Here is a 57,671-nt window from a genome sequence, read left to right as displayed (position 1 = left end):
TAAGGTGAAGGAGGCTAAATATTTTACCCCAAAATCAAAAGAGTATCTTAGATGGAGATATGAGGATAACCCCTTACAAAAATACGAAGTAATAGCCAAGAGTTCATTTTATATGGCAGGTTATGTAAAGGAGCATAAATATTTCAGGGAATTAAGGATTGTGGAAGTTTTGGTTGGAGATGAAGGGGCATATAAGAATGTCAAGAAAATTATTTCGAAGTGGGCTAAAAAATTTGGGGCCGCTTTTATTTCAATGGCCAATGAAGATGCTTTTGGCAATTTATTTTTAAAAGGGAATTATGGTCCAGTGATGACGGTACGGAAATTAAATCTTCCAGATGATGAATACAGGAATTTATTGGAACTGAATCATTTTAATTACAGTTTGGGCGATTTAGAATTATTTTAAATGGTAGGAGCGATATTCTTAGCAATAGTCCTCTATCTGGTAAATCAGGGGATATTTGGTTTTTTCAAGAACAGGCACAAGTTTTTTTCTGTTTCTTTAATGAACCAGTTATACTTTTATCACCTTATTTTTTGGCTGACCTATTATCTCTATGCTTTAAATAATCCTTCAGATTCAAAAAACTACTACAACAACACACGTGCATATACAGGGGAATGGTTGGATCTTTACGGTACCAGTACCACTTTTATGGATTTTATAGCCTATCCTTTCACAAATTGGATGGATTTGCCATATGTGGTTGTAATGGTGATATTTGCATGGATTGGATATTTAGGCTTTATCTTCACTTATCTTTTTTTTAGGGAAAATATTCCTATAAAAATCAAATTGTTTAAACGGTTCGATTTTCTGTTTATACTTATGTTTTTGCCAAACATGCATTTCTGGACCTCTTCTTTGGGAAAGGGATCTGTTATTTTTCTTGGCATAATGATGTTTGTATATGCCTTAAAAGCCCCAAAGAAAAGGTGGATGATCCTTTTAGTGGGTTCTTTAATCACTTATCATGTGAGGCCGCATGTATTCATGTTTATGGTAGTAGGGGCAGGGCTTGGTTTTATGAGCGGGAACAAAAAAATATCTATGGCCCAAAAAGTAGGGGCTTTTGTGGCAATGATTGGATTACTTGTAGTAATCCAGGATAAGGTATTGGCGGTGGTGAACCTTGGTGGTTCAGAGAATGTGGTAGATGATTTTCAGGATTTTACATCCACAAGGTCTCAAGGACTTAGTGAAGATGCTGGATCTGGTGTAGATATGGCTAGTTATCCCCTGCCGGTTAAATTGTTTACCTTTTGGTTCAGGCCTTTGTTTATTGATGCTCCAGGTTTTCTGGGACTTATTGTTTCTGCAGAAAACCTTTTATATCTTCTTATAACATTTAAAATTGTAAAAAAGGATTTTATCTCTTTTTTAAAGAAATCCCCACCTCTTGTAAAGACAAGTTTTATCGTTTTTTTTATGACTTCTCTGGCAATGACTTTTGTAATGTCAAACCTCGGGATCATCATGCGACAGAAATCTATGGTAATGTATTTTCTCTTTTTTGTGATTTACTATTATTTAGCAGAAAAGAAATACAAGAAAATTGTAAAACTTCGGAACCTTCGATTGAGAAAAGAGCAGGTAGCTGAGTTAAACAAGGTTCAAGTTCAACAATGATATAGGTTTGGATTGAGGAGAACAGTTAGCCAATAAAAGTTCAAAAATTCTTTAATTTTCAAATTGAATTAAAAAAATATCCCGAAGTGTAGCATTTTGAAATGCTACACTTCGGGATATTCTGGATAAATAACAGCTTTATTTTATTTAAAATTGCTCAGTTAAATTAGAAATTATCTTTTTTTCTAGCATGTACAAACATATTGTATAGCCGACAATCAAGCTTCCGGCGAATAATTCTCCCGCATCTTCTATGATAGTTAATACACCAGAGCCTGGCATAGTTTTTAGGAAACTGTGTAGCATATCTACTCCAACCCCAAAGAAAACCAATACCCCTACAAGTATTAATAGGTGCAAGGTAACCTCTTTGGTTTTCCTGTCTCCAAAAAACAGGGAATGTATAAAAGGCAAAACAAAAGTAGCACCAAGCATTGCCGCTACCGCTAATTCACCAAAATCTTGAGATCTAAGGCCTAAAGTACTGGGAATATTGAAATGACCAACCAAGTTTGCTCCAAAAGATTCGTGAAATGCAAAAGCATCATCAATGAACAAAACGAGAAAAAACAAAGACCAAATAAGGTAGATGCCTTTTCTTCTTCTAGCAGAGAAAGCAATAAGCAATAAAGCAGCTCCAATAAATTGGAAATACTGGAACATTTCTGCATAGCCAAAATCCATGTCCAATCTAAAAAATAATCTGTCCTCATTTGTTACAGGCAGGAATAAGCTGTAGAAATGTAGGAGAATAAAAAATAGGTCAACAGAAAATAATAATATTAATATTTTCTGGACTACAGGAAAATAATTGTTAATTTTTAAAGTTCCCGGAATCTGTTGAATAGATGAAATAAGTTGTAACATGAAATATACTTATTGTTGTAAAAATATTCACATAAATATATCATTCTCTTAATGTTACGATAATACATTCTTAAAGTTTTTATAACAAGTAAAAAGGAATAGAGACTGCAGTTTGTTTTCTTTAACTTTGTGTAGGAAGAAATAAAGCTTTATGGAACAAAACGGATTTTTTGTTATCTCTTTAGATTTTGAATTACTTTGGGGAATTTTTGATAAAGTAGACTACAAAAGGAAAAACGTATATTTTGAAAACACGAGATTTGTAATTCCCAAAATTCTTGATTTGTTCAAGGAATACAACATACATTGCACGTGGGCTACAGTTGGGATGCTCTTCAACTTTAACTGGGAGCAATGGAATTACAATATTCCTAAAACAATTCCAGAATATAGTAATCGCTCCTTATCTGCATATAAATATGGGAAATCTATTAATTCTGCTGAAACTGAATTCTACTGTTTTGCCAAAGAAATCATCCAAAAAATAAATGCCACTCCCAATCAGGAAGTTGGTACTCATACATATTCCCACTATTACTGTTTGGAACAGGGACAAGACCTTGAATCGTTTGAATCCGACCTCAAAAAGGCCATTGAACTTGCGAAAGAGATGAACATTGAACTGAAATCCCTTGTTTTTCCAAGGAACCAGTTCAACAGTGATTATTTAAAGGTTTGTAAAAAGTTGGGTATTGAAAATGTGAGATCTAATCCTGATAATTGGTATTGGAGAGACCCCCAAAATAACTCTCTAAAAACAAAGGTATTTAGGACTGGAGATGCGTATATTGGAATTAACGATAAATCTTACTCCCCAAGTTCAATAAAAAAAGAAGATAAAAAACCGTTAGCTCAAAAAGCCAGTCGACTTTTACGTCCCTACTCTGAAAATAAAATTTTGAATGATCTAAAATTGAGAAGAATAAAGTCTGAAATTACCACAGCTGCTAAGAATGATGAGATTTATCATTTATGGTGGCATCCTCACAATTTTGGAAAGAATCCTGAAGGTAATTTGCATGATCTAAAAGTTATTCTTGAGCATTTTAGGAGCTGCAGTCAAAATTATAATATGTCTTCTTTGAATATGATGGAAATTAATTCCAAATTATTTAGCGCAGAGTGAAACTTTTTATTTTACAAAAATTTTTTGTTATCCTGTAATTAGATTATCGAGCGAGAAATTCAATTAGAGCTAATATTAGTACATTTGAAAATATTAGAAATTTTGAATGACAGGAAATTCACTGGTGGAATATTGGCCCAATTATTTCAGATTTTTTTACAAATACCTGGAATATAGGATTTTTATAGCAATCACTTTAAGTCTGCTAGTTGGAATTCTTGATGGTATAGGAATAGCTCTATTTATACCTTTATTTCAGCTAATTTCCGAAGGAGGCGCCGAAAATGCTATGAAGGATACTTCTCAGCATAGCGATATGGTAACTACTTTTTTCATTGATATTCTTGAAATTCAGCCCACGCTACTCAATATATTTTTGCTTATTTTTATATTCTTTAGTCTGAAAGGTCTTGCCAAATTTTTTGAAACTTACATGCGAATTCTATATCAGCAATATTTTATGCGAAAGATTAGAATCTCTAATATTAGCCTTTTCAGCAAATTTGATTTCGTAAACTTTCTGCAGGCTGATACTGGGAGAATCCAGAATTCTTTTAGCGCAGAAATACAAAGAGTGAATACAGCCTATAAATATTATTTAAAATCTATTCAAACAGCGGCGTTGGTTTTAGTTTATATAATATTTGCATTTAGTTCTGATTGGAAATTTACACTTCTGGTTCTTGTTGGTTCTTTCTTTCTTAATTTTTTATTCAAATTTTTCTATAAGCGTACCAAATTTTATTCCAGGAGATATACCCAAGAAACTCATAAATTTCAGAATTTGCTTGTTCAAACTGTATCTCTTTTTCATTATTTAAAAGCTACCGGCTTGAGTGGTAAATATGTAGGGAAACTAAAAGAAAATATTTTAAAGGTAGAACTTTTGCAAAAGCGGCAGGGAGTGGTGGATTCTATTCTTGCAGGTTTGCGTGAGCCCCTTATCATTTTCGTTATTTTTCTTGCAATTTTTATTAATATTTATGTATTTAAAGAAACTTTGGGTGCAATTTTGCTAAGTCTTTTGTTGCTTTATAGAGCTATAACCTTTTTTATCAGTATGCAAGAGCAATGGAATTCATTTCTGGCGGTATCGGGTTCTTTAGATAATATTGCACTCTTCACGGCTGAATTGGAGGAAGGACAGGAAAAAAGCGGAAGTGTCTTGTTTTCCCGGCTCCAGAAAGATCTAAAAATGCAAAATCTTTCTTTTGGCTTTGATCAGAAAGAACTAATATTAAAAGACATTGATCTTAAAATTGTTAAAAATGAGACCGTCGCCATAGTGGGCGAAAGCGGTGCTGGCAAATCTACTTTAATGAATATTTTGTGTGGATTGTTGAAACCAACAAATGGAGTTTACAACATAGACAACATTGACATTACAGAACTTCACTTAGAAAGCTTTAAAAAAAGAATTGGCTACATTGTTCAGGATGCCGCAATTTTTAATGATTCGATTTACAACAACGTGACATTCTGGGCTTCTAAATCTGAGGATAATTATTACAGGTTTTTAAAGGCTATAGAACAAGCAGCTATTTTAGATTTTACTATGGCACTTCCTCAGAAAGAAGAGACTATACTAGGTTCTAACGGAATTAACATTAGTGGTGGGCAAAAGCAACGTTTGGCTATAGCGAGAGAGCTTTATAAAGAAGTTGATATTCTCTTTATGGATGAAGCAACGTCTGCACTGGACGGTGAAACTGAGGCAGTGATACAACAAAATATTCAGCAACTCCGTGGGCAATACACTATTATAATCATCGCTCATAGACTCTCCACAGTTAAGAATGCAGACAAAATTGTCCTTATGCAAAATGGAGGTATAATAGCAACGGGGAAATTTGAGGAATTGTACAAGAACTCCAACGTTTTTCAGGAAATGGTTGAGCTTCAGAATTTATAGAAGAATAGTAAATGGATAATAGCAAATTTGCAGCCTTTATTGTCACTTATGAGCGTACGGAAACTCTCTTAGAAACTATCTCAATAATTAGAAATCAGTCCTTTCCTCCTCATTATCTTCTTATTGTTGACAATAGCATTTCTTGTAATACCGAAAATGCTCTTAAAAAATATATTTCAGAATCTTTTCAGTACTACAAAGTGGGATATAACAGCGGGCCGGCTGGAGGTTCAAAAGTTGGATTGCGAAAATTGGCAAATTTGGGCTATGACTGGATTTACTGGGGTGATGATAATAATCCTCCACGTGATCAAAATGTTTTTCAGGAAATGTTCGGCGGTATTCGTCAGAAGATACTTACCGCTAAATTAGGCGCATTTGGAGGAAAAGGAGGAACTTTTAACAAATGGACAGGAAGAGTGAGATCCCTTGATAACAAAGTATTGAGAGCTATGGATTTCGCATCAGTAGATTTTATTGCAGGAGGTCAAACTTTGATTGTAAATGCAGAGGTGGTGAGGCAGGGAATAGTACCGGACGAAAAATTATTTTTTTCTTTTGAAGACCTTGATTTTTGTCTTAAAATAAAGGCAGCAGGATATGCACTTTTTGTAGATTCCAAACCCTGGTTAAGAGTAAGAATGAGGGACAACTACAGGTCCGATAATTACAGGTGGAAGGGATCTTCTTTTGGTACAAATTTTTCCTTTCCCAGGGAGTATTATAGTACGAGGAGCTTATTAAAAATTCTTTATAAAAATCACTTTTATATAGCTTTTCTTTACAATCTACTTAAAGCTATTGCAAAAATGTTGTTGGGTTTTAGGTTTGGCTGGAGCTACGGCAAAAGAATAGCATTAATTCAATTTTTTGCAATAAAGGATTTTATCTTTGGCAATTATGGGAAACAGATGGATTTATAATCCTTATTTTAAATAGTCAGAATTATTACCTTTATAAAAAATAAATTTTTATGGTGAATCCGGGTGGAAGAACAGTCCAACTTCTTGATTGTACTTTACGCGATGGAGGTTACTATACAAATTGGGATTTTGATGAGCGTTTAGTTGAGCAGTATTTTCAGACAATGAATAGCTTGCCAATAGATTATATAGAAATTGGTTATAGATCGAAGCCCAAACAGAGCTATAAAGGCGGTTATTATTACCTTCCTAAGTATCTTCTTGACAAATGCAGAAATAGAACATCAAAGAAATTGGCAATTATCATTAATGAAAAAGAAGTACTTGTAGAGGAAATAGTTGAACTTCTAAAGCCTTGTATAGGCATTATTGAGATGGTAAGATTAGCTGTAGCCCCGGAAAATCTTGAAAGAGCAATAAGATGTGCTGAAGTGGTAAAAGAACAGGGATTCTTAATATCCCTTAACTTGATGTATGCCAGCAAATGGGAAGAAAAATTGTACGTCTCAGAAAGTTTTAAATATTTAAACGGGGTATTAGATTATTTCTATGTAGTTGACTCCTATGGGGGGATGACGCCTAACGAAGTTACCAATATCTTTAATAAACTTAAAGAGAAGCTTTCTGTCGATTTAGGATTTCATGGGCATAACAACATAGAAATGGCATTAATTAATTCTCTCGCAGCTATTGATGCAGGTGCAGTTTTAGTAGATGCAACCGTTTGCGGAATGGGACGTGGTGCCGGAAATCTTAAAACTGAGTTATTGCTGAGTATTTTGCATAGGAAATATGAGGTTCCAGTGGATTTTGATATACTTAATGAACTCGTCGAGAGTTTTTTAGATCTGAAGGAAAGGTATAAGTGGGGAACAAACTTACCATATATGCTTTCCGGCGCATTTTCTTTACCGCAAAACACGGTTCTGGGAAGGGTTAAAAAGAGATTTTTTTCACTGAATTCCATTGTAAGAGGAGTCTCTTCAACATCTTCTCCTACTGTTGGAGATTTTGATTTTCCTGTATTTAGTCCTGTTAAAAATTTTGCTAAAGTCATGGTGGTGGGTGGCGGTAGTACGCCTCAGGAATTTGCTGGTGCAATAAAAGAATATCTTAAAGAGAATTCGGAAATTTGCGTGATTCATTCGAGTTCAAGGAATTTAAAGATCTTCCTTAATTTACCAAATCATCAATTTCATTGCCTTTCAGGAAAAGAAATTCACAGACTGGAGAAGAAACTTCATTCGGGAGACCGAAGTAAAAGGATTTTCCTGATTTCTCCACAGGCAGGAGAGACAATTCAAGATGGATTTTCTTCTAAGTTTGAAGGACTTTTTGAAGTGCTGGAAAAAGGATTTTTTCAGGAAAAATATGATTTATCCACTACAGCAATGGCTATGGATATCGCAAGTTGTTTAAACGTTCAAGAAGTAATGTTTATAGGATACGATGGTTATACAGGTAGGGTTTCTCCAGAACAAATGGAGCTTTTTGAAGAAAATCAGGAGATATTTAATGAAGCAAAAAGAAAAGGTTTAATGGTTTTTTCTCTTACTCCCAGTATGTACAAGATAAGTTCAAAATCGATTTTTTCACTTTTATAGTATGGCAATTTCAATATTTCTACCTGTGCGGAAGGGAAGTGAACGCGTTAAAAATAAAAATACAAGAAAGTTTTCTGTTTTTAAGGGAGGATTGCTGGAATTAAAGCTCAGGCAGCTAAAGGAGGTCCGGGGAATATATGAAATTATACTTTCAACAAATGATGAAATTTGCAGGAAAATAGGTGAGCAGTTTCAGCAACTTATTCCAAGCTTAAGGATAGAGCAACGTCCAGATTTCTTGGGTAGTGCAGATACAGATCTGGAAGACCTGATAAAACATGCAGGAGAATTGGCAAATTTCGATGATATTTTATGGACACACGTTACTTCCCCGCTTTGTGGTGCCGCCAATTATGAAAATGCTGTTAAAAAATACGCTGAAAACCAGAAACTCGGATATGATTCTTTAATTTCGGGCATAAATTACAAGGATTTCCTTATTGACAGGAATTCCGGCAGGCTCGTAAATAATCCCGGAAGCCTGAAATGGCCTAGGACACAAGATTTAGCTGATTGGTTTGAGTTAGATAATGCGATATTCATTACCTCCGGGAGCAATTTTAAAAAAGGGAAAAGAACAGGCGAAAAGCCGTATCTGCTGGAGCATAATAAAGTAAATTCTATTGACGTAGATTATAAAGAAGATTTTTTTATAGCTGAAGCTGTTTATGAGAGAATTTATAGGTAAAGAAATTATACTATGGGATTTTGACGGTGTGATAGTGGACTCTATGGCCGTTAGGGAAAAAGGATTTCTAGAAGCTTTAAAAGATTTTCCTGAAGAAGAGGTCAATCAATTAATTAGTTATCATAAAAAGAACGGCGGATTGTCCCGCTACGTTAAATTCAGATATTTCTTTGAAGAAATAAGGAAGGAAGAGGTCCACGAGAAAAAAGTAAAGCAATTATCTTTTTCCTTTTCTGATATAATGAGAAAAAGCCTGATAGATAAGCGTATTTTAATAGGAGAGGTTGTGGGATTTATAAAAAACCATCAGGAAGATTTTAAAATGCATGTAGTTTCCGGTTCCGATGGGGAAGAGCTAAGATTTTTATGTACTCAATTAGGAATTTCATCTTATTTTTATTCCATAGAGGGTTCTCCCACGCCAAAAATTGAATTAGTAGAAAATCTCCTTCAGGAATATAAATATGAAAAGAAAAAAACTTGTTTAATCGGAGACTCAGTTAATGACAAGGAAGCTGCCGACCGGAATGGAATAGATTTTTACGGATATAATAATGCTGAGTTAAAAAAGGGAAACGTCTATATCAATTCATTCGGATGAGATTCAGAAGAAATCTGTATGCATTTTATTTAATGGCAAATTCCCTTAAGACTTTTGTGCCCGAAGAAGAACTGAAGGGGAAAAGAGTGGCTATAGTCGGAGCTGCAGATTCTGTTTTTAAGGAAAGCAATGGGAAATACATTGACGATCATGACGTAGTGGTGAGGATAAATAAAAGTCCGCATACCTGGAGGGAAGACCAATCACAGCACGTGGGGTCAAAATTCACATTATTGTACCATAGTTTTTTTGAAAATGATTTTAGTGGCGGCGGAAAGATTGATTGGAACATGTTCAAAGAAATGGGTATCCAAAAAGTTATAAACCCAAATCCTACCAAGGAAGGTTTACTTGCTCATTTTAGTTATTATAAAAGGCATTTTTCTGTTGAGAAAACCTATATGTTGAAAAGAAAAAACTACTATTTCTTTAAAAAGGAGCTGAAAGGTTTTACCCCAACTGTAGGATATGCAGCATTAGCCTCCATATTGCAGGCAGAATGTAAAGAGGTTTTTATCACCGGATTTACATTTTTCAAAACACCTTATGCCGGTAATTACAGGCCAGGGTTGGAAAAAATGGATGCTAATAAGGAACATATACAAAATCAGGGGCTTCACAATCCTGACCTTGAACTCAAGGCATTCAAAAATGATCTTAAAATAGCAAGATGTAAAAAAGTGATTTTGGATGAAATATTGGGGAAGATAATTGAAGGAGAAAAGGTATGAGACTTTTGTACTACAGCACTTCTTTTTATGCCAGTCATGGGGGTAGGATACAGGCTATTGAATTTTATGATCATCTGGAAAAGCTCGAGATCATAGAGGAAAAGGCGATTTTTCCTGGTGGAGCAGGCAAGGAAAAAACAGAAAAGAATTTCAGAGAGGCAATTCGTAAAGTTCTCCGGAAAATTCCTCTTTTGCAGATGCTTTTATTTTATAGAAGAAATAATTTTCACCTAAAAGGTTTAGAAAAGAAAATAAAGGAATTTCACCCCGATGCTATTCTTATTCAAATTGATTCAAATTTTCTTCAGATTAGGAAGATCAAAAAGACTTTTCCCGAAATTCTTGTCTGCACTCAAATTAACGGTTCCCCTTTTGATGAACCATTTAAAAAGATAGCGTTTAGAGACAGATTTTTACGTTTGCAAAGAAGAGCTTATGAAATGTCAAATCTCAACATATTTATTTCTGATGTTTCCAGGAGAAAGATCATGGGAAATGCTTTTGATCCTTCGAGGGATATAGTTATTGAGAACGGAACTGATCCGCACAAATTTTTTCCGATTTCAGACAAAATGGAACTTCGGAACAAATGGAACTTTCCGGTCAAAAGATTTATTCTTGGCTATGTAGGCACTTTAGATTTTCATAAACATTTATTAGATCTAGTTGAGGCGTTTCATGACGTTTCTCAAACACATTCTTCCATAACGCTTGTAATAGTGGGTGACGGCCCTGCATTCTCTCAAATACAACGCAGAATAGAGACTTTAAATCTGGAACACACTATTATTTTAAAAGGATGGGTGGACCACAAATATATTAACGAAATTATTAACTGTTTTGATGTAGCTGTGCACCATTATGCCAATAGTTATATGAACCCCTTAAAAGTTTATGAATTTCTGGCTGCTGGTTTGCCTGTTGTGGCTCCAAATATTCCTTCCGTTTGTGAGGCTTTTCAGGACGGAAAAGACCTTTTACTTACAGGACACAAAAAGGAGGAACTAAAAGAAAAGTTGCAACTGATTATAAATGATGGCAGCCTTAGAAAAAGGTTATCTTATAATCAGCATTTAATAAGAAATGTTGAAAAAGATTACACATGGGAACACTATGCGGAACGTATAGTAAATAATATTAATAAGAAAATAGCGAATAAAGTTGAATAAATTAATACGAATTACAACCGTACCCCTCTCCCTAGAAAAGCTTTTAGAAGGCCAATTGAGCTTTATGAGTCGTTATTACAGTGTCACTGCAGTTTCTGCCGAGAAAGAACGTTTGGAGCGATATGGAAAAAAAAATGGTATTCATACTTTTCATGTTGACATGACCCGGGCTATTACACCCTTTAAGGATTTAAATGCAGTGCTTAAATTATATAAGTATTTTAAAAAAGAAAAGCCTCTTATAGTTCATACCCATACACCAAAGGCTGGAATTGTGGGTATGTTGGCTGCCAGACTAGCTAATGTGCCCATTAGGTTGCATACTGTGGCAGGATTACCCCTCTTGGAAACAACTGGTACTAAAAGGAAGATACTGGAGCAGGTTGAAAGAAGAACATATTCCCTGGCCACTAAGGTTTACCCTAACTCAAAAGGTCTACAAAAAATAATTTTACAAGAAAATTTCGCACCATCTTCAAAGTTAGAAGTTCTTGGCAAAGGGAGTTCGAACGGAATTGACACAGGCTACTTTAACCCAGAATTGTATTCAAATCAGGATAAAGTTGATCTGAGAAAATCTTTAGGTATACCAAACTCTGATGTTGTATATATTTTTGTGGGCCGCTTAGTGTCTCAAAAGGGTCTTAATGAACTTATAGCGGCATTCCAAAAGTTATTAGAAATTTATTCCAATGTGTCACTATTATTGGTTGGGGATTATGAAGAGAACCTGGATCCACTAGAGAAAACGACGTTGCAAATAATAGAGAAAAATACCAAAATAATTACCACAGGTTATCAGGAGGATGTACGGCCCTATTTTGTTGTTGCCGATGTATTAACCTTTCCCAGCTACAGGGAAGGATTTCCCAATGTGGTAATGCAAGCTGGTGCAATGGATTTACCTGCTATTGTTACGGATATTAACGGTTGTAACGAAATTGTTCAAAATGAAGAAAACGGGCTTGTAATTCCGTTAAAAAATGAAGAAGAATTGTTAAATGCAATGCTTAAATTCGCAAAAGATAATAATCTTGTAAAAAGAACTAAGAACAAAGCACGTAAAAATATTATGCAAAATTTTGAGCGGGAGGAATTTTGGTCAATTTTATTAGAAGAATATGAGATTCAGGAAGAGAATTTAAGGCTCGAAAATTATAGTAATTAAATTATATCTGAAGAGGAACTTTTTAAATACCAGAAGCTTCAATAGTTAAGTAGTAAATGTATATAAGAATTTTTAAACCATTAATAGATACAGTTATTGCTTTCACAGCATTGTTAGTTCTCAGTCCTTTATTATTGATAATTTTTCTATTACTGACTCTTGCTAACAATGGAAAGCCATTTTTTCTTCAGCAGAGACCTGGTAAGTATGGTGAGATATTCCATATTGTGAAATTTAGAACAATGACTGATGAAAGAGATCGAAATGGGGACTTACTTCCTGATGATCAGCGATTAACTGCCGTTGGAAAGCTGGTGAGAAGAACTTCTGTTGATGAAATTCCGCAGTTAATAAATGTATTGAAAGGGGATATGAGCTTAATCGGGCCAAGACCTTTATTGCCGCAATATCTTCCATTATATAATTCCAGACAACAAAAGAGACATCTAGTTCGACCCGGTATAACAGGATGGGCTCAGGTAAATGGTAGAAATGCAATTGGCTGGACAAAAAAATTTGAATATGATGTTTGGTATGTTGAGAACATCTCTTTTAAACTCGATATGAGAATTTTACTTAAAACCTTTAAAAAAGTTTTAATATCTGAAGGTATAAATTCAAAAGACATGGCTACAACTGAACCTTTTAATGGTCATAACTAATGAATATATATGGAGCAAGTGGTCATGCCAAAGTGTTGATTGAGATTATTCATTCTTTTGGAGGTAGTGTAAATTACATTTTTGATGATGATCCGGAAATAGAGAAAGTTTTGAATTACCCGGTATTTCATGAAATTTTACCTGAGATGATAAAGTTGCCGACGGTAATTGGGGTTGGGAATAATATTATTAGAAAAAAAATTAGTCTGAAATTTCAAGGAGCTTTTACAGATGCTTTAATTCATCAATCAGCTGTAGTTTCTGAATCGGCTCAACTTGGCAAAGGCAGTGTTCTTATGGCTAACTCTGTGGTAAATGCACAGTCTGTTATTAAATCTCACTGTATAATAAACTCCGGGTCTATAATCGAACATGATAATATAATTGATCATTTCGTTCACGTTTCTCCTGGTGCTGTACTCACGGGTAATGTTACTCTGGGAGAAGGAACACATATAGGAGCGGGAGCAGTGATACTTCCAGGTGTTAAAATTGGTAGATGGGTTACAGTAGGAGCGGGAGCCTTGATTCTCAAGGATGTACCTGATTTTGCCGTTGTTGTTGGAAATCCTGGAAAGGTAATAAAGTATAATACTGTTAATAATGAATGAAAAAAAAATATGGCTTTCCTCACCACATATGGGAGGAAATGAGCAAAAATATGTAGATGAAGCTTTTAAGGAGAACTGGGTGGCACCTTTGGGACCAAATGTAACTGGTTTTGAAGAGGATATAAAAAAATACCTGAAAAAGGATGGAAGTAAAAATGAAGTTGCGGCTTTAAGTTCTGGTACTGCTGCACTTCATTTAGCTTTAATATTGTTAGGTGTCAAGCGAGGGGACGAGGTTATTTGCCAAAGTATGACTTTTGCTGCATCTGCTAATCCTATAGTTTATCTTGGAGCTACTCCTGTTTTTATCGATAGCGAAGAAGATACTTTAAATCTTTCTCCTGAATATCTTGAAGAAGCAATAAAGGATCGAATAACAAAAGGAAAAAAACCAAAAGCAATTATTGCGGTGCATTTATATGGAATGCCTTATAAAGTTGAGGAAATACACGACATTGCTGCGCAATATGAAATTCCGGTTATTGAGGATAGTGCTGAAGCTCTTGGTAGTTCCTATAAAGAACAGAAATGTGGTACTTTTGGTGAAATTTCTATTTTATCCTTTAATGGCAATAAAATAATTACAACTTCAGGTGGGGGTGCCTTGATTGCCAGAAATTTGGAAGTGAAAAAGAAAGCTGTTTTTCTGGCTACTCAGGCAAGAGATGATGCTCCACATTACCAGCATAGTGAAATAGGATATAACTACAGGATGAGCAACATTTGTGCAGGTATAGGAAGGGGCCAAATGGAGGTTTTAGATGATCATGTTAATAAGAGACGTGATATGCATCAGTTTTATAAGAACATTTTTAAAGGAGTAAGTGGTATAAAAATTCATAATGAGCCCGATAATACTTATTTTTGCAATCATTGGTTATCTGTTATATGTTTTGAAAGTAGCTCTAAAGAATTTTCGAGAGAAGGTTTACGTATGCATTTAGAGAAAGAAAATATTGAAAGCAGGCCTTTGTGGAAACCTATGCACCTGCAGCCAGTTTTTTCGGAAGCTCCTTATTACGGAGGAACAATAGCCGAAAAGTTGTTTCAAAATGGACTATGCCTTCCTTCCGGCTCAAATTTAACGCAAGAAGATAGAGCCCGTATATCTGGATCTGTTCAAAATTACATTTAATAGGAATTCTTCCAAATGAGTAATAAATCAAATACAATTTATAAGAAGCTCACTACAGGACCAGACAACGCCCTGAACCTGAGAAACATCAAATATCTGCCGAGGTGGGTAGTTTTTTTAATTGATATAGGTTTAGTTTCACTCTCTTCTGTTTTTACAGCCTTTATATTGCTAGATCTTACATCTAATGTTTACGGATTGGGAGATATGGCAGATAAAGGAGTTATTATTCTTTTAGTCCATATCTTCTTTTTCTATATTTTTAAAACTTACGCCGGGATCATCAGGTATTCTTCCAATATAGATGCCCTAAAGTTGCTTCTGGCAACTTTAAGTTCTTTCTTTACGCTGCTAATTATTAATTTAATAACCACCCTGGTAATTCATCAAAAAATTTTCCTTTTTGGTGCTCTCCTTATAAATTTATGGATATCTTTTTCGTTGCTTTTTCTCTTCAGGCTGGCAGTAAAGCAGATATATGAATATTTTAAGTTCGTACAAAAAGATGAGAATCTAATAAAAGCGGTAATTCTTGGAGCAGATGAGAATGCTATTTCTATTGCTGGTGCTTTAGATATTGAACATCCCAGGAGATTTAGAATCGTTGGATTTTTAACCAATGAAAAGCATAATAAAAGTATTAGGCTTCTGGATAAACCCGTTTTAACATATGGGAAGCATGTCCATGAACAGGTGAAATCGTTAAAAGCTGATGCTGTTGTTTTTTCAGAAAGTAAATTTTCAGCGGAAGAAAAATTTAAAATTGTAGAGAACTGTTTAGAGCATGGAGTAAGTGTCTATAATGCACCTATAGTTTCCACATGGGGAGAGGATAAACCCCTAGCTCAAAAGGTTCAAAGTCTTCAAATTGAAGATCTCTTGGATAGAGAACCTATTCAATTGGATGTTCAGAATAAAATTGATCAGCTAACAGGTAAAACTATTCTTGTTACCGGAGGTGCAGGTTCCATAGGAAGAGAGATTGTAAGGCAGGTTGCAGCATATAATCCAAAACGACTTATTATTTTAGATCAGGCTGAAACTCCGCTGCATAATGTACAACTGGAGGTTGAAGCTAAATTTCCTGACCTTGATTATAAATGTATAATTTGTGATGTAGGAAATAAGAGAAGGCTTGATCTAATGTTTCAGAACAACAATATAGATGTGATCTATCACGCAGCTGCATATAAACATGTACCTCTAATGGAGCAAAATCCGCATGAGGCAATATTCGTAAATATAGCAGGTACAAAAAATCTTGCTGATCTCGCGCTCAAATATGGTTCGGGACATTTTGTTATGGTTTCTACAGATAAAGCGGTAAACCCTAGTAATGTAATGGGGGCTTCTAAAAGAGCTGCGGAAATGTATGTACAGTCCCTTTACCATAACCAGAAAACGAATGGTATAGAGACTACAAAGTTTATTACCACCCGTTTTGGTAATGTTCTGGGCTCTAATGGTTCAGTCGTACCGCTATTTAAGAGGCAGATAGAAAAAGGGGGTCCTGTAACTATAACACATCCGGGGATTATTCGGTATTTCATGACCATTCCTGAAGCTTGTCAATTGGTACTGGAAGCTGGTGTCATGGGAAATGGAGGCGAAATATTTGTTTTCGATATGGGAGAACCGGTTAAAATAATGGACCTGGCGATTAAAATGATAAAATTAGCAGGTTATGAACCTAATAAGCACATAAACATTAAAATTACTGGCCTTCGTCCAGGTGAAAAGCTGTATGAAGAATTGTTAAATAATGAAAGTAAAACATTGCCAACACACCATAAAAAAATTATGATCGGTCAGGATGTGGTTCGGGATTATGATACTATTAATGAAAAGATTAATAAGGTAATCAAATCTGCTAATAAACTTAAAAGCGATAAGGTTGTTGCTAAATTAAAAGACCTTATTCCGGAATTTATTAGTAATAATTCATCGTACCAGAAACTGGACAGAGTAGTAGATAATAGTGCTGAAAAACTGCATTAACAGAATTTCGGGTTAAAACAGTAGTAGTATTGCTTTATCATCATATATTTGCATTTTTAAAATTATTATGAGAAAGAGTCTTTTTATCATTCTTCTTGTTGGGATACTTTCCAGCTGTGCCACAAGAGATGAAATAATTTATTTCCAGAATCTAGAGGAATTGGAGAATATGGAAGCAATCGAACATTTTGAGCCTCACATAGAAGTTAATGATGTTCTGGATATCCAGGTTTCTTCTTTTAACGAGGAGGTAGTGCAGCCTTTCAGGTTTAATATTAACAGTCAATCGGGAGGTGGAAATAATAACCAGAGTCAGGGCCCTAGGGGATATATGGTAGAGGTTGATGGAACAATAAAATTTCCCGTCTTGGGAAAACTTGATGTAGAAGGTTTGACCCGGAGGGAATTGGAAGAATATCTTACAAATGAATTGCAGGCTTATGTGACCGATGTTACCGTCCGGGCCCGTATAGTAAATTTCAGGGTAACTGTGCTGGGGGAAACAGGAACATCAGTTTTGCAGATTCCAAATGAAAGGGTTACAATGCCTGAACTTATTGCTATGGCAGGTGATATTAGCTATGGCGGTAAAAGGGAAAACATCCTGGTAATTCGTGACAACAATGGTAAAAAAAGTTATGGGAGGGTGGATATGACCGATGTGGATGTTTTTCAAAATCCTTATTATTTTTTAAAACAGAACGACATTGTGTATGTGGAACCTACATATAGAACGGTTAAATCTGCCGGTTTTATAACCAGTTGGCAGGGTCTTGTTTCTATTGCCACCACCGCTTTTAGTTTAATTTTACTTTTTACCCGATAAAACTTCATGGAAGAGCTTAGGGATTATTTTGAGGATAAAGAAGAATCAGCATTTGATTTAAAAGCTGAACTTTTTAAATATCTTACTCATTGGAAGTGGTTGGTTTTAGGTCTTTTAATAGGTGGAGCTATAGCTTATCTATATAATCGCTATACTATACCAAAATATAGAACTGAATCTGCATTGATGATCTTGAAAAATGATGATAATAATGCTTCAAGTGTTTTACCTTCTGGTTCTGCTGGTGCTTCTATTATCAAGTTATCGGACAATAGCTTAGAGAATCAAATTGTAACATTAAAATCTACAAGTTTAATCAGTGAAGTTGTTGATGAGCTTGACCATAACATTTCTTATTTTATTGAAGGCAACGTTATCACTGTAGAGGCTTACAAAAGCAGCCCCATATTCATAGATTTTATTACACCTGATTCAATAGTGCATAAAACTTCGAAAAGTTTTTTTATTTCCCCTGAATCTAGCAGTACATTCAGCTTAAGGAGAGAGGGTTCAGAGGTTTCAAATAATTATGAAATAGGACAAATTATAGAACTTGATGAGTTGAAATTTAAAATTCAACTCAGCAAAGCGTTTCGTAAAAATAATTTTAAAGACAGCAATCCGGTTATTGTTTATATTTCGCCTTTAGATCAGGTTGCACAGAAATATATATCTAGATTAACCGTTGGTCAGAAGGGAAGGGCAAATGATATACTATCTTTGGAGGTGACACAAGAATCTAGTAGAAAATCGGAGGATTTTTTAAACGCGTTAATGATTAATTTTAATCAAAATGGAATAGATAATAAAAGAGAGGTGGCAGAAAACACCACTGCTTTTATTCAGGATAGGCTGGAAATTATAACCCAAGAACTTGATTCCGTAGAAGGAGGCATGGCTGATTTTAAAAGGGAAAATCAAATTATGGATGTGGGTAGTGGGGCAGCTAAGTTTCAATCTCGTTTTTCTTCGGTTGAGGAGGAACTATTTTCCTTAGAAACTCAGATTGAACTGATAGAATCAGTTCAGCAGAGATTACAGGAGCGGGATGATTACTCTTTATTGCCATCTGATATAGGAATTGAAGAGGCTGGTATTGCAGGGCAAATTAATATCTACAATTCACTTATTCTCGAAAGAAATTCTTATTTGGGTAATGCTACTACTGAAAATCCCGTCATTGAACGTATTACGCAACGATTGGACACATTAAAAGAAAGTTTATTAGATAACGTTCAAAATTCTTTAAATTCTCTCAGTCTTCAAAAGGATGAATTGATGGATCGCGGTCAGGCTGCTCAGAGTCAATTTAATATTTTCCCTGGCCTGGAGAAAGGGATGCGTGGGATCTCCCGACAACAACAAGTTAAAGAGCAACTTTATTTATTTCTACTTCAGAGGCGAGAAGAAGCTGCCATAGCATTTGCTTCCACATCTTCGGTGGCAAGAGTAATAGATCCTGCTTCTACGACTAATGAGCCTGTCGATCCGAAACCATGGCTTATCTTGTTGGGAGGATTTCTAATAGGAATTCTTATACCCATTTTAATAATTTTTGTGAGAAATTTTCTTGATACTAAGGTACATCATAAAGGAGACCTACAACCTCTTATAAAACAGGTTCCTTTTATTGGTGAAGTGCCAAGAATAGCTCCTGGTCAAAGTGATATTATCGGACTAAATGATCGCTCACCTTTAGCTGAATCTTTTAGAATACTAAGGACAAATATGGCGTACCTTATTCAAAAGAAGAAAAGTGAAAGAGGCCAAATTATTTTTGTAACGTCTACAATTAAGGGAGAGGGAAAAACTTTTATTTCTTATAATCTTGCCAGGACCTTTGCCAGTACAAATAAGAAGGTCTTAATTATTGGAGCGGATATTCGTAACCCTAAGTTGCATCGATATACTCAAAGTCTGGTATCAGATAAAGGCCTATCTGATTATCTATATGATTATGAACTAACCGAAGAAGAAATTATCGTAAAATCACGGGAAGAAGGTATAAAGGTAGATATCATTCTTTCCGGTTCAATACCTCCTAATCCAGCCGAACTTTTTATGAATGACAGGATGAAAAAACTGATAGATTACGCAGCGTCTGAGTACGCTTACGTGATTGTAGATACAGCCCCTACTATGATAGTAACAGATACACTTTTAATTAGTCCTCTTGCCGATACTACTGTATATATTACACGTGCTGAACATACGGAGAAGAAGTTGCTGGATTTTCCTAAAGACTTAAAACAACAAGGAAAACTCAAAGGTCTAGCCGTGATCCTCAATGATGTTGATTATTCCAAATTTTCATATGGAGCTAAATACGGCTATTCTTATGGCTACGGCTATGGTTATGGACAGGATGAAGAAGGTTGGTTACAAAGAAATTTAAAAAATCCTTTTAAAAGCAGTAATTAAAATAAATTTTTACTATGTTCCAGAACAGGTTGGAGTAAATTCATTTTCTTTGCTGGTAATCTTATAGCCTGTATCTTAGTTAAGTGTTCCAACCTGTGGCAATCACTGCTTAGAAAATCTATAAATCCATTTTCCAGCAACTGGAAGGCTATATCCTGAATTCCAGGACCGTAATGCCTAGTTAGAGATAACATATTGAGCTGCAGCTTACAGCCTCTGGATATAAGATCTTCAAATCCTTTAAGGTCTTTAGAAAATAGATATGGATACCTTTCAGGATGTGCCAGGATAGGTTTATAACCTTTATTCTGAATTTTAAATAAAATTTCATTTAAATTTATGGGTGCCTGGAAAAAAGACATTTCAACCAGAATATATTCCTTAGTAAGTGGTAATATTTCTCCGGAGTCGAGAATTTTCACAAAGTGCTGATCCATCATATATTCTGCAGCAGCAGACAGATTTTTCTCTTTGGGAAGATCTTGCTTAACCCGTTCTAAGGCATCTTTAATTGTCTCCGGAGTGTTGGGGTAGTATTCTCCCATTACGTGAGGCGTAGCGACGAAATTATTGATCCCAAACTCTCCAAATTTATTGATGAGCTCTACACTTTCTTCAACAGAGTCTGAACCATCGTCAATGTTTGGAAGAAGATGATTATGAAAATCAGTAAACCCTTCTAAATGGTCAATTAAATATTCTTTTTTCCGAAAAAATGAAAGCATCTATTCCTGTTTACTAAACAAAATTACATAATTTTATCCCGATAACCACTTTAGCGGATCCCAAACTTATCACCTCTTATGAAGTCTGCCAGGATATTTTTTTTATTATCTTTTCTCTTATATCTAAAAGCTTCTTCACAGAACCTGCAGTACTCATTAGAAGCGACTGCATTTGGTAACGTCTATTCACAGGAAGAATCTCCTTTCTGGATTCATAGTAACAAAAGGGGAAGGGTAAATGAAACTTCAAATCTTTCCGGTTGGATCAACGGCAAAGCGATTTATGCTTTCAGTGAGAATGCTTCTCTTGAAGTTGGTATGGGTATTTTATATCATGACGGCTATAATAGTTCCTTGAAATTTGATGAATCCTATGTAAGTTTCTTAAACTCGTGGATAGAGATTACAGCAGGGAGAAAGCAAAAGGAGGAGTTGTATCTCGGACTCAGTGCGAGTAATGAAAATATTCTATGGTCCTTAAATGCGAGACCTTTATTAGGTTTCCTTGCAAAGACAAAAGATCCTGTTTTTCTATTTAATGACTACGGTCTAGGCTTTACAGCTTCTTTTGGTGAATATTTCTTAGATGATGAACGCTTTGTTCAGAATGCTCGTGTCCACCATAAGAGTTTTAATTTTGTATACAAATCTGCTGGTAATTTTCAGGTTTCTGCAGGTTTACAGCATTATGTTCAATGGGCAGGTGTATCACTTGAATTTGGAGAATTATCTAACGACTTTCAAAGTTATTTGAAAATTTTCTTAGGTATGCAGGGAGATTCTGAACAGGAGGCGGAAAACGCTGAGGGTAATCAGATTGGGAGTTATGAGGTAAAGCTAAAAACAGAAATAAGTGAGTATAGAGTTGAATTAATTTATAATCATTTTTTTGAAGATGGATCTGGGAGGATGCTATTTAATACACCAGATGGCCGTTATGGCCTTTTTATTGAAGATACTTATAAACTTTCCGAGAATAATTGGGTTAAGGCCCTGATGTATGAACTCTACTACACCCTGGATCAAAGTGAGGGCAGTGGAACAACTGACGGAGATGATAATTATTTCTCACATAATTTATACAAATCAGGATGGACTTATGAAAATCGAATAATCGGAATTCCGTTTATAACCATGAACGATGAAAGATCAAAGGTGTATAACAACACTCTAGTGGCACATCATCTAGGTATAAAAGGTATGGCTTTTAATTCTTATCCGTATAGGCTTTTAAACAGTTACAGAATCAATTACGGGTATAAAGGAAATGATGTTCTGGACAATAAAATTCTTTCATCTTTTCTGGAAGTAGAGGTTTACAGCCTAAATGATTTTCATATAAATATTCAGATAGGTGCAGATTTTATTTCCGATGCGCCTGCAAATTTAGGGGCAGGTATTCTTCTAACGAAAAAAATATATTAGGATTTGTTTCCGCGCAATTGGCTTCCTCACCACTCTTAATATTTTTCTTCAGCTTCTGGTTTCTCTTAAATCTTCTGCACGCGACCTCAGCTTATGAGCAAATAGTTTAAAAAGATGCAACTGTCTAGAAAATCATCCTAAACAAGCCTTCTATTACCGCCACAAATTAATAGAGTATTAAAAACTGTAAGCAATACCAATGCCTTTTGAATTAATCCCTGTACCATTTATATTAAATTGAGCAGTAGGATAAAGAGTTACGTTTTTATTCTCTTTTTTATGAATTTCAGGAATTAGTATACCACAGGCCGCTCCTATTCCCAGTCCTACCAGATTGTCAGTGAGAAAATGTTTTCCTCCTTCCAGTCTTAGATATCCGACAAAGGCAGGAATAACTGCCGCTCCCGTCCATATGTAGGGTAAGGCGGGGGAATCTGGATTGAAATCCTGAAAAACTTTTGCAGTAAAAAACGTAGCAGCTGCAGTAGCCGCGGTATGTCCGGCAAAAAATGAGCGTTGGGCGTCACTATCTCTTCGTTCTCCCATAGGTAAGGATTCATCATAAACCAAGGGTCTGCTCCGTTGTACTGCACCTGCAGTGAGGGTAAAAAGAGCACCCGTTGTAGCCATCGTTTCTACAAACATAACTGAAATTTGTCCGAAATTATTTCTTTCGTCTTCTCCTACCAGGAATAGTAATGGTAATGCAAAGGAAGTATAAAAGGGGATGTAACTGTTTTTATCTGCTTTTTCCGAACTTTTTCCAGCTGCCCAACGATCAATTCCCCAAATATCGTCCTTATTCAGGTTTTTTATGTCAGCTTCAGACAATTCATCCTTATTTTGAATTAATAGGACTCCTGCAACATTTAAGCCTACTCCGGTGGTGATCCATGCACCATCTTGCCAGAGATCTGTTTCGTAAGGTGAAGAATTAGTTTGTGCAATTATAGAAATACTCAATATTAAACACATAAGAAGTAAAATATTATTACGCATAAAAATATTGTTAAGAATTGTTCAAGAATGAACTTAAGAAAACTATATGTGCCAGTCCAGAAAATTAAGAATCTTCTATCTTAGAATTAACAAAGAATTAAAGGATGTTCCAGTCAAATGTTTTTCCTGTTCTGTTTAAAATAGCTTATTTTTAGAAAATGATGAAGAGAAATAAGAAGAGAAATAAAATGAAGACGAATGGATTTATATTCAGTAAATATGAAGAGCCATTTAAAACACCATTTGAAAAGCTGTTTGAAATTTTCAAGGAACTTATCACCCATACTTCAGGAGATCTTGATGAAGCCCTGGACTGGCTTGAGCAGCTGGATAAAGAATATAAACTTACAGATGAAAATTATACGATAGAAGATTTTGTAGAAGATCTAAAGAAGAAAGGCTACATAAGGGAAGAAATAGAGCCAGATGGAAGTGGCGGAATGACGATAACAGCAAAAACTGAAAGAGCTATAAGACAACAGGCTCTTGATCAAATTTTTGGAAAGCTAAAAAGAGGTACCGCCGGAAATCATCGCACCAATCGTATTGGAAGAGGTGATGAGCATACTGGTGATTTCCGTAATTATCAATTTGGAGATTCTTTGGATAGCATCTCCATGACAGAAAGTCTTCGGAATGCGCAAATTAACAATGGCATCGGAGACTTCAATATGACTCAGGATGATCTTGTGGTAGAGGAAACTCATTTTAAATCACAGATGAGCACTATTTTGATGATAGACATCAGTCATAGTATGATTTTGTACGGCGAAGACAGAATCACGCCTGCCAAGAAAGTTGCTATGGCTCTTGCTGAACTTATTACAACCTGCTATCCCAAAGATACGCTGGATATCCTCGTTTTCGGAAATGATGCCTGGCCAATCTCTATTTCAGATTTGCCGTATTTAAACGTCGGCCCATATCATACAAACACTGTTGCAGGTTTACAACTAGCTATGGATTTGCTAAGGAGAAAGCGGAATACCAACAAACAAATTTTTATGATAACAGATGGTAAACCCAGCTGTATAAGGGAGCGTGATGGTTCCTATTATAAGAATAGTATGGGCCTTGATCCTTATATTGTGGATAAGTGCTATAACGCAGCACGACAGGCAAGGAAATTACATGTTCCTATTACCACATTTATGATTGCTCAGGATCCATATCTTACACAATTTGTAAGAGAATTTACAAATGCCAATCAGGGAAAAGCATTCTATACCGGACTTAAAGGTTTGGGAGAAATGATTTTCGAAGATTATGAAGCTAATCGTAAAAAAAGAATTAAAGGTTAAAAAGAAAAACATGAATATTAAAAATATCAGCACACTTGGGGAGCTAATATCTTCAGGATATAAAAGTAAAAGTATAAAAGAGGAGCTTCGGCAAAATCTTATTCAGAAAATAAAAAATAAAGAGTCTGCTTTTGAAGGAATACATGGTTATGAAGATACTGTAATCCCGGAACTCGAAAGAGCGATTCTTTCTAAACACAACATTAATCTCCTAGGTTTACGCGGGCAGGCTAAAACACGTCTTGCCCGGTTAATGGTTAACCTTCTGGATGAATATATTCCCGTTGTTGAAGGTTCAGAAATTAATGATGATCCCTTAAATCCTATTTCTCGATTCGCACGGGAAAAGGTAAAAGAAGCAGGCGAAAAAACTTCAATCTCCTGGATTCACAGAGAAGAAAGATTTTTTGAAAAACTCGCGACTCCAGACGTCACGGTTGCCGATTTAATTGGAGATGTAGATCCAATAAAAGCAGCAAACCTGAAATTAAGTTATGCAGATGATCGCGTGATTCACTTCGGAATGATTCCCCGTGCAAATAGAAGCATATTTGTAATTAACGAATTGCCGGATCTACAGGCGAGAATACAGGTAGCTCTATTTAATATCCTACAGGAAGGGGATATCCAGATTAGGGGCTTTAAATTGAGGTTGCCCTTAGATTTGCAATTTATTTTTACAGCAAATCCTGAAGATTATACAAATCGCGGAAGTATTGTTACTCCCCTTAAAGATAGGATTGGATCACAAATTCTTACTCATTATCCCGAAACTATTGAAATTGCAAAAACTATTACCCAACAAGAAGCAAAACTGGATTCAAGACAAAGTGAAAGCGTTTACGTACCAGAATTAGCTAAAGATCTACTCGAGCAAATTAGTTTTGAAGCCCGGGAGAGTGAATTTATAGATGAAAAAAGCGGAATTAGCGCCAGGATGAGCATCACTGCTTATGAAAACTTATTGAGTACTGCAGAAAGACGTACACTCAAATCTGGAGAAGAAAAGACACTTCTAAGATTCGGAGATTTTCTGGGGGTTATCCCTTCTATAACAGGAAAAGTGGAACTGGTTTATGAAGGAGAACAGGAAGGAGCAGCTGCAGTGGCTTTAGAACTAATAGGTGATGCAGTGAAAACATTGTTTCCGCAATACTTCCCGAAAGTTGAGAAGCTGAAAAAAGTAGAAGATACAAGCCCATATGACGAGTTGGTGGAGTGGTTTTTTGAGCAAAGCGGTTTTGAGTTACCAGATGATCTTTCGGATGAAGAGTACCAAGAAAGACTTGATTCTATAGAACCTTTAAACGACCTTATAAAAAAGCATCAACCTGAAATAAGCAAAAAGGAGAGTTACTTTCTGAAGGAATTTTTACTTTGGGGATTAGTGGAGTTCAAGAAACTGAGTAAATACAGATATACGAAGGGTGTTCAATTTAAAGATCTGTATGGAAGTTATATAAGCGGATTATAATTTTCCCCTTCAAGAAATCCCAAGAAATACCTGATTTTGTTAAAGATCAGGTATTTTTTTTTGCTCTTATAAAGAAAACCATAATTATCAACTGAATTTTTCCTTTTTGTTTTTTTTATACATAAAATTATATAATTTTATCATCAGTTTAGCCAAAATCATGAGCACTAATACCATTAATAGTAACGATTTCTTCTTTCCTGCAATTTCTGCATCAGGCACTATTACTATGATGATTATTTCTCGTATTACCCCTTTGGGGTAATTTTGTATATAAACTTCCGTCCGTACCTATACATTGGTAAAATCGATTTCAAAAAATCAAACAAGACAATTCCAAAAAATTATGAATATTCTTAAATTCGGAGGTTCTTCTTTGGCCTCTCCCGACAGGATAAAATTAGTAGCTGAAACTGTTCAAAAGCATTTAAAAAAAGGGCCTACCATTGCTGTTTTTTCAGCTTTTGGTGGAGTTACCAACGATCTTCTTTATATGGCCGAACTGGCGTCAAAAGAAGATATAGCTTATAAAGAAATTCTTGCTAAAAATGAAAAAAGACACCTGGATGCGGTCAAAGCACTAATTCCTGTGCAATCGCAGAGCGGTATTCTAAGCAAAGTAAAAAATGAGTTTAACCGTTTGGAAACCTTGTATGAAGGAGTTTTTCTTTTAAATGAACTTTCCAATAAAACGAAACATGTGGTTTCGGGATTTGGAGAAATTCTTTCCTCTTTAATTATTGCTGAATACTTTAAAAGCATTGAGGCAGAGGTGAACTTCGTAGATTCCCGAGAACTTATAGTTTGTAGAAATACTAACGAAAAAGTACAGGTGAGTTATGAGGAGACTTATAATAATATTCAGCAATACTTTTCCGATAAGAAAAGCGGACTTTTCATAGTTCCCGGGTTTGTAGCGAAAACTCTGCAAGGAGTTCCTAGTACCCTGGGTCGTGGTGGATCAGATTTTACAGCTGCTATATTTGCGGGTGCAATGGATGTAGAAGAGCTGTTTATCTACACCGATGTAAATGGAATGTACACTGCAAATCCAAGTCTGGTGTCCCAGGCTTACCCGTTAAAGAATATTTCTTACGAAGAAGCGATGGAATTGTCCCATTTTGGAGCAAAAGTACTTTATCCTCCAACGTTACAGCCATTACTTGACAAACAGATTAAGATTCATATAAAGAATACATTTAAGGCTGAAGAAGAGGGAACGGTGATTTCCAAATCCAGTAAGGAAAATTTTCGTTGGGTTACCGGAATTACTCATATAGATTCTATTAAGTTGCTGAACATTGAAGGTAGCGGAATGGTTGGTATTCCCGGATTTTCAAAACGGTTTTTTGAGGTTCTTTTCCAGGAAAATATAAATGTCGTGCTTATAACCCAGGCATCATCAGAACATAGTATTTGTATAGCGGTAAAAGATGATGAAGCTGAAGCTGCCAAGGAAGCGCTGGATCTAGCTTTTGAAGTAGAAATCGATCAGAAGAAAATTCGTCCTGTACATATCGAAGAAAATGTAGCGATCGTGGCATTAGTCGGTGACAGTATGAAAAGTCATCATGGATTGAGCGGTAAGATGTTCAGCGCGCTTGGAAATAACAATATTAATATTAGGGCAATCGCACAAGGTTCTTCAGAGCGTAATATTTCTGCGGTAATCGCAAAGAAAGATGTTAAAAAAGCACTGAATACGCTACACGAACAATTTTTTGAGGTTCCTTCAAAAGAACTGAATTTGTTTATTACCGGTGTTGGTAATGTTGGAGGGAAATTGCTGGCTCAGCTGCAAAAACAGGAAAAATATCTGCTTGAAAAACTTAGATTAAAAGTGAGGGTCCTTGGTCTTTCCAATTCCCGACAAATGGCGTTTAATGAAGAAGGTATTGATCTCGACAATTGGGAGAAAGCACTGGAAAATGGAGAAACAGCAAATAAGCAGGGTTTCTTTGATAAGGTAAACAAACTGAATTTGCGCAATAGCATTTTTGTAGATAACACTGCCAGTGCAGAGATTGCTTCCTGGTATAAAGAATATCTGGCTAATTCTATTTCTGTGGTCACCTGTAACAAAATTGCATGTGCCGATGATTTTGCCAATTATCAACAATTACAGAACCTTGCAAGGGAATATGGTGCTTCATTTTTATATGAAACTAATGTAGGTGCAGGATTGCCAATTATCGATACACTAAAGAACCTTATAGCTTCAGGAGACAGAATTCAGAAAATACAGGCGGTGCTTTCCGGAAGTTTAAATTTCGTATTTAACACGTATGATGCAACGGAACCTTTTTACAAAACAGTAGAAATGGCGATGAAGGAAGGTTATACAGAGCCCGATCCAAAGATTGATCTTAGTGGAGTAGATGTTGCCCGGAAGATTCTTATTCTCGCTCGTGAAAGTGGCTTGAGAATGGAACTTGAAGATATCGAGAGAGAGGATTTCCTTTCGCAGGAAAGTCTTAATTCTGAAAACAATGAGAAATTCTTTGAACTGCTTAAAAGAGATGAACCTGAATTCCAGGAGATCTATAAAAGTGCCGAAAAGAATAACGCTCAGCTAAAATATGTTGCACAACTGGAAGATGGAAAGGCTAAAGTGGGACTTCAGGAAGTAGGTTCAGATCATCCTTTCTATAATTTAAGTGGAAGCGATAATATTGTACTCTTCTTTACCGATAGGTACAGCCAGCAGCCACTTATAGTTAAGGGTGCCGGCGCGGGTGCAGATGTTACTGCTTCAGGTATTTTTGCTGATGTAATCCGGATAGGAAAAAAATAGGGGCATGAATGAAATCAGAATTTTTTCCCCGGCCACTGTTGCTAACCTCTCCTGTGGATTTGATGTTCTAGGCTGCTGCCTTGACTCCGTTGGCGATGATATGCTTATCCGGAAAAACGATCTTGGCGAAGTTCGTATCACCAAAATCACTGGTCAGGATTTACCTCTTGAAACAGATAAAAATGTTGCCGGGGTTGCAGCTAAAGCTTTGCTTCAGGAACTGGGCAGTACACAGGGTTTTGATATAGAAATTTACAAGAAAATAAAAGCAGGAAGCGGAATTGGTAGTAGCGCTGCCAGTTCTGCCGGGGTTGTTTTTGCAATTAACAAGCTGGTTGGTGAACCTTTCAGCCCTAAAGAATTAATTCCTTTTGCTATGGAAGGGGAGCGTCTCGCCAGTGGCAATGCGCATGCAGATAACGTGGCACCGGCCCTGCTTGGGGGATTTAGCCTTGTGAAAAGTTATGATCCTTTGGAGGTGATTAGCCTTCCTTCTCCTGCAGAGTTGCGCATGGTGGTACTGCATCCTTTAATTGAAATTAAAACGAAGGATTCCAGGTCCATTATTAAACAAAACGTAAGCCTTAAAAAGGCCATCAACCAATGGGGAAATCTGGGCGCTTTTGTAAGTGCACTTTATACAGAAGATTATGCGCTTTTAGGAAGAAGTCTTCAGGATGAGGTTGTTGAACCCATCCGGTCGATCCTGATTCCTTATTTTGATGATTTAAAGCAGGTTGCTATGGATAAAGGCGCTTTAGGCTTCGGGATTTCAGGTTCAGGACCTTCGGTTTTTGCGCTTTGCAAAGGCAATGATATTGCTCAGAATGTTAAGACCGCTATTAATGAATTCTATAAAGCAAAAGCTATAGATTTCGAACTTCATCTTTCAGAAATTAATACAGAGGGCATAAAAATATTATAATGAATTACTTCAGCTTAAATAACAGGGAGCATACCTCCAATTTCGAAAATGCGGTGGTAAGAGGCCTCGCGCCAGATAAAGGATTATATTTTCCACAGAAAATTGAAAAGTTGCCAAAATCGTTTTTTAGCGAAATCCAGTCTATGGATAAAACTGATATTGCTTTTGAAGCAATTAAGAATTTTGTTGGTGATGAGATAGATGATGCTGCTTTAAAGGACATTATTGTCACAACACTGGATTTTGATTTTCCTGTTGTTGATGTGGAAGAAAATGTTGGCAGTTTAGAACTTTTCCATGGCCCGACACTGGCTTTTAAAGATGTAGGAGGACGTTTTATGGCCGGTAGCCTCGGATATTTTATTAAAAAGGGAAATCTTGGTAATATTACTGTGCTGGTGGCTACATCGGGAGATACCGGTGGAGCGGTGGCTAATGGTTTTCTTGGTGTGGAAGGTATAGATGTGGTGATTCTCTATCCTAAAGGAAAAGTAAGTGAAATCCAGGAGAAACAGTTAACCACTTTAGGGCAGAATATTGTAGCGCTGGAAGTAGATGGTGCTTTCGATCAATGTCAGGATATGGTGAAAAGGGCATTTTTGGATGATGAAATTCAGCAAAAAAGACAGTTGACTTCCGCTAACTCTATTAATGTTGCACGTTGGCTTCCCCAGATGTTTTATTACTTTTTAGCGTATAAGCAATTGGCAAAGGAAGGTCGAAAATTGGCATTTTCAGTACCTAGCGGAAATTTCGGAAATATTTGCGCCGGACTTTTAGCCAGGGAAATGGGGTTGCCCATAGATCACTTTATAGCTTCCAATAACGCTAATAACGTGGTAACGCGCTACCTTCAAAATGGTAATTATGAACCAAAAGCAAGTGTGCAAACCATTTCCAATGCTATGGATGTTGGAAATCCAAGTAATTTTGTAAGAGTACTGGAACTTTTTCAGAATGAATTTGGAAATCTGAAGGAGCACTTATCCTCCTATAGTTTTGATGATCTGGCTACAAAAATGACCATTAAAGAAGTTTATGATAGAACAGGATATGTTATGGATCCTCACGGTGCTGTAGGATACCTTGGATTAAAGGAGTTTCTGAAAAAGAATAACGATTTCCACGGAACTTTTCTTGAAACAGCGCATCCCGTTAAGTTTCTTGATACTGTGGAAGACGCAATAGGGCAGAAGGTGGAAATTCCTGATGCTATTAAAAGTATAATGCACAAAGAGAAAAAATCTCATCAGATTAGTGATTATGATGAGCTTAAATCCTATTTATTGTCATAAGAAATGAGACCTCATAGGTTTTTAAAATCTGTGAGGTCTGATAATTAAGACTTTATTTATAGATTGATAATTGCCATTTTTATAGGTACACCTGTTTTGCCAGTAAAGCTAGTTGGGTTAAAACATTCAGGTTCTAATTCTGAGCCATGACGTGCCGCAGATTTTCTCCACACTAAAAAATTAGTTTAATCCTTGTTGTTCAAGTTTTCATCTTTAAAGATGATAATATAGGAAAGATAGATGCCACCTAGTGCAGCTAAGAGAAAAAACAGCATGGCCAGGCCGGGATAACCAAGAATCATAAATTCTGAAGGAACCTGCATAAGCATTGCCGCACCTATAATCATGGCAGCAATTATGAGTCCCAGCGTGATCCTGTTTGCTACTTTTTGAAATCCATCTGTTACCCGCTTTTCATCAATGGCTTCAATTTTAATTTTAAAATTATTGTTCGCCAGGTTTTCGGAAATTTTGTTGAGCCTCGCCGGTGCATTTTCGGCAAGTTTTTTAGATTGCAAAAGCATCGTGAAGAAGTTTTCGGGCTTCAGTTCTTCATAAAATTTGCTTTGCATAATCGTGGAAACATGCTTTTGAATAGCTTTTTTAAGATCAAAGTCGGGATCTAGAACAGCAACGATCTGATCCATATTCAGCAGAATTTTACCAAGAATATTTAATTCTACCGGAATATGAATTCCGGATTCTGCCGAAAGTCGGTTGAGCTGAATAACCAGCCGACCTGTTTGCATGTCCTTAGCGGTGCTGTGCTCACTTTCCATGATAATATCATTAATCGCTTTTCTGAAAGCGCGCAAATCAGTTTCTTCATTGTACTCACTCATCTCTAAAAGTACTTTGGCGGTTTCGGCACCGTCTGTATTGCTAATGGCAATAAGTAATTGTAAAATATTCTCCTGCATCTGCGGCGTAAATTTCGCCACCATTCCAAGATCGATTAAAGCAATTTTCGCATCTGGAGTAAACTGAATATTTCCCGGATGAGGATCGGCATGAACGAAACCGTCATTAATGATCTGCTGGAGATAAGCTTCTACAAGCTGATCCACCAGGGGACTATAATCTACTTCCAGTTGTTTTAGCGGAGAGAGGGAAGTAATTTTTTTTCCCTGGATATACTCCATTGTCAACACTTTACCGGTGCAATAATCATCTATGGGTTGAGGAACAATAAGATCCCTGAATTCACTTAAATTCCTGCCTAAAGTTTTTAGATTCTGCGCTTCCCGTTGGTAATTAAGCTCGTAAAGCACAATACGACTTAGTTCTTCCAATACGTGATCAAAAGAATATTTTCGGGCAGTTGCGGTATGTCTTACAGCAAGATCTGCAAGTTCTCTTAGCGTATCCAGATCCTCAAGGAATTGTTTCTTGATTCCCGGCCGCTGGATTTTTACCGCTACCGGTTGCCGGGATCTTAAGGTGGCATAATGCACCTGACCTATAGAGGCACTGGCAAGTGGTTCTTCATCAAAAGTGTCAAAGGCTTTAGAAATACGGGTGCCAATTTCTTCTTCTACAATTTTTCGGACTTCTTCGTAGGGAATGGGAGCCACGTCATCCTGTAGTGTGGCAAGTTCTTTTAAATAGGGCTCAGGCAATAAATCTGGACGGGTCGAAAGAAGTTGGCCCATTTTTATATAAGTAGGTCCCATATTCTTCAGATCTTCTACCAACTCCTTTGGTGTCTGTTTAAAATCCTCTTCCTTATTCTTTTCTTCGTCCTCCATAGCATTGGAGGTAGTATTCCGAACAAGGTCGCTTTGCCAATACTTCAGCATAAAACTTATAAACTTCCGGTAGCGATCCAGATTATCAGGTAGAACAGACATATACTTTATTTAGTTGCATATAGAATTGGGCGTTAGCTAAACAATATACAAATTACTAGGCTTTGCTTTAATCAGCAAGAGAATGACAAATAATTAACAGTTCCTATTTAAGGGACAGGATTTTATTGATATGATTAATATTTGTCGGGTTTCCGAAAAGATAAAGAAGGTCGTCCTGCATAATAACAGTATTGGGAGAAATTTCTGTGAGATAGTCATTTTCCCTTTTTATAGCCAGTACGGTAACCCTGTAGTTCTTGCCCATTCCCGATTCCTTTATTGTCTTACCAACAATCTTTTTGTTGTTTCGTCTAACGGTAAGGGTAGCGATTTCCTTATTAGGAATATTAAGATGCTGTAAATTAGGGTTATGCGGTTTACCTTTTAATGAAGTAAGCATAGCATAATCTGAAGAACGGATGCTGTCTGTAAAAGCCTGAATTTCATCAAAGGGTACTAAATATTTTTTGAGAACCCGTGTGAAAATCTCTATGGAAGTTTCAAATTCTTCAGGAATTACCTCGTTTGCACCAAGCCTTATGCTCTCTTCAATCTCTTTTACATAGCGTGTCCTGACAATTATAAAAGCAGTTTGTGTAAATAGACGAATGCTGCTAATAATTTTATGTGTGGCTGCAGGATCTGAAATAGCAATTACCACAACCCGTGCCTCCTGCACGTGTATGTGTTTTAAAATAGTAGGATTCGTTGCGTCACCAAATACAATAGGCTCTCCCTTAGCTTTAGCTTTATCAAAAGAATCGGGCTCCATATCCACGATAACGTATGGAATATTGGCATTCCTGGCAGCCTTTCCAATGTTTCCACCGTTAATTCCATACCCAATAATTACAAGGTGATCGTGCAGGTTTTCTTCTGAAAATTCTTCGGTATTTGCATTTTTTTTAATGTTGTTCAGTCGCTTTCTTACTGCGGAAGGGATTGGTGCTTTAAGAATAGCATAAGTAATATTAGAGGAATTGGAAATTAGAAAGGGTGTGAGCCCCATACTAATAATTGAAATAGCCAGAAAATACTGGTATATATTCTCTGGTATTAATCCGTTATCAAGTCCCACTCCTGAAAGCAGTAGCGAAAATTCTCCAACCTGAAAGAGACTAAAAAGAGTCATAAAGATGGTTCGTGGCTTATACTTTAGAATAAGGGTTGTTATTCCTAATACAAGCATTTTGAGTAAGATAACGGCCACAACAAGCAGTAATATGTACACAATATTATTGAAGAAGAAATTTAGGTTGAGCAGTGTTCCAACTGAAATAAAGAAGAAACTAATAAAGATCTCTCTGAAGGGAAGCACATTGGCGGTGGCCTGGTGACTATAATCAGATTCAGATATGATTAGTCCGGCAAAAAAAGCACCTAAAGCCAGGGATAGTCCAACAGAAGAAGTCAGCCATGCAATCCCGAAACAAAAAACAACAACGGTAAGAATAAACAGTTCCTGATTTTTGGTCTTTACCACCCATTCAAAAACTCTTGGTACTACATACTTTGCTAAAAGGAAAATCACAATTCCTACCAAAATTACTTTTCCGGTAAGAATTCCAATGGTTAACAGGATATTGTCAGATTTACCAGCCAGCAGCGGTGTAAACAGCATCATGGGCACTACAATAATATCCTGAAATATAAGAATAGCCACTCCAATCCGGCCGTGTGGCGAAGTCATTTCACCTTTCTCCTGAAGTAGCTTAAGGACAATGGCTGTACTACTTAGCGAGAAAAGAAATCCAAGAAAAATAGATGTATTTAACGGAAGGCCTAAGAAGACAGCGGCGAGTGTTGTTATCAAAATTGTACCACCTACCTGAAGCCCACCACCAAAAATAATAGTGTTCTTTATGGAAGCCAATCCTTTTAAAGAAAGTTCTATTCCAATTACAAATAGTAGAAAAATAATGCCAATTTCCGAAAGTAATTCTACCTCATGAGTAGAGCTTATAAGATTAAAGGCATGGGGACCTGCAATAATTCCAGCAAGTAAAAACCCTAATATTGAAGGAACTTTTATCTTTTGAAACGCAAGAATAATAAGTATCGATAATCCAAGTATTATGACAATATCCTGTAAAATAGGAATTTCCATGCGGTAAGAAGTGGTTTTAGCAAGTTTATTTGAAGCTTCAATTTAATAGATTTGCATGAATAAAAATAAAAAAAGCGGTAGTATCTACCACCGCTTTTTTATTTATTTCCCCAGCCGGGTTTATTACCCGGATGCTTGACCCGGGGATGTTGACTTTAAAGTGTACTTTATGATTTTAACCACGCATATCTTAGTTCAATCTGGTCACTATCGGCGTTTTGAATTTCAACTAAACGCAATCCCGGTGCAGTTGGAGCAACAATGGAAGATTCCAGAATCACTTCCTCACCATCTCTTACAATGGTCATGGAAATTGGCTCTCCCTCATTCCATGTTTGTGAAGTAGTTATCAGGTCATAAATATTCTCCCGGTTATATGCTGTTCCGTTTATGCTCTGGATCATATCTCCAGCTTCCAGTTCCAAATCCTGAAGAAAGGAGTTCAACTCCACATCATTTCTTACAAGAATATTCCCTTGTTGATTTACAGTAATATAAGGTGTGGTTTGATTTTTCAGGAAGTAGTCTACAGGAACCTGACCTTCTCTAATTTCCAGGCCTACCTTTTCAAAAAATTCAGAATAAGGAATTGGAGTGGTTCCAATTACGTACTGATCAAAGAAATCCTGAATCTCCGGATAGGTTAGTTCAACAATATCGGCAATAAGCTCGTCATCGTTAAAAGGCTTGTCCTTTCCATATTTCTGCGTTAGTTCCTTCATGAGATCTAGAACACCCATTTTTCCACCGCTAAGTTCTCTTAACCTAATATCCAGTGCCATTCCTATTAAAGCTCCTTTTTGGTAAACATTCGCATAGCTTCCCTGGTATTCATCTTCAAGAATATTCTCACTCATAACAGTAAAAGACATGGTATCATCATATCGTTTTGCTGCTTCCAGTTTTTCATTAATCCTGTCGTAGAAATCCTGATTGCCTATTAATCCCTGGTTTACCTGGAAAAGGTTAGCAAAATATTCGGTGATTCCTTCATACATCCAAAGGTGTTTAGACATCTTTGGATCGTTATAATCGAAAAAATGGATTTCCTGAGAATGTACTCCCAAAGGAGTGATGATATGGAAGAATTCATGAGAAACGATATCTGTAAGACTTTCATTTAAAGCTTCTTCTTCCATAATTTCCGGCATAACCACAACGGTAGAGGTGTGGTGCTCCAGAGCTCCAAAATTCCCCGCATCGTTCTGTCCCGGAGTAGCTGATAAATAAAGCAGAATAGCATATTTGTCTGTACTGTTAATATCACCCAAAAAATTCTTTTGCGCCGTGATCATTCTCTCCATAGCAGGAGCAAAGGTTTCGGCAGAAAATTTGTCGTTTGGAGAATAAACATTCAGCAAAACCTCCATTCCCTGTACATTAAAACTAACAGTGTCCGGCTCTGCATACATAATAGGGTTATCGGTAACTTCAAAATATCGGTTCAAATTGTAGATGTCTGTTTTTGATTCATCATTTTCCGTAGAAAGAGTCTCAGCAATCTCCAGCGCACTTCCTCCAATAAGATCTGAAGGTCTCTTTATCTCCACACGATATTTTTTCTCCTGCAAATTTTCAAAGTAACCTACAAAACCGTGGAGGTTAAGCAGAAAATTCTTGTCTTCGAGAATATTTGTTCCGGCCATAGAATAAATTCCTCCTTCTCCCTGCACATCAAAGGTATCGTTGACCCAGTAGGTGATTTTATCCAGTTTTTTTGCATTGGGAATACTCCAGCTATTGTCATCCAGCTTTACAATTTCCAGTTCATTTCCCTTGTAATCAAAAGCTTTAAGATCTTCAGAATATTTTCCGTAATTGGAAGTAGAGTAGGTGCCGGGTACGGTCTTCGGAATATAAAAAGTGGTAGTTTCTGTAGTAAATTCTGCCGGGTCAATAGTCACCATAACCCTATCATCCTGAACGTTCACAAGATCAAGTTTGGTAACAATTGGTTGTTCCTCAATAACAGTATTTTGCGTGGTTTTACAACTGAAAATGGCAAATGACATTGCCAGTGCATAAATGAATTTTTTCATGCTAAAGTGTGGTTTTTTATTTTAATTGAATTTTCTGCGGAAAGTTACAAATCTCTCCCTTATTTGAAGCTACTTTTATAGCGTTAACGCCAAAAATACCTCCTGAAGTATAAAATTTCTATTTCCTCTGAAGATTAGAAGCTAGTAACATATGTTTTGAAATTGAAGAGTTATATAGAAAAAAGTTAAAGAGTAAAAAAGCCTTTGCTGAAAATGAGGAGGTCGATAATTGCCAATTTTCGGCTTCCTTCTTTTAGGTTTCAGCAGAATCATTTCAGCTTAAAAATTAGCAGGTTGAAAATTGCCGATTTTAAGCCACGGCAAGACCTTACAGGTTTTAAAAACCTGTGGGTTTAAAAATAATAAGTTGAAAATTGCCAATTTCGGGCATGTACCTAAAATGAACAAATTCAGCATAAAAAAGAGGCTGCCTGTAAAGACAACCTCCTTTAAAAATGTATGTAATTTGGATTAAGCTCTAATATGGCCTTCTCCCAGCACATAATATTTATTGGTCACCAATTGTTTAAGCCCAAGTGGTCCCCTGTGATGTAGTTTATCTGTACTAATTGCCAGTTCGGCACCAACGCCCATAGCACCACCATCAGTAAATCTGGTAGAAGCATTATGATAAACAGCTGCGCTGTCTACCTGTTCCATAAATTTCAGGGCTTCAACTTCATCTGTAGTGATTATGGAAGCGGAATGTCCTCCGGAATATTTGTTGATCGTTTCTATAGCTGCATCCAGTTGGGAAGCGCTGCCAATCACCACCTTCATTGCCAGAAATTCTTCATACCAAACGTCTTCTGAAGGAATTTTATCTTCATCATTAAGTACTTTGTGGATTTCTTCATCTACAAGGATCTTCACGCCGTTTTCCCTGAACATTTGCTGAAGTTCACGCAGCTTATTCTTATAATCAGGAAGATTTAGACTTACCAATACTTTATCAAGTGCGTTACAGCCTGAAATCTTATCGATCTTAGCATTTAACATCACTTTCTTGGCAATTTCAAAATCTGCATTTTCAGAAACATACAGGAAGTTATTTCCACGACCACTCACAAGAACAGCACCTGTTGCGTGTTCTTTAACAAAAGCAATTAGTCTCTCGCCACCACGAGGAACGATAAGATCTAATTTTTCCGGCGGATTTTTAAGAAATTCCTGAGTTTCCTCCCGATTTAAATGGAGTAACTGAATCCAGCTTGTATCGAGATCGTTTTCCAGAAGTGCCTGGTGCCAGCATTCCTCAAGAATTTTGTTACTATGGATGGCCTCTTTACCACCTTTCAGGTAAATCTTATTATTTGCTTTAAAGGCAAGTACAGCTGCTTCTATTGTCACATCTGGTCTTGATTCGTAAATAATCATGATGTTCCCGAAAGGTGCGGTTTTATTGGTAATCGCCAATCCGCTGTCAAGTTTTCTATGTTCAATTGTCTGTCCAACCGGATCGTCCTGTTCCTTCACTTCTTTAACCGATTGTATCATGCCGTCTACTTTCTTATCATTTACGATAAGCCTGTCGTACATTGCACCCTCGGTTTCACCAAAGTTTATCAGGTCCTTTTGATTGGCAGCAACTATTTCTTTACGTCTCTTATCCAGAATATTTATCATGGATTTTAAAACGTTATTTTTGGTTTTTGTGTCTATCAATATCATTGCTATAATTTTTTTAAGTTCAACTAAATAATTTATGCGGTAAACTTCGTTCCTACGGGTTTACCAGCCATTATATCCAAAATCACATTTTCATTCTTCCCATTTGCGATATAGGTCGTTATATTTTTGGAAGCGGTACTTTTCGCGATTTTAATTTTGGATTCCATACCGCCACGGCCTTCGCCTTCACCTTTTCCAGATTCCTGAACGTATTTTTCAACGTTTTGGTCAACCTGAACTTTATTAAGTTTTTCTGAATCCTCATCATCTGGATGCCCGGTGTAAAGTCCGTCTGTATCACTAAGAATGATGAGCGAGTCGGCACCAATTAATTCTGCTACCAAACTTGCCAATTCATCATTATCTGAAAACATAGACATGGTAACTGAAACAGCATCATCTTCATTCGCAATAGGAATTATTCCTTCAGATAGTAAAGATTCATAACAGTTAATCATATTTTCCCTGTGGATACCCGGGCTAAAATCCCGCTTTGTAGCCAATACCTGCGCGCAGCGCATTCCGTAATCATGAAAGATACTGTAATAATGCCGCATCATACGCGGTTGTCCTACTGAAGAAAATACCTGTCGTCTTTTGGACGGGTCGGTAATATTTATTTCTCCCAGAATTTCCTTACCTGCAATCGCAGATCCTGAAGAAACCAGGACTACATGAATGTCCTGCTCATATAACACGGCTATTTGCCTTACCAGGTTCTTTAGTACCGGGCCAACTATTCTATTATCTTTATTGGTCATTACATTTGTTCCGACCTTTACAACTATTCTTTTCTTATCCATTTTATCGATTTTACAGATAATTTTTAAATTACGCTTCTTCTTTTCCGAGTTCTACCGCTCTGTCAAAAGCTGCGTAAGCGGCATCTTTTATAAGCTCCTTTACGTTGTTGTCTTCCATAGAATCTAGTGCAGCTCTTGTGGTACCACCTTTTGAAGCTACTCTCTCCATCCATGTATTGGGAGAAAGATCTGATTTATTGAAAAGCTCTACAGCACCTTCAAAAGTCTGACTTACAAGTATTTTGGAATCGTGCTGTGAAAAACCCATTTTTAATGCTGCTTCCAACATAGATTGCATAAAGTAGAATACATACGCCGGTCCACTACCAGAAATACCTGTGGAGGCATCTATAAAGTTTTCGTTTTTCACCCGTATAGATTCTCCAGTAGTATCCAGAAGATTCCTTATCATTAGAAGCTCTACTCTGGAAACTTCTTTGGCTTCTGTATAAGAAGTAACTCCTTTCCCTACCTGTGCCGGTAGGTTAGGCATAGATCTCACTACTTTTTTTACATTCAGGCCGTCCTGAATTTTCTTAATAGTAATACCCGCCATAAGGGATACAAAAATTTGCTGATTATTTACATAAGATTTAATTTCCTCAAAAAGATCATCACAGTGGTAAGGTTTTACAGCCAGGAACACTACGTCTGCTTCAGGAAGACAATCTTCAATTTTATCATAAACATCAAAATGGTCAATACTGCTTAGGGATGTTAAAATTTCTGCTGATTTATCAAAAATCATCAGGTTTTTGCGATTTAACATGGCCGATTTTGCCATGCCTTCCGCATAAGTAAGGCCCATATTTCCTGCTCCGATAACTAGTACTTTCATTTTTGTTTATTTGGTTAATTAATTTTCAATTTTATTTCAAAAAATAATTCTGTTCATTATGGTTCAAACATCATGCAATCCTTCCATAACGACGGGGATTCCTCGGTTTGGAATAGGAGATAAGTTAAGGTAAAAAGCTTATATTCCAAAAGGTCCTTTGCTAAAAATATATAAAGTTAGGTCTGTTTTGATATGTAAAGAAGAAGTCTAATTTTACCTCAAGCTTCTCATAGCGGGAGTTCCATGGAATCCAATTAGATAAATAGATTTAAAAAAAACGAAATATTTCAGTTAATTAAAAAAATCCAAAAGACCATTTTTTCGAATTTGTTTAAAAAAAAGTAGCTGTGGTAAAAATTGTTTCTTTGGCAGAGGTCTGCAATATTGGCAGAATTCTATGCTGTTTTGCCGGTGTCTTTAAAATAATCAAAGGATATTTTTGAATAAAGTTATTTTAGATGTGATACTGATGTGGAAAATATGAGACGCATTAGGATGATATTCTACAGTTGCAGTGACTTCTCGTCTTGCATTTTCTATTATTACAATTCAATAAAGAGTGTTTTTAACATAATTTAACATGTGATGGAGTTATGTTGGGAATAATTAAGATTCTTTTTGTTAAACTTTGGCTTCGACGTATATGTTCGGTTTAAAATTTGTTCGATATAAGTTCATAATTGTGTGATAATGCTTGTAAATAATGGGTGTTAACGATTATTTTTGATTTTTTCTTTTTAAAAGGACTACTACAATACAATGACTAAAAATGACAATTTTCTGGCTCAGATTTCTCCAACACATCCACCTGTTAAAACTTCCCGAATAATTGCTGTGGGAGCAAGTGCAGGAGGATTGGAAGCTTTACAGGATTTTTTCAGCAATCTTTCTGAAAAAGATAATAATACTTATGTAGTTATTCAACACCTTTCACCGGATTACAAGAGCATGATGGGTGAAATTTTATCAAAAACGGCTAAACTTCCCATTGAACAAATAAGTGATAAAATGGATATTCTGCCGGGAAGAATTTATTTGATTCCGCCGGTAAATAATCTTGTAATTGAAGATGAAAAGCTTCACCTTCTGGAAAAACCCAAGGACCAGAAGTTAAACTTACCAATTGATCTTTTCTTAACTTCTTTAGCCGAGTTTAAAAAAGAGACTGCAATTGCTGTAATTTTAAGTGGCACGGGTAGTGACGGCACCAGAGGAATTAGAGCAATAAAGGAGAAGAACGGAATGGTGATGGTTCAGAATCCTGATGAAGCTAAATTCAACGGAATGCCGCAGAGTGCTATTAACACAGGTTTAGTAGATTATGTTCTGCCGGTTGAATCTATGGGGGCAGAATTAGCCAATTTTATAAATGCTCCTACAGTCAATTTTACTGATGACGATTTTGAGTATAACGGAAATACGCTTTCTAAGGTTCTAGACCTTATTAATCAGGAAACACAGCTGGATTTTAGTGAATATAAATATTCTACTCTGGCCAGAAGAATAGCGAGACGTATAAATGTTTGCAGGTGCAGTTCTTTGGAAGAGTATTATGACATATTAAAATCTAATCCCGAGGAGGTAGACTTCTTATATAGAGAGTTTCTTATTGGCGTAACAAAATTCTTTAGAGATGCCAAGGTATGGGAAATAATGGAAGATGAAATTATTCCCGGTATTTTGAGCAAAAAGAAAGACGGGGATATTCTAAAAATATGGGATGTAGCTTGTAGTACAGGAGAGGAAGCATATACTCTGGGGATGCTTTTAAGTGAGGAACTTGAAAGGCAGAATAAGAATATTGAAGTAAAAATTTTTGCTACAGATATTGCAGAAAAACATCTCGAAATTGGAAGTAAAGGTGTTTATCCCGAAAGTGTTATTGCAGATATAGCACCTAATCTGGTGCAGAAATACCTGGTAAGTAGAACGCAGGGATATCAGGTTGTGGAGAGAATTCGTAGGATGGTAATTTTTTCAAAACACAATGTGATAAAAAATCCGCCTTTCAGCAGGATGGATCTTGTATTGTGCCGAAATCTTCTCATATATTTTCAGCCATCTATTCAACAAAAAGCTTTAGATGTATTGCACTACGGATTAAAGGAAGATGGTTATCTGGTTTTGGGCACAAGTGAAAGTATAGAGAGTCATCGTGAGTACTTTGAAGACTTTAGCCGTAAATGGAAGATTTATCGTAATATTAAACCGCGTACCAGGATTCAGGTCGAAACCCTTCGCTCCTCGACAGCAAAAGCATACAATAAAGCAAAACTTAAGAAAAATCGAAGAACCAGTAATTCGTCAGGTAACAGTGCAAAAAATAAATACATAAACGAGCTCAGTCAAGCCATTCTGGAACAGTTTGGTGGAGCAAGTATTTTTGTAGATTCAGAATACAATATTCTCCAGGGAATAGGAGAATTTAGAAAGTATGCCAATCTTCCGGTCAGTGGTTTTTCTATTAACCTTCTGGATATGGTTGGTACAGATCTTAAACATATCCTTTTTTCTACAGTTAAAGAGGCAAGAGAATCAAATGCAAAGGCAATTTATCGCGATGCAATTTATAAACACCAGGGGGAAACAAAATCCCTAGATTTAATCGTAAAACCTTTTGTACAGGAACAATTAGATGATGAGGTAAATTTTGTACTTACTTTTATTGAAAAGGATGTTGATCATTCAAACATCAAGGAGGTAGAAAAGGTAACCGTTAGCAATAGAACAGAAAGACAAATTGCGGAGCTGGAAGATGAGCTGAAAAAAACAAAAGATGACCTGCAGCATTCTTTAGAGGAAATTGAAAGGAGCAATGAAGAATTGCAGTCGGCTAATGAAGAGTTGCTGGCCTCGAACGAGGAGTTGCAAAGTACAAATGAGGAGTTACAGAGCGTTAATGAAGAAATAAATACTGTAAATGCTGAAAACGTTCAGAAAATGGATGATTTGGCAGCGTTAAATGCAGACATGAATAACCTTCTCGAGAGCACCCAGATAGGTACTATATTCCTCGATGACGAGTTAAGAATAAGAAAATTCACGCCTTCGATTAAAGAACATTTCAGCTTTCTTAATTCTGATGTAGGCAGACCTATAGAGCATTTCGTCGGCAGCATTGGTAAAGCAAATCTTATAGAGCGTTGCAAGAAGGTGCTTAAAATAGGTGATACACTTGAAAAGCAAATTTTCACTAAAGAAGGAAAACCTTATTTAAGAAGAATTTCACCATACCGCAATACTGAAGGAAGAATCAGCGGGGTTGTTATCACTTTTATAGATATTGAAATGCTGGAAAAATCCCGCGGAAAATTAATTGCTAGTGAGAAAAGATTTAAGGCATTTTATGAAGAAGATCCTGTAATGCATTTCAGTATAGATCCAAATACCTCTGAGGTTGTACAATGTAACACAGAAGCAATAGAGAGAATGGGTTATTCCTCTAAATCTGAAGTAATCGGAAAACAATTCTTTGAGTTTTATGCTAACGAATATCAGGTTGAGGCATTAAGATTAAATAAAATTTTTAGAAGGGAAGGAGAGTTGAAAAATATTGAGCAGGAAATGGTTACTAAATCTGGCAATGTTATTCCTGTTATTATGAATGCTACTTTAGAAGTAGACGGAGATGGTAATGGCATTACCCACAGATTCACGTGTGTAGATATTTCTGATTTAAAACGCGCCCAGGAAGAGCTTAAGGAACAAAAGGCAGATCTGGTAAGAGCAAACAGGGATTTGGAACAGTTTGTTTCTATCTGTTCCCACGACTTGCAGGAACCTCTTTCCACAATCAAATTTGGTAGTGATATCTTGGGAAAAATCTATGCTTCAAAACTTGATGATAAGGGTAGGGAATATCTTTCTTATATTGATGAAGCTTCGAATAGATTGGCTAACCAGATTAAGGCACTTTTAGATCATTCCAGGATAGGTAGAAATACCAAGAAGACGCTGGTAAATACCAAAGAAGTAGTTGAGGTTGTAAAGTATGATTTAGGAAAGAGAATACGCGATACACGAGCAAAAGTTCATGTGGGTTCTTTACCTAAAATAAAAGCTTACGAGGTGGAATTACGACTGCTTTTTCAGAATTTATTAAGTAATGCTTTAAAATATAAAGCAAAGGATCGTGATCCAGAAATAAGAATTTCCGCATACCAGGAGGGAGAATTTTGGGTCTTTTCTGTAATGGATAACGGTATTGGTATTTCTGAAGAAGACCAGAAATCAATTTTCACCATTTTTAATCGTGTTCCTACTGAAGAAAAATATGAAGGAACGGGAGTTGGGCTGGCTCATGTAGAGAAAATTGTTCTGTTACATGAAGGTACACTTTGGCTCGATTCACAACCTGGAGTAGGAAGTACATTCTACTTCAAAATTAAAAGAAAATAATTTATGGCTGTAGGCACAGATGTCTCAGGGAAAGTGAATCTTACCAATTGTGATCGCGAACCTATTCATAGTATTCCTAAGTCCCAGGCACATGGGGTGATATTGATATGTAATAAATTAAATTTGGAAGTTATCCAATGCAGCGCCAACGTTCAGGATATTCTGAATGTTGAGCTTCATAATATTTTTTCACAACCACTTTCTGTAGTATTGCCTTCAGAAATAGTGGAGAAGTTGAAAAAGAATGTTTCAGAAGAAAATGTGCTCCTTCCAGAGGAAATATCTTTATATGGTCACCGGTTTTTTATGATTCCGCATCTTTCCGGAGATCATCTTGTGCTGGATATCGAGCCATACGGCGATTCTATAGATCCGGTTTTATTTCAGGATCAGCTCACCAAAATTCTTAATGAAATTGATAAGACCAATTCTATAGAAGAGATGTGTGAGCAAGCTGTTTCGCTTGTTAAGTATTTATTCGGCTATGATCGTGTAATGATGTATCAATTCGATGAAGACTGGAATGGAGAAGTAGTGGCAGAGGTCCGTGAGCAGGAACTGGAAAGCTGGCTGGGACTACATTACCCGGCTACAGATATTCCAAAACCGGCTCGGGAAATATTTCTTAAGCAAGGCGTGCGGATTATTGCTGATGTTAATTATAAAGCTTCTGAAATTCAGCCGGCGATCTCACCACTTACTAATAAACCACTCGATATTTCCACATCTGAATTGCGTGGGGTATCTCCTATTCATATCGAGTACCTAAAAAATATGAAGGTAGGCGCTTCCCTTACTGCTGCAATCATTTTAAATGGTAAACTTTGGGGGCTTTTGGCTTGCCATCATTATAGTCCAAAATTTGTCAATTATCATCAACGACAATCCTGTAAATTTCTTACTCAGGTATTTTCTAATAAACTGGCGCTTAAAACCTCAAATACTTTTCTAAGGAACATTACAAAATCTGAAGAAATTAGAAAAGAATTGGTTTCATATATGAATTCTAATTCAGATTTTATTGAAGCAATAACAGCTAATAATCCCAGCTTTACAGATATTATTGATTGTGGAGGTGGTGCTATTTACTCTAGTGGCAAATTAAGTCTTGTTGGTAAAACTCCAGGCGAACATGAGATCTTTTCTCTCATTCTTGATTTTTTAAGTGGTAAGAAAGAAAGACTTTTTCAAACCAAAAGCCTTTCGAAACATTATGCTCCTGCTAAAGAATTTGTAGAAACAGCTTCGGGTTTATTAAGCGTGCGAATTGGGGAGGAAAGGGAAGAATTTTTATTGTGGTTTAGACCTCAGACTTCAAGTACAGTAAATTGGGGCGGTAATCCTGAAAAAAAGGGAGTCTTTAAGGATGGAATAGAGTACTTAAGTCCCAGAAAATCTTTTGAGCGGTGGACAGAGAAAGTTTCAGGAGTGGCCGGGAAATGGGAAAAATATGATATAGAGGCAGCAATAGCCTTACAGGACAGCATTACCCATGTTCTCGTAAATAAACAAAAGGAAACCATTGAAGAGCTCAATAAAAATCTTTCTGAAGCAAATCAGGAGCTTAAAACCTTTAGTTATAGTGTTTCCCATGATCTGCGCGGGCCCTTGCGGGGAATAGAAGGTTTTGCGAGTATCCTTGCAGAAGATTACGCTTTAAAATTGGATGACTTTGGTAAAAATGCCTTAGATATAATCCTGAAGTCTGTGGAAAGAATGGATGTGCTAATAGAAGACATTCTTTCGTATTCCAAAGTGGGGCAGATGCAGATGGTGAAGAGAAAATTTTCATTAAAGGAGATGGTGGAGGAAATTAAACTTGAAAAAAAATCTGAAAATCTGTTTCCTCATGCAGAAATAAGTGTGGGGCGAAATTTGCCAATTATCGATGCAGACAAAAGGATGATTTCGCAATTAATAAATAACTTAATCGATAATGCTTTAAAATATTCTTCAGAAAAAGAAAAGCCGCTTATAAATATCGATTCAGTGGCGGGAGATTCAGAAACGGTATTTTTTGTTAAGGATAATGGCATTGGTTTTGATTCCTCACAAGCTGATAAAGTCTTTGAAGTCTTTTCCCGGCTTGCCGGAGATAAATATACAGGTTCTGGAGTAGGTCTTGCCATTGCAAAAAGAGTGGTCGAGAAGCATAAAGGAAAAATTTGGGTGGAAAGCACACCAGGAGGAGGTACTACTTTTTTCTTCACTATAACAGAGGAATAAGGGCTCCTGGCATTTTTTAATTAATTTTAGCGGAATTTCTGACAATGATAAAAACAGCTTTACGAATATTACTGGTTGAAGATTTAAAGACTGATGCTGACCTTATTAGTTATCACATTGGCAAAATTGTGGAAAATCCCGAAATTAAAGTTACAGACAACCTTGAGGAGGTGAGTGTGCTTCTACAAAATTTTGCACCAGATGTGATTCTATCAGATTATAATCTGCCTGCCTGTACCGGATTGGATGTGCTTAGGCTGGTTAAGGATTTTGACGCAGATATGCCGTTCATTTTTGTAACGGGAACCATTGATGATGACGAGCTGGCTGCGAATACCATACTTACGGGAGCTTCGGGTTTTGTTCTCAAAAAAAACATGCGGGTTATTGGCGAAAAATTAAAGCCGCTGCTTAAACAGGTAGTCTTTAATATGATCGAGAAGGTGGAATTAAGGGAAAAAATAAGGCAGAATAAAATTGCCGTAAATCAAATTTATCGTTACCTGGATGATTTTGAAGCTGATAGTGAAGAACAACGAGACTACTTAGCAAAAATAAGAAAGAATATTGACCAAATTAAATTAGAACGAGATGCTAAGTGAGTTACGAGATTCTACTGCGGAATTACACAGGGAAATAGAAGAGGAAAATGCTGCCGGTACAATAATGGACCATAGTATTTCTATAGCGCAATATAAAAATCTGCTTTTTCAGAACTATGTTGCCTATGCTATTTCAGAAAAGGAAATTTCTGCGCAACTTGTGAATTACGAACCGAGTAAATATAAGGAACTGGAAAAAGACCTGGATCAGCTAAACGTTCCTGCTGAAATTCCCTCATTTTCCGGAAGCAACTTTTCTTGTAATTCTGAAGCGGAAGCATTTGGAGCGGCTTATGTTGTCGAAGGTTCGGCTATGGGAGGAATGCTCATCTCCCGGAACTTAAAACACTGCAAAAAATTGTCGTCTATAGAAAACCACCATTTTTTCAATGGAAAACGTGATAGTTTAAAATCCTGGAATGAATTTAAGAAACTTATTGAATCCAAAACTTTTACTGATGAAGAAAAGACTTCGGCTATAAACAAAGCAAAAGAAACTTTTGAATTTTTCGGTCAGGTTTTTCGGCAGCAGTTTCTGAACTCATAAAGAACCATTGTAAGTGAGACACAGAAAATGTTTTTCTGTGTCCCGTTCTCCAAATCGTTATATTCCTGTATAGTTTTGTGGTGTTATTACGCGCATTTCTTTCTTGATATCTTCAGAAACATCTAACGTTTCAATAAAATCGGCTATACTCTTTCTATTTATTTTTTCGTTGGTGCGTGTGAGTCCTTTTAATGCTTCATAAGGATTTTTAAAGCCTTCCCTCCTTAAGATGGTCTGGAGCGCTTCTGCAACTACAGCCCAGTTGTTTTCGAGATCAGCATTTAATTTTTCTTCGTTTAGCAGTAACTTATTCAGTCCTTTTAACGTCGACTTGAAAGCTATTAAGGTATGGCCAATGGGCACACCGACGTTCCTTAGGACCGTACTGTCTGTCAGGTCGCGCTGTAATCTGCTCACAGGTAACTTTGAAGACAAGTGTTCAAATATTGCATTTGCTATTCCCAGGTTTCCTTCGCTGTTTTCGAAATCAATTGGATTAACTTTATGCGGCATTGCTGAAGATCCAATTTCCCCTTTCTTGATTTTCTGTTTAAAATAGTCCATGGAGACATAAGTCCAGATATCGCGATCCAAATCCAGAAGAATTGTGTTTATGCGTTTTAAAGCATCAAAGAGCGCCGCCATATGGTCGTAGTGCTCTATTTGAGTAGTTGGGAAAGAATGGTGAAGTCCCAGCTTATTTTTGACAAAATCAGATCCAAATTCTTTCCAGTCAATTTCTGGATACGCCACTTGATGTGCATTATAATTTCCTGTAGCACCACCAAATTTTGCGGCATGTGGAACAGAATTTAACATATCCAGTTGTGCCTCCAATCTGGTAATGTATACTTCAATTTCCTTACCCAAACGGGTAGGGGAGGCGGGTTGTCCATGTGTACGGGCTAACAGTGGAATGGCAGACCAATCTTTAGCCAATTGAGTTAGCTTCTGTTGAACTTCATTGACACAGGGTAAATAAACGACAGCAATAGCATCTTTTATACTTAGCGGAATTGCCGTATTATTTATGTCCTGAGAAGTGAGACCAAAGTGTATAAATTCTTTAGAATCTTCAAGCCCCAGTTTATTAAATTCTTCTTTTAAAAAATATTCTACGGCCTTTACATCATGATTAGTAACTTTTTCTATATCCTTAATAGCGAGGGCATCTTCAGTAGTAAAGGATTCATAAATAGCTCTTAATTTGGGAAATACAGAAGATTCTACAGCTTTTAATTGCGGAAGTGGTAACTCACATAAAGCTATGAAATATTCGACTTCAACTTTTACTCTATATTTTATGAGGGCTTCTTCGCTAAAATAAGAAGAAAGTTCCTGGGTTTTCGAATGATATCTACCGTCTATAGGTGAAATTGCAGTAAGCGCTGTCATTATAGTAGTTTAAAAATTAAAAGAGTAAAGATAGGGCTTCCTCTAATTTTTTTTAGTCCATCCTATGCTATTTTTTAGGTTTTCATCTTAGTGAATTCATCTACTAAGCGCGGGACACCAACTGAAGCTTTTTCAGGAATTATTTTTAGGTTTTCAGAACTTGATATGTTAGGCTTAGGATCGATAAAATAGACTGGTATACCTTCCGGTGCAAAATCAATAAGACCTGCAGCGGGATAGACCTGCATAGAAGTCCCGATTATCAACAGGATATGTGCTTCAGAACATATTTGAGAAGCTTTTAAGAACATGGGTACAGCTTCTCCAAACCACACAACGTGCGGTCTTAGCTGGTGATGATGTTCACAAAAGTCTCCTACAGAGAGATCTTTTTTCCAGTCCATTACAAGATCTTCATCAAAAGTACTTCTTACCTTCAGTAATTCACCATGCAAGTGGGTTACGTTCTTACTTCCTGCACGTTCGTGCAAATCATCAATATTTTGTGTGATTATTTTCACATTAAAGAAGTCCTGAAGTTCAGCCAGTGCATAATGGGCAGCGTTCGGCTCTACTTGTAGGAGTTGTTTTCTGCGCTTGTTATAGAAATCCAGTACCAATTCCATGTTATTATGCCATCCGGCAGGAGAGGCTACTTCCATGACATCATGCCCCTCCCAAAGTCCATCAGCATCACGAAAGGTTTTAATTCCGCTTTCTGCGCTAATTCCTGCACCGGTAAGAACAACAATATTTCTCATAGGATAACAATTTTAATTTTGGTTGATCATTATTAAAAATCAAAAGATACTCAAATATTTTTTTCTACCAGTGGGTCTAGTACTCCTGGCTTGAGAACAGGGCTAGATTTTGTAGATTATATTTGCATTCTTGTTTCCCCAATCATAGACTAGTAAAAATGCCAGTTTTTAGGTGAAGAATTATTATTACCCGGAGAGCTAATATTTAAATGTATTTTTTACTTTTATGTCCCATGACTCAAGAACTACTAAATCACCTGTTAAACTTCCTTACTCCAAGAAGAAGAATGCTATTTGAAAAAGTGCTGTCAGAGAGAACTAATTACTTTACGGTTGCCACCCAGGATGTTTCTCAACTTCATAACACCAGTGCTGTTTTAAGAAGTTGTGATGTATTTGGAGTACAAAATATTCATGTTATTGAAGAAAGGAACCCGAGAAGAATCGATAAGGAAATTGCTATGGGTGCACAGAAATGGGTAGATGTGAACAGGTATAACTCAACAGATAGCTGCATCGCTCAGTTGCGGAAAAAAGGATACAGAATTGTTGCAACCAGTCCTCATGAAGATGCAGATTTACTTCAGGATTTTGATATTTCGTCACCTGCCGCCATGTTCTTTGGTACAGAGAAGAATGGATTATCACGTGATTTTATCAGAAGTGCAGATGCCACAGTGAAGATACCGATGTATGGATTTACAGAAAGTTTAAATATTTCCGTTTCTGCGGCCGTTATTTTACAATCCGTCATTTCCCGATTAAAAACAAGTTCTTACAGTTGGCAGCTAACTGAAAAGGAGAAATTTGAATTACATTTGGCATGGGCTGAAAAAAGCCTGAAGAATTCAGACAAATTAAAAGAAGATTTCCTGAGATCATAAATTTATTAGTAACTTTTCAAACTTATTAAAGTTCCCGATGACCTTATTTTTTTATATAATAATTGCCATCATAACTTTTTTTGCCTTCCTGCACGCATGGGCAAAAAAGGAATATGATTTAAGTCGAACGATTGTTATCAACGGGTCCCGGGAAGAAGTCTTTGGTTTCGTACGTCAATTGCGAAAGCAGCCTCAATGGATGCCCTGGTTTAATAGAGATCCAGAAGCTTGTCTAAAATATAAGGGAATAGATGGTAAGCTTGAAGCTTCCTTCTACTGGAAAGGTAACAGCAAAGTTGGCGAGGGAATTCAAAGAATTGTAAAAGTACGTCAGGGCAAGGTGATAGAGACAAAAATACTTTTTATAAAGCCCTTTAAGCTTAATGCACTAACATATATAGGTGTAAAAGAAATAGAGCCGGAAAAAACTAAAATGGTTTGGGGAGTAAGAGGGTATATACCCTTTCCACTAACCATAATCAGCCTTTTTTACGGTGTGGACCGTCTACTTGCAAAAAAAATTGAAGAAGGTTTAAAGAATCTTAAGGAGATCCTTGAGAAACATTGAATCTACCTTTGGAGAACTTTAAACTCTTCGTAACACCCACTTATTGCATCAAGTATTTGCAGGTCATTAGCTGTTTTCATGAAATCTTTTGAATAGTTGCATCTCAGCAGGATTTCATTTATTTCTGATTTTTCTACCTGAAGAATTGCGGTAAGTGTTTCGCGGTCGTATTTATTCTGAAGAAGTTTTCTTATTTCATCTTCTTCCTTCATCTGTCTTAGTTTCAGCATCTGTTTGGGACGTTTCCCAAAAATATTATGAAGCACATCAGCAGGATTAAAAATGGATCCGAGAACCCGGGTGACAGCATTGGGAGAATTATCTCCCCCTTCATATCCCGTATTTAGACCAGAAATACTGTACCTGTAATTCTCGTAAATAGGAATGTTTTTGGCATCAATCTCTAAGTACCCGGTAAGCGTAACCGGACTAAGAACTACTTCTTCCAAAGCTATTCCCAGTTCGGTCATTTTTACTTTTACATTGCCATACTTTAGCCAGTCATTCGTGACTCTCACTTTTATTGATCTAAATCCCAGATAGGAAAAGTATAAAGTATCATTAACAGTAGCCTGCAGTTCAAACTCACCTTCCTCGTTGGTTATAGTTCCTTTTACCTGATTAAGGTTTACGATATGAACCCTTTCTATAGGCCTGTCGTCGGCAGCATTCATAACCACACCATTAACCATATCCTGTGCAAAACCACAGTAACCAAAGAATAATAAAATTAAGAGTAGGAAGTTCTTTTTCATCACGATTGGGGCCTAAAATATGAAATACCTATAAAAAATAATGCCAGATTTCTTATTATCTGAAATTAATTCTTAGAACGTCTTCTTTTTATAGAACTTTCAATATTCTTGTTTCGGCTACCTGCTTTCTTTCCTCTGCTTCTTCCTTTAGAATCATCATTTCCACCAGATCTTCTGCGAGATCCTCCATCTGAATTTGATTTAAAAGACCTCTTCTTTTTGTCTGAAAAATTCCTTTTTCCACCAACGCCACCGCCGCGGTTTTCTTTGCCGGAATCTTTAGTTACTTCAACATTTACGTGCCTGCCATCGTGTTTAAATTCATTAAATGTCTCCAGTACTTTATCTGTATGTGCAGCATCGGTGTTAAAGAATGAAAAACTCTCTTTAACATCTACCTTGTAAACGTCATCTCTTCCAAGATCTAAAGTAGCTTTTAGGAAATCCTTCAGGCTCATCCAATCAAAATCGTCTTTAGAACCTACATTAATAAAATAACGGGTGGAGTTAGTATCTGAAGAAGCTACTCCTCCTGAGTTCTTAGAGCTAAGATCGGGAGCATTTTTATAGTAGTTAAAGAATCTTGTAAACTCAACAGAAAAAACCTTTTTAATTAATTCTTCTTTAGAGAAATCCTGAAGAACTTCTGTAATGCTTGGTAAATAGGGCTCAATTTCATGATTTATCTTTGTGTCCTTTATATCATTTGCAAGATGGAATAGCTGAACGCGGCAAATTTCCATCCCGTCAGGAATGTCTTTTTGCTCAAAGGACTGGCCAATGATCCGTTCAATACTTTTTATCTTTCTAAGCTCGCTTTTGGAAATAATTACCATAGAAACACCGCTCTTTCCAGCTCTACCGGTTCTACCACTCCTGTGGGTGTAAGTTTCAATTTCGTCTGGTAACTGGTAATTAATTACGTGTGTAATATCATCAACATCAATTCCTCTCGCTGCAACATCTGTAGCTACAAGCATCTGGATTTGTCTGCTTCTAAAACTTTTCATTACCAGGTCTCTCTGGTTCTGGCTCAAATCGCCATGTAGAGCAGCAGCACTATATCCATCTTCAATTAATCTTTCAGCTACTTTTTGGGTATCTCTCTTGGTACGGCAAAAAATAACTGAAAATATATCTGGATTTGCATCTGCAAGACGCTTTAAAGCAGCGTATCTATCGCGGGAATTTACCAGATAGTATTCATGAGAAACATTACTAGCTCCCATATTTTTTGTTCCAACCGTAATTTCTACAGGGGAACGCATAAACTTTTTGGCTATCGTAGCGACTTCTTTAGGCATTGTCGCCGAAAATAGCCAGGTGTTTTTTTCTTTAGGGGTATGAGATAAAATTGCAGTAATATCTTCAAAAAAGCCCATATTGAGCATTTCATCGGCCTCGTCAAGAACACAATATTCTATCCTGGAAATGTCAACAAGTTTCCTGTTGATCATATCCTGCATTCTTCCTGGTGTAGCTACAATAATCTGTGCTCCACGTTCGATCTGTCTTGACTGGTCTGTAATACTGGCACCACCATAGATAGCGACAGCATTTATAGATTTCTCGTACTTGGAATAATTTTTTATTTCATTGGTAATCTGCAGGCATAGTTCACGTGTAGGCGAAAGTATTAGTGCCTGTGTATGTCTTGCATCTGCATTGATCTTTTGAATTAGCGGAAAACCAAAGGCCGCTGTTTTTCCCGTTCCTGTTTGAGCCAGGGCGACCATGTCAGTATCGTCCTGCAGTAAAATTGGTATAGCTTTTTCTTGTACTTCACTAGGGCTTTCAAAACCCATATCTTCAACAGCTCTTAAAATAGAGGAATTTAAACCTAATTGTTCGAATTTATTCATGTATCTTTTTAAAATAAGTTGCAAAGGTACGTAATTGTTTGCAGCTTTGAGCATTATATCTTTTTGCTTATTCCTTTAAAAAAGAAATTAACTTGCCAAATGCTTTGCCACGATGACTTATTGCCGATTTTTTATTTAATTCCATTTCAGCAAAGCTAAGTTCCTCGCCTTTAGGTTTAAAAACAGGATCATAACCAAAGCCATTGGTGCCTCTTTTCTCCTTTAATATACTTCCTGCGCAGATTCCGGTAAAAAGTTCTTCGTTATTATTAAGGCTAAGAGCAATAACGGTTTTAAATTGCGCTCTTCTGTTTTGCCTGTCCTTTAAGTTAGCCAGTAATTTCTGAATATTTGCTTCATCATTCTTTTCTTCGCCGGCATAACGGGCAGAATATACGCCCGGTTCTCCTGAAAGAGCTTCCACTTCTAAGCCTGTGTCATCTGCGAAACAATCATAGCCGTAATTTTTTTTCACATATTGTGCCTTTAACAAAGCATTACCTTCTATGGTATCGGCAGTTTCAGGAATATCTTCTAAACAATCGATATCATCAAGGGAAAGAAGCGTGATACTGTCAGGGAGTAATGCGTTTATTTCTTTTAATTTATTCCGGTTATGAGTGGCAAAAACTAGTTTCATATATTATTTGTGGTGATAAGGTTCATTTCTAAGAATAGTAAAAGCGCGATAAACCTGTTCGGTAAAAAAGAGCCGTGCCATTTGGTGTGAAAACGTCATTTTAGATAATGATATTTTCGAATTTGCTCTTTGGTAAACTGCTTCAGAAAAACCGTAGGGTCCGCCTATTACAAAAATGAGCTGTTTTAAGCCACTGTTCAAGCGCTTTTGAATATATTCTGAAAAAGCTTCTGAAGAAAATTGTTTTCCGTTTTCGTCTAATAGTACGAGAAAATCGGAGTTTTGAACTTTGGAAAGAATTTGTTCTCCTTCCTTTACTTTCTGCTGATTCTCATCCAGATTCTTGACTTTTTTAAGATCTGGTATAATCTCCGTTTCAAATTTGTTATAAAACTGAAGGCGTTTAAGGTAAACTTCAATTAACTGCTGAAGCTGCTTATTATCTGTCTTTCCTATGCAAAGTAATTTTATAGTCATTCTGTAGATTTAGCGCAGACTTTGCTACATTTACAAAAATAAGTATTGAAAATGATCTCAGCCGCACAATTTGAAAAAGAAATTGAACTAATAATTTCCAATGCAGTTCGGGAAGATGTGGGAGATGGCGATCACAGTTCCCTTGCATGTATTCCTGAGAGTGCAAAAGGAAAAGCAAAATTACTGGTAAAGGATGAGGGTGTCATCGCTGGTGTAGATTTTGCCCGCCGGGTATTTAAAGCCGTGGATCCAGATCTTATTATGGATGTGCAGATTAAGGATGGAGAAAGAGTAAAAAGGCGCGATATAGTTTTTTATGTTGAAGGTAGTTCCCGGTCTATTTTAAAGGCAGAGCGTCTGGTCCTAAATGGTATGCAGCGCATGAGCGCTATTGCATCGAAAACTGCAGAATTTGCTGATAGACTTAGAGGAAGCAACACCCAAATTTTGGATACCCGAAAAACCACACCAGGAATTAGAGCACTGGAAAAATGGGCAGTAAAAATTGGAGGTGGCGAGAATCATCGTTTTGCGCTTTATGATATGATCATGCTTAAAGATAATCATATCGATTTTGCTGGAGGTATCACAAAGGCAATTGATAAAACTGAAAAATACCTTAAAGAAAAGAATCTGGACCTCAAAATTATAGTTGAAGCCCGGAATTTGGATGAGATAAAAGAAATTTTGAGGTCAGAAGGGGTTTATAGAATTTTAATCGATAACTTTAATTATGAGGATACCAGAAAAGCAATTGGACTGATTGACGGTAAGTGTCTCACAGAATCCAGTGGAGGAATAACTCTGGAAACCGCAGCTAAATATGCTGATTGTGGTGTAGATTATATCTCTAGTGGATCTTTGACACATTCAGTTCATAATATGGACCTTAGCTTAAAAGCTATTTAAAAAGATGGCTTTTAAAAAGGGGGTTAAATCTAAACTGGAAGACCTTTCCAATTGGGGGGAGAGTAAAACCAGGAACGTAAAAATTCCGGGTTCCGAAGGTCTAACGCTTTATGATTTATGGATTCTCTATTCCGGAGGAATAGTTAAAGGAACCTTTTCTACCCGGGCAAGTGCGATTGCTTTTAGTTTTTTTATGGCCCTTTTTCCTTTTCTGCTTTTTATCCTTAACCTGGTTCCTTATATAAATTTTATTGACGATTTTCAATTGCAGTTTCTCACATTTATGCTCGATTTACTGCCTCCAAATACTGTAGAATATTTCGATAAAATATTATATGATATTGCCGATAATCAAAGAGGCGGGTTGTTATCGCTTTCCTTTATTCTTTCAATTTTTTTAATGACCAATGGAATAAATGCGATTTTCACCGGATTTGAATTCTCATATCACACAGAAAGAAATAGATCTATAGTAAGGCAATACCTCGTCGCAATAGGGGTATCTTTTATCATGGCATTGTTGTTGTTTATAACCATAATAATCACCGTTTACCTGACTTATGCTGTTGATGATCTTTATGACCTGGGTCTTGTCGAACGTAATGGAGAAGGAACAGGGTTTGTTAAATATACTGCTTTCGTACTCTTAATATATGTAGCCGTGGCGACCCTTTATTACTTTGGGACTAAAGAGGCTCGCCAGGCAAGATTTTTTTCTATAGGAGCAATCTTTACTACAATCCTGATTATGATTACAACCTATTTGTTTGGATTATACATAGAGAATTTCTCATCATATAATGAGCTTTATGGATCAATTGGGGCGCTTTTAATATTAATGGTATATATCTGGTTGAATTCTAACGTATTATTATTAGGATTTGAATTAAATGCATCATTAATAAAAATGAAGAGGAAAAATTGAATAACTTTCGAATTAATAAAACCTAAATCATGAAAAAATTTATAACCCTTACGCTTGTTTTATGCAGTATAAATCTGGCATTCGCCCAAACGACTGTTGGAGATGCAACCTTGCCTAGCACACTAACTGTTGAAGATCAAAATCTTACCCTCAATGGAGCGGGGATGAGAGAAAAATTCTGGATAGATCTTTATGCTGCCGGGTTATATCTTAAGTCCAAATCTTCTGATGGCGGCAAAATTATGGCGGCAAACGAACCTATGGCTATTAAATTGCACATCGTGTCCAAGATGGTGAGCAGTGAGAAAATGATCGACGCAATTGAAGAAGGGTTTGAAAAATCAACCAATGGAAATACAGCTCCCATTGCATTTGAAATAGAAAAAGTAATTGGATTTTTA

47 protein-coding genes (2 of these 47 cut by a window edge) are annotated in these 57,671 nt (G+C 36.5%); 32 read left to right on the top strand and 15 right to left on the bottom strand.

Translation table 11 applies throughout. The features are described 5' to 3' along the window. Nucleotides 1-409 carry the end of a GNAT family N-acetyltransferase gene (locus tag RM541_RS09275; RefSeq protein WP_311499882.1) on the top strand. Its footprint begins 533 nt before the window's first position, so only the last 409 of its 942 coding nucleotides appear in the window; its start codon lies off the left edge, out of view; the stop codon is at nucleotides 407-409. A gap of 99 nt (nucleotides 410-508) precedes the next feature. After that, a complete protein-coding gene (locus RM541_RS09270; protein ID WP_311499881.1) occupies nucleotides 509-1,633 on the top strand; it encodes a hypothetical protein in 1,125 nt (374 codons plus the stop codon). A 147-nt stretch (nucleotides 1,634-1,780) separates the two neighbouring features. Here the strand turns inward: RM541_RS09270 and RM541_RS09265 are convergent, their stop codons facing one another. Continuing rightward, the gene (locus RM541_RS09265; protein ID WP_311499880.1) at nucleotides 1,781-2,500 is read right to left on the bottom strand and encodes a DUF8692 domain-containing protein; all 720 of its coding nucleotides are present in this window, start codon (nucleotides 2,498-2,500) and stop codon (nucleotides 1,781-1,783) included. A gap of 151 nt (nucleotides 2,501-2,651) precedes the next feature. Between RM541_RS09265 and RM541_RS09260 the strand changes: the two genes are divergently transcribed. The 15 genes from RM541_RS09260 (at nucleotide 2,652) to RM541_RS09190 (ending at nucleotide 20,075) form a co-directional block, all read left to right on the top strand. After that, entirely contained in the window at nucleotides 2,652-3,626 is a 975-nt protein-coding gene (locus RM541_RS09260; RefSeq protein WP_311499879.1) for a polysaccharide deacetylase family protein, read from the top strand. A 106-nt stretch (nucleotides 3,627-3,732) separates the two neighbouring features. Beyond that, nucleotides 3,733-5,538, top strand: a complete 1,806-nt coding sequence (locus RM541_RS09255) for an ABC transporter ATP-binding protein (protein ID WP_311499878.1) — start codon at nucleotides 3,733-3,735, stop codon at nucleotides 5,536-5,538. Between the two features lie 11 nt (nucleotides 5,539-5,549). Continuing rightward, complete coding sequence (locus RM541_RS09250) at nucleotides 5,550-6,461, top strand: glycosyltransferase (protein WP_311499877.1); 912 nt, start codon at nucleotides 5,550-5,552, stop codon at nucleotides 6,459-6,461. A 50-nt stretch (nucleotides 6,462-6,511) separates the two neighbouring features. Further along, on the top strand, nucleotides 6,512-8,065 hold the full coding sequence (locus tag RM541_RS09245) for an aldolase catalytic domain-containing protein (protein ID WP_311499876.1): 1,554 nt from the start codon (nucleotides 6,512-6,514) through the stop codon (nucleotides 8,063-8,065). A gap of 1 nt (nucleotide 8,066) precedes the next feature. Next, a complete protein-coding gene (locus tag RM541_RS09240) occupies nucleotides 8,067-8,753 on the top strand; it encodes an acylneuraminate cytidylyltransferase family protein (RefSeq protein ID WP_311499875.1) in 687 nt (228 codons plus the stop codon). Continuing rightward, a complete protein-coding gene (locus RM541_RS09235) occupies nucleotides 8,734-9,354 on the top strand; it encodes an HAD family hydrolase (protein WP_311499874.1) in 621 nt (206 codons plus the stop codon). The genes RM541_RS09240 and RM541_RS09235 overlap by 20 nt, the downstream gene beginning before the upstream one ends. After that, nucleotides 9,351-10,085 (top strand): glycosyltransferase family 29 protein, encoded by a 735-nt coding sequence (locus RM541_RS09230; RefSeq protein WP_311499873.1) that lies wholly within the window; start codon nucleotides 9,351-9,353, stop codon nucleotides 10,083-10,085. Before RM541_RS09235 ends, RM541_RS09230 begins: the two co-directional genes overlap by 4 nt. Then, nucleotides 10,082-11,254 (top strand): glycosyltransferase family 4 protein, encoded by a 1,173-nt coding sequence (locus RM541_RS09225; protein ID WP_311499872.1) that lies wholly within the window; start codon nucleotides 10,082-10,084, stop codon nucleotides 11,252-11,254. The genes RM541_RS09230 and RM541_RS09225 overlap by 4 nt, the downstream gene beginning before the upstream one ends. A 64-nt stretch (nucleotides 11,255-11,318) precedes the next feature. Then, nucleotides 11,319-12,422 (top strand): glycosyltransferase family 4 protein, encoded by a 1,104-nt coding sequence (locus RM541_RS09220; RefSeq protein WP_311499871.1) that lies wholly within the window; start codon nucleotides 11,319-11,321, stop codon nucleotides 12,420-12,422. A gap of 56 nt (nucleotides 12,423-12,478) precedes the next feature. Then, complete coding sequence (locus RM541_RS09215) at nucleotides 12,479-13,084, top strand: sugar transferase (protein WP_311499870.1); 606 nt, start codon at nucleotides 12,479-12,481, stop codon at nucleotides 13,082-13,084. Continuing rightward, nucleotides 13,084-13,695 (top strand): acetyltransferase, encoded by a 612-nt coding sequence (locus tag RM541_RS09210; protein ID WP_311499869.1) that lies wholly within the window; start codon nucleotides 13,084-13,086, stop codon nucleotides 13,693-13,695. Before RM541_RS09215 ends, RM541_RS09210 begins: the two co-directional genes overlap by 1 nt. Beyond that, the gene (locus RM541_RS09205; protein ID WP_311499868.1) at nucleotides 13,688-14,830 is read left to right on the top strand and encodes a DegT/DnrJ/EryC1/StrS family aminotransferase; all 1,143 of its coding nucleotides are present in this window, start codon (nucleotides 13,688-13,690) and stop codon (nucleotides 14,828-14,830) included. Before RM541_RS09210 ends, RM541_RS09205 begins: the two co-directional genes overlap by 8 nt. A gap of 15 nt (nucleotides 14,831-14,845) precedes the next feature. Beyond that, nucleotides 14,846-16,828 carry a polysaccharide biosynthesis protein gene (locus tag RM541_RS09200; protein ID WP_311499867.1) on the top strand — a complete coding sequence of 661 codons (1,983 nt, stop codon included), beginning with the start codon at nucleotides 14,846-14,848 and terminating at the stop codon, nucleotides 16,826-16,828. 67 nt (nucleotides 16,829-16,895) lie between these two features. Beyond that, entirely contained in the window at nucleotides 16,896-17,654 is a 759-nt protein-coding gene (locus tag RM541_RS09195) for a polysaccharide biosynthesis/export family protein (protein ID WP_311499866.1), read from the top strand. Between the two features lie 6 nt (nucleotides 17,655-17,660). After that, nucleotides 17,661-20,075: a GumC family protein gene (locus tag RM541_RS09190; protein WP_311499865.1), complete on the top strand. Its 2,415-nt coding sequence runs from the start codon at nucleotides 17,661-17,663 to the stop codon at nucleotides 20,073-20,075. Here the strand turns inward: RM541_RS09190 and RM541_RS09185 are convergent. Next, nucleotides 20,072-20,800, bottom strand: a complete 729-nt coding sequence (locus RM541_RS09185) for a tyrosine-protein phosphatase (protein ID WP_311499864.1) — start codon at nucleotides 20,798-20,800, stop codon at nucleotides 20,072-20,074. The two genes, RM541_RS09190 and RM541_RS09185, sit on opposite strands and share 4 nt — an antisense overlap. 78 nt (nucleotides 20,801-20,878) lie before the next feature. On the opposite strand from RM541_RS09185, the gene RM541_RS09180 reads away from it, so the two are divergent. Then, complete coding sequence (locus tag RM541_RS09180) at nucleotides 20,879-22,225, top strand: capsule assembly Wzi family protein (protein ID WP_311499863.1); 1,347 nt, start codon at nucleotides 20,879-20,881, stop codon at nucleotides 22,223-22,225. 177 nt (nucleotides 22,226-22,402) lie between these two features. Here RM541_RS09180 and RM541_RS09175 read toward each other — a convergent pair whose 3' ends face one another. Then, on the bottom strand, nucleotides 22,403-23,224 hold the full coding sequence (locus RM541_RS09175; protein ID WP_311499862.1) for a phosphatase PAP2 family protein: 822 nt from the start codon (nucleotides 23,222-23,224) through the stop codon (nucleotides 22,403-22,405). 188 nt (nucleotides 23,225-23,412) lie between these two features. Between RM541_RS09175 and RM541_RS09170 the strand changes: the two genes are divergently transcribed. The 5 genes from RM541_RS09170 to thrC all read left to right on the top strand — a co-directional run bounded on the left by RM541_RS09170 (nucleotide 23,413) and on the right by thrC (nucleotide 31,013). Then, the gene (locus RM541_RS09170) at nucleotides 23,413-24,525 is read left to right on the top strand and encodes a vWA domain-containing protein (RefSeq protein ID WP_311499861.1); all 1,113 of its coding nucleotides are present in this window, start codon (nucleotides 23,413-23,415) and stop codon (nucleotides 24,523-24,525) included. A gap of 10 nt (nucleotides 24,526-24,535) precedes the next feature. Next, a complete protein-coding gene (locus tag RM541_RS09165; protein WP_311499860.1) occupies nucleotides 24,536-25,999 on the top strand; it encodes a magnesium chelatase in 1,464 nt (487 codons plus the stop codon). A 346-nt stretch (nucleotides 26,000-26,345) separates the two neighbouring features. Next, complete coding sequence (gene thrA / locus RM541_RS09160) at nucleotides 26,346-28,793, top strand: bifunctional aspartate kinase/homoserine dehydrogenase I (RefSeq protein WP_311499859.1); 2,448 nt, start codon at nucleotides 26,346-26,348, stop codon at nucleotides 28,791-28,793. Nucleotides 28,794-28,797: 4 nt separating this feature from the next. Next, on the top strand, nucleotides 28,798-29,718 hold the full coding sequence (locus RM541_RS09155) for a homoserine kinase (protein WP_311499858.1): 921 nt from the start codon (nucleotides 28,798-28,800) through the stop codon (nucleotides 29,716-29,718). Further along, a complete protein-coding gene (gene thrC / locus RM541_RS09150; RefSeq protein WP_311499857.1) occupies nucleotides 29,718-31,013 on the top strand; it encodes a threonine synthase in 1,296 nt (431 codons plus the stop codon). The genes RM541_RS09155 and thrC overlap by 1 nt, the downstream gene beginning before the upstream one ends. A gap of 185 nt (nucleotides 31,014-31,198) precedes the next feature. Here thrC and RM541_RS09145 read toward each other — a convergent pair whose 3' ends face one another. From RM541_RS09145 to proC, 6 genes are all read right to left on the bottom strand, one after another. Continuing rightward, nucleotides 31,199-32,863, bottom strand: coding sequence for an ABC1 kinase family protein (locus tag RM541_RS09145; protein ID WP_311499856.1), 1,665 nt, complete (start codon nucleotides 32,861-32,863; stop codon nucleotides 31,199-31,201). A 103-nt stretch (nucleotides 32,864-32,966) separates the two neighbouring features. Beyond that, nucleotides 32,967-34,970 carry a cation:proton antiporter domain-containing protein gene (locus RM541_RS09140; protein ID WP_311499855.1) on the bottom strand — a complete coding sequence of 668 codons (2,004 nt, stop codon included), beginning with the start codon at nucleotides 34,968-34,970 and terminating at the stop codon, nucleotides 32,967-32,969. Between the two features lie 167 nt (nucleotides 34,971-35,137). Then, on the bottom strand, nucleotides 35,138-37,009 hold the full coding sequence (locus tag RM541_RS09135) for a M61 family metallopeptidase (protein ID WP_311499854.1): 1,872 nt from the start codon (nucleotides 37,007-37,009) through the stop codon (nucleotides 35,138-35,140). Between the two features lie 471 nt (nucleotides 37,010-37,480). Beyond that, nucleotides 37,481-38,680, bottom strand: a complete 1,200-nt coding sequence (locus RM541_RS09130) for a glutamate-5-semialdehyde dehydrogenase (RefSeq protein WP_311499853.1) — start codon at nucleotides 38,678-38,680, stop codon at nucleotides 37,481-37,483. Nucleotides 38,681-38,712: 32 nt separating this feature from the next. After that, nucleotides 38,713-39,483, bottom strand: coding sequence for a glutamate 5-kinase (proB, locus tag RM541_RS09125; RefSeq protein WP_311499852.1), 771 nt, complete (start codon nucleotides 39,481-39,483; stop codon nucleotides 38,713-38,715). 28 nt (nucleotides 39,484-39,511) lie between these two features. After that, nucleotides 39,512-40,321, bottom strand: a complete 810-nt coding sequence (gene proC / locus RM541_RS09120) for a pyrroline-5-carboxylate reductase (RefSeq protein WP_311499851.1) — start codon at nucleotides 40,319-40,321, stop codon at nucleotides 39,512-39,514. A gap of 759 nt (nucleotides 40,322-41,080) precedes the next feature. On the opposite strand from proC, the gene RM541_RS09115 reads away from it, so the two are divergent. Genes RM541_RS09115 through RM541_RS09100 form a run of 4 tightly spaced genes read left to right on the top strand, consistent with a single transcriptional unit; the run spans nucleotide 41,081 to nucleotide 48,094 of the window. Then, on the top strand, nucleotides 41,081-44,719 hold the full coding sequence (locus RM541_RS09115) for a CheR family methyltransferase (RefSeq protein WP_311499850.1): 3,639 nt from the start codon (nucleotides 41,081-41,083) through the stop codon (nucleotides 44,717-44,719). A 3-nt stretch (nucleotides 44,720-44,722) separates the two neighbouring features. Beyond that, a complete protein-coding gene (locus RM541_RS09110; protein ID WP_311499849.1) occupies nucleotides 44,723-46,945 on the top strand; it encodes an ATP-binding protein in 2,223 nt (740 codons plus the stop codon). 44 nt (nucleotides 46,946-46,989) lie between these two features. Next, nucleotides 46,990-47,547, top strand: a complete 558-nt coding sequence (locus tag RM541_RS09105) for a response regulator (RefSeq protein ID WP_311499848.1) — start codon at nucleotides 46,990-46,992, stop codon at nucleotides 47,545-47,547. Next, complete coding sequence (locus RM541_RS09100) at nucleotides 47,537-48,094, top strand: biliverdin-producing heme oxygenase (protein WP_311499847.1); 558 nt, start codon at nucleotides 47,537-47,539, stop codon at nucleotides 48,092-48,094. The genes RM541_RS09105 and RM541_RS09100 overlap by 11 nt, the downstream gene beginning before the upstream one ends. 57 nt (nucleotides 48,095-48,151) lie before the next feature. On the opposite strand, the gene purB is transcribed toward RM541_RS09100, so the two are convergent. Both purB and RM541_RS09090 read right to left on the bottom strand, forming a co-directional pair. After that, the gene (purB, locus tag RM541_RS09095) at nucleotides 48,152-49,489 is read right to left on the bottom strand and encodes an adenylosuccinate lyase (RefSeq protein ID WP_311499846.1); all 1,338 of its coding nucleotides are present in this window, start codon (nucleotides 49,487-49,489) and stop codon (nucleotides 48,152-48,154) included. Between the two features lie 74 nt (nucleotides 49,490-49,563). Then, entirely contained in the window at nucleotides 49,564-50,250 is a 687-nt protein-coding gene (locus RM541_RS09090; protein WP_311499845.1) for an SIR2 family NAD-dependent protein deacylase, read from the bottom strand. A gap of 233 nt (nucleotides 50,251-50,483) precedes the next feature. On the opposite strand from RM541_RS09090, the gene RM541_RS09085 reads away from it, so the two are divergent. Both RM541_RS09085 and RM541_RS09080 read left to right on the top strand, forming a co-directional pair. Further along, entirely contained in the window at nucleotides 50,484-51,134 is a 651-nt protein-coding gene (locus RM541_RS09085) for a TrmH family RNA methyltransferase (RefSeq protein ID WP_311499844.1), read from the top strand. Nucleotides 51,135-51,171: 37 nt separating this feature from the next. Then, a complete protein-coding gene (locus RM541_RS09080) occupies nucleotides 51,172-51,702 on the top strand; it encodes an SRPBCC family protein (protein ID WP_311499843.1) in 531 nt (176 codons plus the stop codon). Between the two features lie 2 nt (nucleotides 51,703-51,704). Here the strand turns inward: RM541_RS09080 and RM541_RS09075 are convergent, their stop codons facing one another. From RM541_RS09075 to rlmH, 4 genes are all read right to left on the bottom strand, one after another. Beyond that, the gene (locus RM541_RS09075; protein ID WP_311499842.1) at nucleotides 51,705-52,457 is read right to left on the bottom strand and encodes a carboxypeptidase-like regulatory domain-containing protein; all 753 of its coding nucleotides are present in this window, start codon (nucleotides 52,455-52,457) and stop codon (nucleotides 51,705-51,707) included. 65 nt (nucleotides 52,458-52,522) lie between these two features. Then, nucleotides 52,523-54,319, bottom strand: a complete 1,797-nt coding sequence (locus tag RM541_RS09070) for a DEAD/DEAH box helicase (protein WP_311499841.1) — start codon at nucleotides 54,317-54,319, stop codon at nucleotides 52,523-52,525. 67 nt (nucleotides 54,320-54,386) lie between these two features. After that, nucleotides 54,387-54,959 carry a non-canonical purine NTP diphosphatase gene (locus tag RM541_RS09065; protein WP_311499840.1) on the bottom strand — a complete coding sequence of 191 codons (573 nt, stop codon included), beginning with the start codon at nucleotides 54,957-54,959 and terminating at the stop codon, nucleotides 54,387-54,389. 3 nt (nucleotides 54,960-54,962) lie between these two features. Then, on the bottom strand, nucleotides 54,963-55,436 hold the full coding sequence (rlmH, locus tag RM541_RS09060; protein WP_311499839.1) for a 23S rRNA (pseudouridine(1915)-N(3))-methyltransferase RlmH: 474 nt from the start codon (nucleotides 55,434-55,436) through the stop codon (nucleotides 54,963-54,965). Nucleotides 55,437-55,487: 51 nt separating this feature from the next. Between rlmH and nadC the strand changes: the two genes are divergently transcribed. The 3 genes in view from nadC to RM541_RS09045 are tightly spaced (at most 29 nt apart) and all read left to right on the top strand, a layout consistent with a single transcriptional unit that may run on beyond the window. Next, nucleotides 55,488-56,345, top strand: coding sequence for a carboxylating nicotinate-nucleotide diphosphorylase (nadC, locus tag RM541_RS09055; RefSeq protein WP_311499838.1), 858 nt, complete (start codon nucleotides 55,488-55,490; stop codon nucleotides 56,343-56,345). Nucleotides 56,346-56,349: 4 nt separating this feature from the next. After that, entirely contained in the window at nucleotides 56,350-57,270 is a 921-nt protein-coding gene (locus tag RM541_RS09050) for a YihY/virulence factor BrkB family protein (protein ID WP_311499837.1), read from the top strand. A 29-nt stretch (nucleotides 57,271-57,299) separates the two neighbouring features. After that, nucleotides 57,300-57,671, top strand: partial view of a chalcone isomerase family protein gene (locus RM541_RS09045; protein ID WP_311499836.1) — the 5' portion only. It continues 189 nt past the right edge of the window; the window shows 372 of its 561 coding nt (coding positions 1-372); it begins with the start codon at nucleotides 57,300-57,302; the stop codon falls past the right edge of the window.

Origin of the sequence: Autumnicola psychrophila, assembly GCF_031846645.1 — a bacterium.
Classification (GTDB): Bacteria; Bacteroidota; Bacteroidia; order Flavobacteriales; family Flavobacteriaceae; genus Autumnicola; species Autumnicola psychrophila.
This window is presented reverse-complemented; position numbering and strand designations above follow the sequence as displayed.

Coding starts and splice junctions, on each gene's coding strand:
- RM541_RS09270 (WP_311499881.1), top strand. CDS start 509: ATGAACCAGTTATACTTTTATCACCTTATTTTTTGGCTGACCTATTAT.
- RM541_RS09265 (WP_311499880.1), bottom strand. CDS start 2,500: ATGTTACAACTTATTTCATCTATTCAACAGATTCCGGGAACTTTAAAA.
- RM541_RS09260 (WP_311499879.1), top strand. CDS start 2,652: ATGGAACAAAACGGATTTTTTGTTATCTCTTTAGATTTTGAATTACTT.
- RM541_RS09255 (WP_311499878.1), top strand. CDS start 3,733: ATGACAGGAAATTCACTGGTGGAATATTGGCCCAATTATTTCAGATTT.
- RM541_RS09250 (WP_311499877.1), top strand. CDS start 5,550: ATGGATAATAGCAAATTTGCAGCCTTTATTGTCACTTATGAGCGTACG.
- RM541_RS09245 (WP_311499876.1), top strand. CDS start 6,512: ATGGTGAATCCGGGTGGAAGAACAGTCCAACTTCTTGATTGTACTTTA.
- RM541_RS09240 (WP_311499875.1), top strand. CDS start 8,067: ATGGCAATTTCAATATTTCTACCTGTGCGGAAGGGAAGTGAACGCGTT.
- RM541_RS09235 (WP_311499874.1), top strand. CDS start 8,734: ATGAGAGAATTTATAGGTAAAGAAATTATACTATGGGATTTTGACGGT.
- RM541_RS09230 (WP_311499873.1), top strand. CDS start 9,351: ATGAGATTCAGAAGAAATCTGTATGCATTTTATTTAATGGCAAATTCC.
- RM541_RS09225 (WP_311499872.1), top strand. CDS start 10,082: ATGAGACTTTTGTACTACAGCACTTCTTTTTATGCCAGTCATGGGGGT.
- RM541_RS09220 (WP_311499871.1), top strand. CDS start 11,319: ATGAGTCGTTATTACAGTGTCACTGCAGTTTCTGCCGAGAAAGAACGT.
- RM541_RS09215 (WP_311499870.1), top strand. CDS start 12,479: ATGTATATAAGAATTTTTAAACCATTAATAGATACAGTTATTGCTTTC.
- RM541_RS09210 (WP_311499869.1), top strand. CDS start 13,084: ATGAATATATATGGAGCAAGTGGTCATGCCAAAGTGTTGATTGAGATT.
- RM541_RS09205 (WP_311499868.1), top strand. CDS start 13,688: ATGAATGAAAAAAAAATATGGCTTTCCTCACCACATATGGGAGGAAAT.
- RM541_RS09200 (WP_311499867.1), top strand. CDS start 14,846: ATGAGTAATAAATCAAATACAATTTATAAGAAGCTCACTACAGGACCA.
- RM541_RS09195 (WP_311499866.1), top strand. CDS start 16,896: ATGAGAAAGAGTCTTTTTATCATTCTTCTTGTTGGGATACTTTCCAGC.
- RM541_RS09190 (WP_311499865.1), top strand. CDS start 17,661: ATGGAAGAGCTTAGGGATTATTTTGAGGATAAAGAAGAATCAGCATTT.
- RM541_RS09185 (WP_311499864.1), bottom strand. CDS start 20,800: ATGCTTTCATTTTTTCGGAAAAAAGAATATTTAATTGACCATTTAGAA.
- RM541_RS09180 (WP_311499863.1), top strand. CDS start 20,879: ATGAAGTCTGCCAGGATATTTTTTTTATTATCTTTTCTCTTATATCTA.
- RM541_RS09175 (WP_311499862.1), bottom strand. CDS start 23,224: ATGCGTAATAATATTTTACTTCTTATGTGTTTAATATTGAGTATTTCT.
- RM541_RS09170 (WP_311499861.1), top strand. CDS start 23,413: ATGAAGACGAATGGATTTATATTCAGTAAATATGAAGAGCCATTTAAA.
- RM541_RS09165 (WP_311499860.1), top strand. CDS start 24,536: ATGAATATTAAAAATATCAGCACACTTGGGGAGCTAATATCTTCAGGA.
- thrA (WP_311499859.1), top strand. CDS start 26,346: ATGAATATTCTTAAATTCGGAGGTTCTTCTTTGGCCTCTCCCGACAGG.
- RM541_RS09155 (WP_311499858.1), top strand. CDS start 28,798: ATGAATGAAATCAGAATTTTTTCCCCGGCCACTGTTGCTAACCTCTCC.
- thrC (WP_311499857.1), top strand. CDS start 29,718: ATGAATTACTTCAGCTTAAATAACAGGGAGCATACCTCCAATTTCGAA.
- RM541_RS09145 (WP_311499856.1), bottom strand. CDS start 32,863: ATGTCTGTTCTACCTGATAATCTGGATCGCTACCGGAAGTTTATAAGT.
- RM541_RS09140 (WP_311499855.1), bottom strand. CDS start 34,970: ATGGAAATTCCTATTTTACAGGATATTGTCATAATACTTGGATTATCG.
- RM541_RS09135 (WP_311499854.1), bottom strand. CDS start 37,009: ATGAAAAAATTCATTTATGCACTGGCAATGTCATTTGCCATTTTCAGT.
- RM541_RS09130 (WP_311499853.1), bottom strand. CDS start 38,680: ATGATATTGATAGACACAAAAACCAAAAATAACGTTTTAAAATCCATG.
- proB (WP_311499852.1), bottom strand. CDS start 39,483: ATGGATAAGAAAAGAATAGTTGTAAAGGTCGGAACAAATGTAATGACC.
- proC (WP_311499851.1), bottom strand. CDS start 40,321: ATGAAAGTACTAGTTATCGGAGCAGGAAATATGGGCCTTACTTATGCG.
- RM541_RS09115 (WP_311499850.1), top strand. CDS start 41,081: ATGACTAAAAATGACAATTTTCTGGCTCAGATTTCTCCAACACATCCA.
- RM541_RS09110 (WP_311499849.1), top strand. CDS start 44,723: ATGGCTGTAGGCACAGATGTCTCAGGGAAAGTGAATCTTACCAATTGT.
- RM541_RS09105 (WP_311499848.1), top strand. CDS start 46,990: ATGATAAAAACAGCTTTACGAATATTACTGGTTGAAGATTTAAAGACT.
- RM541_RS09100 (WP_311499847.1), top strand. CDS start 47,537: ATGCTAAGTGAGTTACGAGATTCTACTGCGGAATTACACAGGGAAATA.
- purB (WP_311499846.1), bottom strand. CDS start 49,489: ATGACAGCGCTTACTGCAATTTCACCTATAGACGGTAGATATCATTCG.
- RM541_RS09090 (WP_311499845.1), bottom strand. CDS start 50,250: ATGAGAAATATTGTTGTTCTTACCGGTGCAGGAATTAGCGCAGAAAGC.
- RM541_RS09085 (WP_311499844.1), top strand. CDS start 50,484: ATGACTCAAGAACTACTAAATCACCTGTTAAACTTCCTTACTCCAAGA.
- RM541_RS09080 (WP_311499843.1), top strand. CDS start 51,172: ATGACCTTATTTTTTTATATAATAATTGCCATCATAACTTTTTTTGCC.
- RM541_RS09075 (WP_311499842.1), bottom strand. CDS start 52,457: ATGAAAAAGAACTTCCTACTCTTAATTTTATTATTCTTTGGTTACTGT.
- RM541_RS09070 (WP_311499841.1), bottom strand. CDS start 54,319: ATGAATAAATTCGAACAATTAGGTTTAAATTCCTCTATTTTAAGAGCT.
- RM541_RS09065 (WP_311499840.1), bottom strand. CDS start 54,959: ATGAAACTAGTTTTTGCCACTCATAACCGGAATAAATTAAAAGAAATA.
- rlmH (WP_311499839.1), bottom strand. CDS start 55,436: ATGACTATAAAATTACTTTGCATAGGAAAGACAGATAATAAGCAGCTT.
- nadC (WP_311499838.1), top strand. CDS start 55,488: ATGATCTCAGCCGCACAATTTGAAAAAGAAATTGAACTAATAATTTCC.
- RM541_RS09050 (WP_311499837.1), top strand. CDS start 56,350: ATGGCTTTTAAAAAGGGGGTTAAATCTAAACTGGAAGACCTTTCCAAT.